Origin of the sequence: Epibacterium sp. MM17-32, assembly GCF_022348205.1 — a bacterium.
GTDB lineage: Bacteria > Pseudomonadota > Alphaproteobacteria > Rhodobacterales > Rhodobacteraceae > Epibacterium.
Genome location: NZ_JAKRFC010000001.1, coordinates 57,672 through 112,003, shown reverse-complemented (window position 1 = coordinate 112,003; position 54,332 = coordinate 57,672). Strand labels below are relative to the sequence as shown.

The 54,332-nt window shown below is 63.2% G+C and carries 56 protein-coding genes and 1 tRNA gene (2 of these 57 cut by a window edge); 26 read left to right on the top strand and 31 right to left on the bottom strand.

Translation table 11 applies throughout. From position 1 onward, the window contains the following. Positions 1–698: the 5' portion of a peptide chain release factor 1 gene (gene prfA, locus MHM88_RS00545; RefSeq protein WP_239359772.1), read on the bottom strand. 355 nt of this gene lie to the left of the window's left edge; only the first 698 of its 1,053 coding nucleotides appear in the window; the start codon lies at positions 696–698; its stop codon lies off the left edge, out of view. 72 nt (positions 699–770) lie between these two features. Between prfA and MHM88_RS00540 the strand changes: the two genes are divergently transcribed. Next, positions 771–1,079, top strand: a complete 309-nt coding sequence (locus MHM88_RS00540; RefSeq protein ID WP_239358994.1) for a hypothetical protein — start codon at positions 771–773, stop codon at positions 1,077–1,079. Positions 1,080–1,181: 102 nt separating this feature from the next. On the opposite strand, the gene speB (MHM88_RS00535) is transcribed toward MHM88_RS00540, so the two are convergent. The 3 genes from speB (MHM88_RS00535) to MHM88_RS00525 form a co-directional block, all read right to left on the bottom strand. Further along, a complete protein-coding gene (speB, locus tag MHM88_RS00535; protein WP_065326618.1) occupies positions 1,182–2,129 on the bottom strand; it encodes an agmatinase in 948 nt (315 codons plus the stop codon). After that, on the bottom strand, positions 2,126–3,091 hold the full coding sequence (speB, locus tag MHM88_RS00530) for an agmatinase (protein ID WP_239358992.1): 966 nt from the start codon (positions 3,089–3,091) through the stop codon (positions 2,126–2,128). Before speB (MHM88_RS00530) ends, speB (MHM88_RS00535) begins: the two co-directional genes overlap by 4 nt. An 89-nt stretch (positions 3,092–3,180) precedes the next feature. After that, positions 3,181–4,344 carry a M20 aminoacylase family protein gene (locus tag MHM88_RS00525; protein ID WP_239358990.1) on the bottom strand — a complete coding sequence of 388 codons (1,164 nt, stop codon included), beginning with the start codon at positions 4,342–4,344 and terminating at the stop codon, positions 3,181–3,183. A gap of 63 nt (positions 4,345–4,407) precedes the next feature. Here MHM88_RS00525 and mazG point away from each other — a divergent pair, with 63 nt between their 5' ends. Then, positions 4,408–5,226: a nucleoside triphosphate pyrophosphohydrolase gene (gene mazG, locus MHM88_RS00520; protein WP_239358988.1), complete on the top strand. Its 819-nt coding sequence runs from the start codon at positions 4,408–4,410 to the stop codon at positions 5,224–5,226. Positions 5,227–5,250: 24 nt separating this feature from the next. On the opposite strand, the gene MHM88_RS00515 is transcribed toward mazG, so the two are convergent. Further along, a complete protein-coding gene (locus MHM88_RS00515) occupies positions 5,251–6,132 on the bottom strand; it encodes a hypothetical protein (protein ID WP_239358976.1) in 882 nt (293 codons plus the stop codon). A gap of 133 nt (positions 6,133–6,265) precedes the next feature. Here MHM88_RS00515 and MHM88_RS00510 point away from each other — a divergent pair, with 133 nt between their 5' ends. Continuing rightward, positions 6,266–7,207, top strand: coding sequence for a nucleoside hydrolase (locus MHM88_RS00510; RefSeq protein WP_239358974.1), 942 nt, complete (start codon positions 6,266–6,268; stop codon positions 7,205–7,207). Further along, positions 7,204–7,653, top strand: coding sequence for an N-acetyltransferase (locus MHM88_RS00505; RefSeq protein ID WP_239358972.1), 450 nt, complete (start codon positions 7,204–7,206; stop codon positions 7,651–7,653). The genes MHM88_RS00510 and MHM88_RS00505 overlap by 4 nt, the downstream gene beginning before the upstream one ends. Before the next feature lie 19 nt (positions 7,654–7,672). Here the strand turns inward: MHM88_RS00505 and MHM88_RS00500 are convergent, their stop codons facing one another. After that, positions 7,673–8,083, bottom strand: coding sequence for a hypothetical protein (locus tag MHM88_RS00500; RefSeq protein ID WP_239321803.1), 411 nt, complete (start codon positions 8,081–8,083; stop codon positions 7,673–7,675). Positions 8,084–8,217: 134 nt separating this feature from the next. Beyond that, complete coding sequence (locus MHM88_RS00495) at positions 8,218–9,510, bottom strand: Xaa-Pro peptidase family protein (protein ID WP_239358970.1); 1,293 nt, start codon at positions 9,508–9,510, stop codon at positions 8,218–8,220. A 103-nt stretch (positions 9,511–9,613) separates the two neighbouring features. Here MHM88_RS00495 and MHM88_RS00490 point away from each other — a divergent pair, with 103 nt between their 5' ends. After that, complete coding sequence (locus MHM88_RS00490; protein ID WP_239358968.1) at positions 9,614–10,507, top strand: LysR family transcriptional regulator; 894 nt, start codon at positions 9,614–9,616, stop codon at positions 10,505–10,507. A gap of 16 nt (positions 10,508–10,523) precedes the next feature. On the opposite strand, the gene MHM88_RS00485 is transcribed toward MHM88_RS00490, so the two are convergent. Next, on the bottom strand, positions 10,524–11,123 hold the full coding sequence (locus tag MHM88_RS00485; protein ID WP_239358966.1) for a GNAT family N-acetyltransferase: 600 nt from the start codon (positions 11,121–11,123) through the stop codon (positions 10,524–10,526). Between the two features lie 133 nt (positions 11,124–11,256). Then, the gene (eno, locus tag MHM88_RS00480) at positions 11,257–12,534 is read right to left on the bottom strand and encodes a phosphopyruvate hydratase (RefSeq protein WP_239321811.1); all 1,278 of its coding nucleotides are present in this window, start codon (positions 12,532–12,534) and stop codon (positions 11,257–11,259) included. 247 nt (positions 12,535–12,781) lie between these two features. Here eno and MHM88_RS00475 point away from each other — a divergent pair, with 247 nt between their 5' ends. Then, the gene (locus MHM88_RS00475; protein ID WP_239358964.1) at positions 12,782–14,020 is read left to right on the top strand and encodes an MFS transporter; all 1,239 of its coding nucleotides are present in this window, start codon (positions 12,782–12,784) and stop codon (positions 14,018–14,020) included. Positions 14,021–14,022: 2 nt separating this feature from the next. Here MHM88_RS00475 and MHM88_RS00470 read toward each other — a convergent pair whose 3' ends face one another. Both MHM88_RS00470 and MHM88_RS00465 read right to left on the bottom strand, forming a co-directional pair. Further along, a complete protein-coding gene (locus MHM88_RS00470; RefSeq protein WP_239321815.1) occupies positions 14,023–14,916 on the bottom strand; it encodes a DMT family transporter in 894 nt (297 codons plus the stop codon). A 141-nt stretch (positions 14,917–15,057) separates the two neighbouring features. Then, positions 15,058–15,474: a Fur family transcriptional regulator gene (locus MHM88_RS00465; protein ID WP_239321817.1), complete on the bottom strand. Its 417-nt coding sequence runs from the start codon at positions 15,472–15,474 to the stop codon at positions 15,058–15,060. Positions 15,475–15,903: 429 nt separating this feature from the next. Between MHM88_RS00465 and MHM88_RS00460 the strand changes: the two genes are divergently transcribed. Then, positions 15,904–17,238, top strand: coding sequence for a DEAD/DEAH box helicase (locus MHM88_RS00460; RefSeq protein ID WP_239358962.1), 1,335 nt, complete (start codon positions 15,904–15,906; stop codon positions 17,236–17,238). Positions 17,239–17,467: 229 nt separating this feature from the next. Here MHM88_RS00460 and MHM88_RS00455 read toward each other — a convergent pair whose 3' ends face one another. After that, on the bottom strand, positions 17,468–18,886 hold the full coding sequence (locus MHM88_RS00455; RefSeq protein WP_239358960.1) for a YdiU family protein: 1,419 nt from the start codon (positions 18,884–18,886) through the stop codon (positions 17,468–17,470). Between the two features lie 79 nt (positions 18,887–18,965). Here MHM88_RS00455 and MHM88_RS00450 point away from each other — a divergent pair, with 79 nt between their 5' ends. Beyond that, positions 18,966–19,406, top strand: coding sequence for a cupin domain-containing protein (locus MHM88_RS00450; protein WP_239358958.1), 441 nt, complete (start codon positions 18,966–18,968; stop codon positions 19,404–19,406). Between the two features lie 150 nt (positions 19,407–19,556). Here MHM88_RS00450 and MHM88_RS00445 read toward each other — a convergent pair whose 3' ends face one another. Further along, positions 19,557–20,684, bottom strand: coding sequence for an anhydro-N-acetylmuramic acid kinase (locus MHM88_RS00445; protein WP_239358956.1), 1,128 nt, complete (start codon positions 20,682–20,684; stop codon positions 19,557–19,559). A gap of 142 nt (positions 20,685–20,826) precedes the next feature. On the opposite strand from MHM88_RS00445, the gene tyrS reads away from it, so the two are divergent. Beyond that, on the top strand, positions 20,827–22,074 hold the full coding sequence (tyrS, locus tag MHM88_RS00440; protein WP_239358954.1) for a tyrosine--tRNA ligase: 1,248 nt from the start codon (positions 20,827–20,829) through the stop codon (positions 22,072–22,074). Between the two features lie 125 nt (positions 22,075–22,199). On the opposite strand, the gene MHM88_RS00435 is transcribed toward tyrS, so the two are convergent. Further along, positions 22,200–22,352, bottom strand: a complete 153-nt coding sequence (locus MHM88_RS00435; RefSeq protein WP_239358952.1) for a hypothetical protein — start codon at positions 22,350–22,352, stop codon at positions 22,200–22,202. 30 nt (positions 22,353–22,382) lie between these two features. Here MHM88_RS00435 and MHM88_RS00430 point away from each other — a divergent pair, with 30 nt between their 5' ends. Both MHM88_RS00430 and MHM88_RS00425 read left to right on the top strand, forming a co-directional pair. Then, the gene (locus tag MHM88_RS00430) at positions 22,383–23,306 is read left to right on the top strand and encodes a GNAT family N-acetyltransferase (protein WP_239358943.1); all 924 of its coding nucleotides are present in this window, start codon (positions 22,383–22,385) and stop codon (positions 23,304–23,306) included. 92 nt (positions 23,307–23,398) lie between these two features. Next, positions 23,399–24,154, top strand: a complete 756-nt coding sequence (locus MHM88_RS00425; RefSeq protein WP_239358934.1) for an SDR family NAD(P)-dependent oxidoreductase — start codon at positions 23,399–23,401, stop codon at positions 24,152–24,154. A 146-nt stretch (positions 24,155–24,300) separates the two neighbouring features. On the opposite strand, the gene MHM88_RS00420 is transcribed toward MHM88_RS00425, so the two are convergent. The 3 genes from MHM88_RS00420 to MHM88_RS00410 all read right to left on the bottom strand — a co-directional run bounded on the left by MHM88_RS00420 (position 24,301) and on the right by MHM88_RS00410 (position 27,564). Continuing rightward, on the bottom strand, positions 24,301–26,106 hold the full coding sequence (locus tag MHM88_RS00420) for an ABC-F family ATP-binding cassette domain-containing protein (RefSeq protein WP_239358930.1): 1,806 nt from the start codon (positions 26,104–26,106) through the stop codon (positions 24,301–24,303). A gap of 62 nt (positions 26,107–26,168) precedes the next feature. Further along, positions 26,169–26,945 (bottom strand): GNAT family N-acetyltransferase, encoded by a 777-nt coding sequence (locus tag MHM88_RS00415; RefSeq protein WP_239358925.1) that lies wholly within the window; start codon positions 26,943–26,945, stop codon positions 26,169–26,171. Positions 26,946–27,093: 148 nt separating this feature from the next. Beyond that, positions 27,094–27,564, bottom strand: coding sequence for an outer membrane protein assembly factor BamE (locus MHM88_RS00410; RefSeq protein WP_239321838.1), 471 nt, complete (start codon positions 27,562–27,564; stop codon positions 27,094–27,096). Between the two features lie 86 nt (positions 27,565–27,650). Here MHM88_RS00410 and MHM88_RS00405 point away from each other — a divergent pair, with 86 nt between their 5' ends. The 8 genes from MHM88_RS00405 to MHM88_RS00370 all read left to right on the top strand — a co-directional run bounded on the left by MHM88_RS00405 (position 27,651) and on the right by MHM88_RS00370 (position 34,930). Beyond that, positions 27,651–28,199 carry a DUF177 domain-containing protein gene (locus MHM88_RS00405; RefSeq protein WP_239358915.1) on the top strand — a complete coding sequence of 183 codons (549 nt, stop codon included), beginning with the start codon at positions 27,651–27,653 and terminating at the stop codon, positions 28,197–28,199. 223 nt (positions 28,200–28,422) lie between these two features. Further along, positions 28,423–28,629: a 50S ribosomal protein L32 gene (rpmF, locus tag MHM88_RS00400; protein WP_005623419.1), complete on the top strand. Its 207-nt coding sequence runs from the start codon at positions 28,423–28,425 to the stop codon at positions 28,627–28,629. Between the two features lie 41 nt (positions 28,630–28,670). After that, positions 28,671–29,798, top strand: a complete 1,128-nt coding sequence (gene plsX, locus MHM88_RS00395; protein ID WP_239321842.1) for a phosphate acyltransferase PlsX — start codon at positions 28,671–28,673, stop codon at positions 29,796–29,798. Positions 29,799–29,813: 15 nt separating this feature from the next. Then, positions 29,814–30,785, top strand: coding sequence for a beta-ketoacyl-ACP synthase III (locus tag MHM88_RS00390; RefSeq protein ID WP_239358913.1), 972 nt, complete (start codon positions 29,814–29,816; stop codon positions 30,783–30,785). An 87-nt stretch (positions 30,786–30,872) separates the two neighbouring features. Beyond that, positions 30,873–31,175: an integration host factor subunit alpha gene (ihfA, locus tag MHM88_RS00385; RefSeq protein ID WP_106164605.1), complete on the top strand. Its 303-nt coding sequence runs from the start codon at positions 30,873–30,875 to the stop codon at positions 31,173–31,175. Positions 31,176–31,272: 97 nt separating this feature from the next. Beyond that, positions 31,273–33,507 (top strand): MerR family transcriptional regulator, encoded by a 2,235-nt coding sequence (locus MHM88_RS00380; RefSeq protein WP_239358911.1) that lies wholly within the window; start codon positions 31,273–31,275, stop codon positions 33,505–33,507. Between the two features lie 103 nt (positions 33,508–33,610). After that, positions 33,611–33,687: transfer RNA gene (locus MHM88_RS00375), tRNA-Pro, on the top strand. A gap of 163 nt (positions 33,688–33,850) precedes the next feature. Next, a complete protein-coding gene (locus MHM88_RS00370; RefSeq protein WP_239358909.1) occupies positions 33,851–34,930 on the top strand; it encodes a 2'-deoxycytidine 5'-triphosphate deaminase in 1,080 nt (359 codons plus the stop codon). Positions 34,931–34,938: 8 nt separating this feature from the next. Here the strand turns inward: MHM88_RS00370 and MHM88_RS00365 are convergent, their stop codons facing one another. Then, positions 34,939–35,463 carry an Lrp/AsnC family transcriptional regulator gene (locus MHM88_RS00365; RefSeq protein ID WP_065332466.1) on the bottom strand — a complete coding sequence of 175 codons (525 nt, stop codon included), beginning with the start codon at positions 35,461–35,463 and terminating at the stop codon, positions 34,939–34,941. A gap of 86 nt (positions 35,464–35,549) precedes the next feature. On the opposite strand from MHM88_RS00365, the gene MHM88_RS00360 reads away from it, so the two are divergent. Beyond that, complete coding sequence (locus MHM88_RS00360) at positions 35,550–36,746, top strand: MFS transporter (protein ID WP_239358907.1); 1,197 nt, start codon at positions 35,550–35,552, stop codon at positions 36,744–36,746. On the opposite strand, the gene MHM88_RS00355 is transcribed toward MHM88_RS00360, so the two are convergent. The 8 genes from MHM88_RS00355 to MHM88_RS00320 form a co-directional block, all read right to left on the bottom strand. Continuing rightward, positions 36,700–36,939: a hypothetical protein gene (locus MHM88_RS00355; RefSeq protein ID WP_114962678.1), complete on the bottom strand. Its 240-nt coding sequence runs from the start codon at positions 36,937–36,939 to the stop codon at positions 36,700–36,702. The genes MHM88_RS00360 and MHM88_RS00355 overlap by 47 nt on opposite strands. 88 nt (positions 36,940–37,027) lie before the next feature. Continuing rightward, positions 37,028–37,711 (bottom strand): SMC-Scp complex subunit ScpB, encoded by a 684-nt coding sequence (gene scpB / locus MHM88_RS00350; protein WP_239321854.1) that lies wholly within the window; start codon positions 37,709–37,711, stop codon positions 37,028–37,030. Then, on the bottom strand, positions 37,711–38,508 hold the full coding sequence (locus tag MHM88_RS00345) for a ScpA family protein (RefSeq protein ID WP_239321856.1): 798 nt from the start codon (positions 38,506–38,508) through the stop codon (positions 37,711–37,713). The genes scpB and MHM88_RS00345 overlap by 1 nt, the downstream gene beginning before the upstream one ends. Further along, positions 38,501–39,637: a glycoside hydrolase family 3 N-terminal domain-containing protein gene (locus MHM88_RS00340; RefSeq protein ID WP_239358905.1), complete on the bottom strand. Its 1,137-nt coding sequence runs from the start codon at positions 39,635–39,637 to the stop codon at positions 38,501–38,503. Before MHM88_RS00340 ends, MHM88_RS00345 begins: the two co-directional genes overlap by 8 nt. A gap of 4 nt (positions 39,638–39,641) precedes the next feature. Further along, the gene (locus tag MHM88_RS00335) at positions 39,642–40,961 is read right to left on the bottom strand and encodes an SPOR domain-containing protein (RefSeq protein ID WP_239358903.1); all 1,320 of its coding nucleotides are present in this window, start codon (positions 40,959–40,961) and stop codon (positions 39,642–39,644) included. Positions 40,962–41,071: 110 nt separating this feature from the next. After that, entirely contained in the window at positions 41,072–42,814 is a 1,743-nt protein-coding gene (gene argS, locus MHM88_RS00330) for an arginine--tRNA ligase (protein ID WP_239358901.1), read from the bottom strand. A 71-nt stretch (positions 42,815–42,885) separates the two neighbouring features. Then, on the bottom strand, positions 42,886–43,185 hold the full coding sequence (locus MHM88_RS00325; RefSeq protein WP_239358899.1) for a hypothetical protein: 300 nt from the start codon (positions 43,183–43,185) through the stop codon (positions 42,886–42,888). Between the two features lie 86 nt (positions 43,186–43,271). Beyond that, positions 43,272–44,423 carry a deoxyguanosinetriphosphate triphosphohydrolase gene (locus tag MHM88_RS00320; RefSeq protein ID WP_239358897.1) on the bottom strand — a complete coding sequence of 384 codons (1,152 nt, stop codon included), beginning with the start codon at positions 44,421–44,423 and terminating at the stop codon, positions 43,272–43,274. A gap of 90 nt (positions 44,424–44,513) precedes the next feature. On the opposite strand from MHM88_RS00320, the gene MHM88_RS00315 reads away from it, so the two are divergent. Beyond that, the gene (locus MHM88_RS00315; protein WP_239321867.1) at positions 44,514–44,837 is read left to right on the top strand and encodes an iron-sulfur cluster assembly accessory protein; all 324 of its coding nucleotides are present in this window, start codon (positions 44,514–44,516) and stop codon (positions 44,835–44,837) included. Positions 44,838–44,987: 150 nt separating this feature from the next. Here MHM88_RS00315 and MHM88_RS00310 read toward each other — a convergent pair whose 3' ends face one another. The 3 genes from MHM88_RS00310 to MHM88_RS00300 all read right to left on the bottom strand — a co-directional run bounded on the left by MHM88_RS00310 (position 44,988) and on the right by MHM88_RS00300 (position 47,335). Then, positions 44,988–45,971, bottom strand: a complete 984-nt coding sequence (locus MHM88_RS00310; protein WP_239358895.1) for a DMT family transporter — start codon at positions 45,969–45,971, stop codon at positions 44,988–44,990. Next, positions 45,968–46,852, bottom strand: coding sequence for a hypothetical protein (locus MHM88_RS00305; RefSeq protein ID WP_239358893.1), 885 nt, complete (start codon positions 46,850–46,852; stop codon positions 45,968–45,970). Before MHM88_RS00305 ends, MHM88_RS00310 begins: the two co-directional genes overlap by 4 nt. 261 nt (positions 46,853–47,113) lie before the next feature. Further along, positions 47,114–47,335 (bottom strand): hypothetical protein, encoded by a 222-nt coding sequence (locus MHM88_RS00300; RefSeq protein WP_239321873.1) that lies wholly within the window; start codon positions 47,333–47,335, stop codon positions 47,114–47,116. 374 nt (positions 47,336–47,709) lie between these two features. Here MHM88_RS00300 and xth point away from each other — a divergent pair, with 374 nt between their 5' ends. Continuing rightward, complete coding sequence (xth, locus tag MHM88_RS00295; RefSeq protein ID WP_239358891.1) at positions 47,710–48,516, top strand: exodeoxyribonuclease III; 807 nt, start codon at positions 47,710–47,712, stop codon at positions 48,514–48,516. A 171-nt stretch (positions 48,517–48,687) separates the two neighbouring features. Here the strand turns inward: xth and MHM88_RS00290 are convergent, their stop codons facing one another. Beyond that, a complete protein-coding gene (locus MHM88_RS00290; RefSeq protein WP_239358889.1) occupies positions 48,688–49,857 on the bottom strand; it encodes an FAD-dependent oxidoreductase in 1,170 nt (389 codons plus the stop codon). A gap of 94 nt (positions 49,858–49,951) precedes the next feature. Continuing rightward, positions 49,952–50,374: an RNA polymerase-binding protein DksA gene (gene dksA / locus MHM88_RS00285; protein WP_005634254.1), complete on the bottom strand. Its 423-nt coding sequence runs from the start codon at positions 50,372–50,374 to the stop codon at positions 49,952–49,954. A 187-nt stretch (positions 50,375–50,561) separates the two neighbouring features. Between dksA and MHM88_RS00280 the strand changes: the two genes are divergently transcribed. From MHM88_RS00280 to MHM88_RS00265, 4 genes are all read left to right on the top strand, one after another. Continuing rightward, positions 50,562–51,401, top strand: a complete 840-nt coding sequence (locus tag MHM88_RS00280) for a MoxR family ATPase (RefSeq protein WP_239321879.1) — start codon at positions 50,562–50,564, stop codon at positions 51,399–51,401. Between the two features lie 247 nt (positions 51,402–51,648). Then, positions 51,649–53,010 carry a DUF2927 domain-containing protein gene (locus tag MHM88_RS00275; protein WP_239358887.1) on the top strand — a complete coding sequence of 454 codons (1,362 nt, stop codon included), beginning with the start codon at positions 51,649–51,651 and terminating at the stop codon, positions 53,008–53,010. A gap of 194 nt (positions 53,011–53,204) precedes the next feature. Beyond that, positions 53,205–53,372, top strand: a complete 168-nt coding sequence (locus MHM88_RS00270; RefSeq protein WP_239321883.1) for a hypothetical protein — start codon at positions 53,205–53,207, stop codon at positions 53,370–53,372. 20 nt (positions 53,373–53,392) lie between these two features. Then, on the top strand, positions 53,393–54,332 hold the 5' portion of the coding sequence (locus tag MHM88_RS00265; protein ID WP_239358885.1) for a VWA domain-containing protein. 245 nt of this gene lie beyond the right edge of the window; the window shows 940 of its 1,185 coding nt (coding positions 1–940); the start codon lies at positions 53,393–53,395; its stop codon lies beyond the right edge, outside the window.

Sequence of the window (54,332 nt, the reverse complement as noted above, 5' to 3'; positions counted from 1 at the left end):
GTGGTGTTCACGTGCTGTCCCCCCGCACCGGAAGAGCGCATGGTATCTATGCGCAGGTCATTGGCGTCGATCGTGATGTCCACGTCCTCGGCCTCGGGCAGCACCGCCACCGTGGCCGCAGAGGTGTGAATGCGCCCGCCACTCTCGGTGACAGGTACGCGTTGGACACGGTGCACGCCGCTCTCATACTTGAGCCGGGCAAAGACACCATCGCCATTGATCCGCGCCACCAGTTCCTTGAGGCCGCCCAGTTCCGAGACCTGCTCTTCGATCACGTCGATCTTCCAGCCCTGCGCCTCGGCGTAGCGACTGTACATGCGGTAGAGATCACCGGCAAACAGCGCCGCCTCATCGCCCCCGGTTCCGGGACGGATTTCCAGGATAGCCGCACGGCTGTCGGCCTCATCCTTGGGCAGGAGCGCCAGTTGCAGCGCATGTTCCGCCTCTGGCAACGCCGCTTTCAGGGTAGGAATTTCTTCTTCTGCGAGCGCCTTCATGTCCGGATCGACCAGCATTTCCTCGGCCTCGGCCAGATCGCTCAGCAGCTGGCGATAGGCGCTGATCTGCTCCACCACCGGGCGCAGGTCGGAATACTCCTTGGCGAGTTTTGCAATGTCGCCGCCTGCCCCATCGGCCATTGCGGCCTCAAGGTACTGATAGCGTTGCAGGATCTGTTCCAGCCGGTCTTCGGGGATCATGTCGTGGCGTGTCTCGTTGTTGGGTGCGCCTCTTGCTTTGGCGCGGGGCTTCACCTGTGATAGGCTAGAGCCATGAAACATGCCAGTGGTCTTGTCCGGTTTGCAGCCTGCGCCGCTCTTGCGGGCGGGGCTGCTATTGCGCCATTCGCGCGGGCCGATGTCACCGGCCCTGGCGGCAAAACCATTGATTGCTACTGCACCGACACCCAGGGCGGGCGCATTGAGCTGGGCGAAACCATCTGCCTGCAGGTGGACGGGCGCATGTTCATGGCGCAGTGCCAGATGTCGCTGAATGTGCCGATGTGGCGCAAGGTCGAGGATGGCTGTCTCTCGGCGGCAAACCATTTCAGCCCGCTGCCCCAAACACTCCCGCGCCTCTAGGGCGATGATCGCCGGGCGATAGCCCGGCGCCCGGCCCAACGAGAGCGGATCAGCAATGCTGATCTGGCGACGGGCGGGAGCTTCCCCCGCTTGGGCTTGTCTTTACTCGGATGCGCGTTCCGGCAGGATGCACAAAAGCTCGTAGATCAGGTTGGCCGCCACCAATGCAGTATTGCCGGACGGGTCATAGGGCGGCGACACTTCCACCAGATCGCAGCCCACCACATTCAGCCCCTTAAAGGCCCGGATCAGCTCCAGCGCCTGCATGGTGGTCAGCCCGCCGATTTCAGGCGTGCCGGTGCCCGGCGCAAAGGCCGGATCAAGACTGTCGATATCATAGGAAATATAGACCGGACGCGCGCCAATATCGCGGCGAATTTCCGCGCCCATATTGTGCAGTGAACGGTTCCACAGCTCGGACGCCAGGAAATGCTGAAAGCCCCAGCCCTGTGGTTCCTTGAAATCATCCGGCCCATAGCCGGTGCCCCGCAGACCGATCTGATAGACCTTGTCGGCCTCCAACAAGCCCTCCTCATAGGCACGGCGGAACACCGTGCCATGGGTTTCCTTCTCGCCGAACATCTCGTCATTGACGTCGGCGTGGGCATCCACATGGATCACCGCGACGGGGCCGTGTTTGCGCGCAATCGCCCGCAGGATCGGCAGGGTGATCGAATGATCTCCCCCCATCGCCAGCGGCATCACCCCAGAGGCAAGGATCGCATCATAGCTTTCCTCGATGATGCGCAAGGAGTCCGCAAGGTTGAAGGTGTTGATCGCCAGATCGCCAATATCGGCGATATTGAGGGTCTCAAACGGTGCCGCGCCCGTGGTCATGTTATAGGGGCGGATCATCGCGCTCTCGGCGCGGATCTGTTTGGGGCCAAACCGGGTGCCGGACCGCCAGGATGTGCCAATATCCATTGGCACGCCCAGAATGGCCACATCCAGCCCCTCCAGCGAGGTGGCCTGCGGCAGTCGCATAAACGTCCCCGGCCCGGAAAACCGTGCCAGATCATTGCCGCTGATGGGTTGATTGAACTCGCTCATCGTCCTGTCATCCTCCAGCCCAGAAGGCAGATAATACTCATGGCCACATGGGCGCCCGCAATGGCGGTGGCGCCAGTGGTGTCAAAGGGCGGAGAGACCTCGACGATATCGCCGCCCACAATGTTGATGCCGCGCAGGCCCTTCAGGATCGCCTCTGCCTGCGCCGTGGTCAGACCGCCCCAGACCGGTGTCCCAGTGCCCGGCGCATAGGCCGGATCAAGGCAATCGATGTCAAAGGTCAGATAGACCGGCCGGTCGCCCAGAACCTCGCGGATCCGGCGCGCGGTCTCGACAGGGCCGATCTCATGCACGGTGGGCGCGTCGATGGTCGGCACGCCGAGATTGTCCTCATTGGTGGTGCGAATGCCCACCTGCACCGAGGTCGCGGGATCAATAATGCCGGATTTCACAGCCTTGTAGAACATGGTGCCATGATCGACGCGGCTGAAATCATCATCGGCCCAGGTGTCGCTATGGGCATCGAAATGCAGCAGCGAGATCGGCCCGTATTTCTCGGCGTAGGCCTTCAGGATCGGAAAGCTCACATAATGATCGCCGCCAATCGCAACCGAAGCGGTCTCGGCCGCCAGAATGCCCCGGATATGGTTCGTCAGCGTGTCGGGAAAGGCCGGGACATTGGCATAATCAAATGCCATGTCGCCGTAATCCACAATCGCCAGTTCGCTTGCAGGACATATGTCCCACCCATAAGGCGCATCCGGGCTTTGCAGGGCAGATGCCTCACGCACCGCGCGCGGACCAAGCCGGGTGCCGGGCCGGTTGGTCACCGCCTGATCGAAGGGGATGCCCGTGACCGCGATATCCGCATGGGTCAGATCCTTGCTGTAGCGCCGTCGCAGAAACGATGTTGCCCCGCCAAAGGTATTCTCAAAGCTGAGACCCTTAAGATCCTCGCGGGTAAAGGCTTGATCGACCTGTGTTTTTGCGTCTTCCAGCGCCATGTCGGACTGCTCCCTGTTCTCGGGTTATGCTCACGTCCTAGCCAATGCAGGCGGACTTGTCATCCGAAAGCCCGCCGCCGATTGCGATTTCACGCCAAAGGCTGTGCTTTCTCCACCAGACGGGCAAAGAACGACGCCCCGACCGGAGAGATCTCATCGTTGAAATCATATTCCGGGTGATGCAGCCCGGCGGTGTCGCCTTGACCAAGGAACAGATAAGCCCCCGGACGAGCTTGCAGCATATATGAGAAATCCTCCGCCCCCATCTCGCGGCCCGCATCCCCCTGCACATTGGCATCGCCAGAGATTTCGCGGGCAATATCGGTGGCAAAGGCTGCCTTTTTCGCATCATTGATGGTGGCCGGATACCCAACCGCGTAATCAAGCTCTGCGTCCACTCCGTAAGCCACCGCACAGCCCTTCACGATCTCATCAAAGCGCGCCATCACCATGCGCTGCACCTCCGGATTGAAGGTGCGCACCGTGCCGTTGATATAGGCGGTTTCCGGGATCACATTGTCGACGGTGCCAGTGTGAATCTGAGTGACGGAAATCACCAGATCCTCGGTCGCATGGTGGTTGCGGCTGACGATGGTCTGGATCGCTTGCGCCATGCCACAGGCCGCCATCACCGGATCACGGGTCTCATGCGGCATTGCGCCATGACCGCCCAGCCCTTTGATGTTGATGGTAAACTCATCCACCGCCGCCATCAGCGCGCCCGGCGTGGTGACAAAATGGCCAACCGGTAGCCCCGGCGCATTGTGCAACGCGTAGACTTCCTTGATGTCAAAGCGCTCCATGACGCCTTCCTCGACCATGATCTGCGCGCCACCGATCACCTCTTCGGCGGGCTGGAACAACAGCGCCACCCGGCCTTTGAAATTGCGCGTCTCGGCCAGATATTTCGCCGCGCCGAGCAGCATCGTGGTGTGCCCGTCATGGCCACAGGCATGCATTTTACCCGGCTCCCGGGACTTGTAGTCCAGATCGCGCACCTCGGTGATCGGCAGCGCGTCCATATCCGCGCGCAGGCCAAGGGTCGGCCCCTCGCCCTGACCCTTGATGATGGCCACAATCCCGTTCTGCGCGATCCCTCCGTGGATCTCATCAACGCCCAATGTCTCAAGGATCTCAGTCACATATGCGGCGGTCTTTACGGTGTCCAATCCCAACTCAGGGATCTGGTGAAGATGGCGTCGCCAGGTCTTCATGTCTTCAGCATAATCGGCGATGCGGTTCACGACCGGCATGGGGTGGACTCCTGTCAAATAGTCGGGATGATGCAGCAGAACACGAAATCCCGGGCAGGTGCAATGAGTGACGACAGGTTGATCCACGACGAAACCGCAGGCATCGAGCGGCTCTTGGAAATCATGCGCCGCCTGCGCGATCCCGAAACCGGCTGCCCGTGGGATATCGAACAAAGCTTTGCCAGTATCGCGCCCTACACCATAGAAGAGGCCTATGAGGTCGCCGACGCTATTGAGCGCGAAAAATGGGACGAGTTGAAAGGCGAGTTGGGCGATCTTCTGTTCCAATCGGTCTTTCACGCGCAGATGGCCGAGGAAGCCGGGCATTTCACCTTTCAGGACGTGGTCACCACCATGTCCAACAAGATGGTCTCGCGCCATCCGCATGTGTTTGGCGACGAGAGCCGCGATAAATCCGCCGACCAGCAAACCCAGGATTGGGAGACGATCAAGGCCGCCGAACGCGCTGCCAAGGCAGAGACTGGCGCACTGGATGGTGTTGCCGTGGGGCTGCCCGCCTTGCTGCGGGCCTACAAACTGCAGAAACGCGCCGCACGTGTGGGGTTTGACTGGCCGTCCGCCCAGAACGTGCTGGCCAAGATCGCCGAAGAATCTGCCGAGTTGGTCGAGGCCCAGGAGAACCTCACTCAGGATGAAGTCGAAGAAGAGTTTGGCGACCTTCTGTTCGTGATGGCCAATCTGGGCCGTCATCTCGGCGTTGAACCCGAAGCCGCCCTGCGCCGCACCAACGCCAAATTCACGCGCCGTTTCAAAGGCGTAGAAGCCAAACTTGCGACCCGCGGCAAGCGCGCGGAGGACAGTGACCTGGACGAAATGGACGCGCTTTGGAACGCGGTGAAGGCCGAGGAAAAAGCGCGATAGCCACGCGCGCGGTGCAGATCGCGGCTAGATCAAGGTGATCCCCGGCTCCTGTTGCAACCGCATCAGGTCACGCTCGTAACGCATTAAAAACGAACGCAGCTCTCGGGTGGTGAATTCCGTCAGTCCAAGCGGCTCCGGGTCGTTCTGGCCGGCGTCGATCACCGCGCGCCGGTCCTTGCGCGACAGTTTGCCCCCCTCGCCGTAGATCTCCTGCAATTCAACAAGGGCCCGATCCGTGGCCGAGGTATTCAGAGACCGGCTCGGCGGTGTAAGCGCTGCATCCTCCAGTCCCGGGGCGAGCTGGCGCAGCAGATCCACACGCCCATGCCTGTCCTCATGCCGCGCCACCACCAACCGCGATGGTTGCAAGATGTCGCGCACCTCGCGCAGCACCTCCACCCAGCCGCGATCCATGGCCAGATAGGCGGCGGCGGCAGCCTCGAAATCCGTCTCCACCGTCTCCTCCATCCGTTTGCGAATGCAGGATCGAAAGAACGGCCCATAGTCCCGCACCACAAACAGAACCGCCTGCACCGGCCCGTCGAGCGCCTGCCGCAGCGCGGTCAGCCGTTGTTCAGAGGCCGGATAAAAGGTGGCATTCTGGAAATGCACCATGCTGCCCAGGATATTCTCCTCCGACAGCAGGATGTTGCGATCCGCATCGGGCGCGATGTCCTCGGTCAGATGGCGTCGCGCCGCCTCGGCCATTTTGGCAGCGTCCTTTGAGCCGTGCCGGGGCGCGGGCAGCCGCAACGCCAATTGCCCGGCCCGGATTCCGTCCCGCGCCGGAAAGGCGACCGCATAGCCATGCTGCTGTAAACTGGCCCTGTTTTCATGCAGACACAGCTGAAACGAACTGCTGCCCGTGCGATGGGCGCCAAGATGGAGGAAATACTGCCGGGCCATGGTTTCCGTATTCTCGCGATTGTCGTGTCACTAGTATCAGGCGTTTTCCGGCTTGTCTGCCTCCTCCGCAGGTGGACAAATCCCACCCGGGCTGCGAGGGTCCGCGCAACAAGCCGAGGAGCATCAACCGACCATGTCCCCCCGCAAGATTATCATTGATACCGACCCCGGGCAGGACGATGCGGTTGCCATCCTGCTGGCGCTTGGCTCTCCTGAAGAGATTGACCTGTTGGGGATCACCACGGTGGCCGGAAACGTACCGCTGGCGCTGACGCAGAAGAACGCCCGCATCACCTGCGAGGTGGCAGACCGGCCCGAGGTCAAGGTCTTTGCCGGCTGCGATGCGCCGCTGGAACGTGCGCTTGTGACAGCCGAGCACGTCCATGGCGGCACCGGCCTCGATGGCCCCGACCTGTTTGAGCCCACCATGCCCTTGCAGGACCAGCATGGGGTCGACTTCATCATCGACACCCTGCGCGCCGAGCCCGCCGGAACCGTGACGCTCTGCCCGCTCGGGCCGCTGACGAATATCGGCGCGGCCTTTCGCAAAGCGCCCGATATCATTGATCGGGTTCAGGAAATCGTCCTGATGGGGGGCGCCTATTTCGAGGTTGGCAATATAACCCCCGCCGCCGAATTCAACATCTACGTCGACCCCGAGGCGGCGCAGGAGGTTCTGGCCTCCGGTGTCAGGGTCACCATGATGCCGCTCGATGTGACCCACAAGGCGCTGACCTCGCGCGCACGGGTTCAGGCCTTTCGCGACCTTCGCAGCCGCGTCGGCAGTTTCACCGCGGAGATGCTTGATTTCTTTGAACGGTTTGATGTTGAAAAATACGGCTCCGAAGGGGGGCCGCTGCATGACCCTTGTGTGATCGCCTATCTGATCCGGCCAGAGCTGTTCTCCGGTCGTCGCGTCAATGTCGAGGTTGAAACCTCCTCGGCTCTGACGCTTGGGATGACGGTTGCCGATTGGTGGCGCGTCACGGATCGCCCGGCCAATGCGCTGTTCATCGGTGAGGTCGACGCAGATGGGTTCTTTGCCCTGCTGACCGAACGGCTCGGGCGGCTATGAGCGCCTCGCTGCATCTGGCCCGTCCCGAAGACCTGGAAAAGCTGCTGACGCTGGTCCAGGGGTTTCACGCCGAAGAGGGCATCGACAGCACTGATGAGCAGCGACGCGGCGCGCTGCTGCCGCTCCTTGAAGGGATCCCCTATGGGGCGATCTACCTGATCGGGCCGGTGCGCGCGCCGATCGGCTATATCATCGTGACCTTCACTTGGTCGGTGGAATTTGGCGGGCTGGACGGGATGATCGACGAATTCTTCATCCGCCCCGCCGTGCGCGGGCGCGGTATCGCCACCGAAGTGCTCTACGCCCTGCCCCGCACCCTCGCCGAGGCCGGCGTGCATGCGCTGCATCTGGAAGTCGACCGCGACAACGAAGCCGCCGTCAAACTGTATTCCCGCGCCCGGTTCGAGGCGCGCGAGCGCTACGTGCTGATGAGCCGCAAACTGTAGTCCGCGCGCCCGGTACCGCTCAGTTGCCGGAAATCAGGCGCGTGCCGCTGGCAGAGGCGATCTGCTCATCCCCGACGGCGAACAGGATCGAACAGGCCCCGTCGCAGGCGTGGCCCTGGGCCATGACGGTGGCCAGCCGGACCCCCTGATCCTGTGCAACGGCCAGAATGCCTGCAATCCGTCGGGCTGCGGCCTCATCGCCGCCGCTCCCGGCCAACCAGATGGCGATCGGCGCATAGCGCGGCTCTTCCAGCATGGCGGCCTCAAAATGATGCAGGAAAGCGCCGAAATCGACCGCGTTGATCTCGCCATCCAATCGCAGCCCGCCGGGAACCCGGCTCCAGCCTGCATTTGCCTGTGGTGCCTGCACAACCGCCGCGCCGATCAGGCTTGCCATCAGCGCGGCTGACAGGCGGTTTACTCGAAACATGACACACCTCCAAAAGGTTACGAGGTGTCGCAGTTCTTGATTTGCGACGTGGTCAAGCGTGTCATAAAGTCGTTACAAAAGATATATCACGGGGGACAGGCGCCCTGCCGCCCCGCAACCTGTGGCCGGATCGCCTAGATTTTCGGCAGCGGGAAAGGGGCATCAAATCCGCTGTCCATCAGGCTCTCCTCAAAGGGAAATTCGGACAGAAGCTCGATGCCGCTGTCGGTCACCAGCACCTGTTGTTCCAGCTTGACGCCTTCGCGACCGCCCTCCTCGCCAATGTAGCTTTCGACGCAGATGGTCATGCCGGCCTCGATCACCCCGTCATAGCCCGCATCCGGGAAATCGCCGTGGTGATAGAGGTAGGGATACTCCCCCGTCATGCCGCAGCCGTGCGAGGACAGGTAGTAGCGGTTGGCGTAGTATTTCGCCGGGATGTCCCAGGCGCGGTCTGCATAGTCGCGAAAGCTCATGCCCGCCTTCAGGATGCCCATGTTGTGATAGACCTGCTCCACCGCCGTCTGGTAGAGCGCGCGCTGGGTATCGGTCGGCTTGCCCGGACCCGCGTGAAACGTACGCGAGAAATCCGAGTAATATCCGTGGCAGCCCACCACATCGGTGTCCAGCGCCACCAGTTCGTTCTCGCCGATCACATGGTTGGCGGTCTCCTGGAACCAGGGATTGGTCCGCTCGCCCGCGTTCAGCAGCCGGGTTTCGCAATAATCGCCGTTCTGTTCGATCACCGATTTGTGCAGCACCGACCAGAGTTCGTTCTCCGTCAGCCCCGGGCGCAGCGCATTGCGCAGCTTGTGCACCCCGACCTCGGTCGCCCGCAAGGAGGCGCGCACGCATTTCATCTCCTCGTCGGATTTGATCGCGCGGGCCATCTCCACCGGCTCCTGCGCATCGACGATGGTAAAGCCTTCCTCCTTCATGGCGATCGCCGTGCCCGCATTCATCCGCTCCATGCCGACGGTGGCGCCCTTGCCCACCAGAGACGCAATCAGATCACCCATTTCGCGGGCCCATTTGCGCTCCCGCTCGGCGATCTCCGGCCCCGCCGCCACAAAAGAGGCGGTCATCGCCGGGCGCACCTCGTCCACCGTCTCATACCCATCGGCCAGATGCAGGCAGCCGGTGAATTCGAACAGGATCGTCTTGGCCTCGGTCACCAGCAGATAGCGCGAGGGCGCGTTGCGCATGGAAAACACCTGCATGTTGCGGGTGCCGGTGGCGTAGCGGATGTTGATCGGATCCGACAGGATCACCGCGCCGACGCCGCGCTTTGCCATTTCCTTGCGCAGCTGCCCCAGCCGGTAAAGACGCACGGCCTTCAGGTCGATCCCCTCACTCTCCGGTGCCCGGTCCAGGAGCGCAATACCGCTCAGGTCGCTGCGTTCTGCGTGCCAGTCGAAATTTGCCATTGGGCAGATCCTTCTCAAGGTGCGTTTGCTTGGCGCCAGTCTGACGCAGCACGCGGGGGCTTGTGAAATTCCAAATTCCCGGCCATTTTCCCAACCTATGGTTATGAAAAACTATCGCCGGAACCTGCCGCCTCTGGACGGGCTGATGTTCTTTGAGGCCGCCGCGCGGCACATGAATTTCTCGCGCGCGGCGGAGGAGTTGCTGGTCTCCCAGACCGCCGTCAGCAAACGCATCCAGCAGCTGGAGGCGCATCTCGGTCGCGCCCTGTTCCTGCGCGATGGGCGCAGACTGCGGCTCACCGCCGAGGGCGAGAGCCTGCGCGACCACGCCAGCCTGTTGCTGGATTTTGCCGAGATGACCCTCTCGAACCTGATCCAGCGCCCGGACGCAGCAGTCCGGATCGCCACCAACAGCGCCGTCTCGCTGTTCTGGCTTACCCCCCGTTTGCGCAGCTTTGGCCTCTCGGCCGAGGCCGCGCCGGTGGAAATGGTCACCACGGATCAGATCGGGGCGCTGTTGGATGGCGGCAACGACCTCGCCATTCTCTACGGCAATGGCCATTGGGAGGGCATGGACTGCGTTTCGCTGTTTGCCGATGTCATGCTGCCGGTCGCCGCCCCGGAGGTCGCAGCCCTAATGCGCCCGGATCGGTGTCTGGCCGATCACGCTCCCGAAACCGCGCCGCCGCTGCTGACATTTGACCGTCTTTCGCCAGATTGGACCAACTGGCAGAATTGGCCGGGCTTGCCCAACCTGGCGGGGTGGAAAACCCTACCTTGCCGCACCTATGCGCAGTCCATCGGCCGGGCGCTACAGGGGGATGGCATTGCGCTCGGCAGCCGCCATCTCCTCGATTTCGAACTCAGCAGCGGGGCGCTGGTGCCGCTGCTGCCGGAGCTGCCGCACCCGCGCAATGGCTACTATCTGGCCCATCAGGCCAACCGCCCCCTGTCCGACGCGGCAACCCGCCTGTACAGGAGCCTCCTGGCACGCTGACCCCGCTTCGGTCCGGTCAGACCCGCACCAGCGGCACATGCGGCGCACAGCTTTCCGGGATCAGCCCGGTCAGCCGGGGATCATCCGCGATTTCCACCGCGCGCCGATAGGGCACAAAGCCCGACCGGATGTAGAACGCCAGCGCCGGCGCGCTGTCGAGGGTGCAGGTATGCACAAAGAACCGCGAGATCGGTCGCTTGAACGCGCGCTCCAGCGCATGTTCCATCAGCCACCGGCCTACGCCACCGCCGGTCAAGGCAGGCGACAGCCCCAGAAACGACAGCTCGCAGGCCCCGTCCTGCATCCATTCCAGTTCCAGTAGCCCGAGGTCGGTGCCATCCTTTTGCACGGTCCAGACTTCGACGCTGTCCGATGCCAAATGCGCCTCCAGTGCCGAGGGCTCCATCATCAGCCGCGAGAACCACAGGTATTCCTCCCCGACCAAACGGTAGAGGTTGAGATAGGCCTCGGCAGAGGGCGCGTCATGCAGTTGCACACTCAGCTCCGGCAGATCCGGAACCGCGCGCGGCTCGGGGCGCTGGGTCATCTCAAGATAGGTCACCACCGAAGCGATCTTACCGGGCGCAAGCTCGGTGATTCCATCAGGCAGGGTCATGGGGTCCTCCAACGGGTCAAAGGTCAGTTGCCACAGGCTAGTTCACCACAAGAGCCCAGCACAACCCCCTGCCCTAAAACGAAAAACGCCCCGGATTTCTCCGGGGCGCCTGTCACGGTCAAAGGCGGGATGCTCAGCCCTTGAGGATCGAACGACCGGCGTATTCCGCGATCTCGCCGAGGGTTTCCTCGATGCGGATCAGCTGGTTGTATTTCGCGAGCCGGTCAGACCGCGCCAGCGAGCCGGTTTTGATCTGACCGCAGTTGGTCGCGACGGCGAGATCGGCGATGGTGGCGTCCTCGGTCTCGCCCGAGCGGTGCGACATCACATTGGTATAGCGCGCGCGATGCGCCATATCGACCGCCTGCAGGGTCTCGGTGAGCGAGCCGATCTGGTTCACCTTCACCAGCATGGAGTTGGCACAGCCGCGCTCGATGCCTTCGGCCAGACGCACCGGGTTGGTCACGAACAGATCGTCGCCGACCAGCTGCACCTTGTCTCCGATCTGGTCGGTCAGCGCCTTCCAGCCGTCCCAGTCATCCTCGGACATGCCGTCCTCGATCGAGATGATCGGGTAATCCGCAACCAATGCTGCCAGATAGGCGGCGTTTTCTTCCGAGGTCAGCGTCTTGCCCTCGCCGGACAGGACGTATTTTCCGTCCTTGTAGTATTCGGTCGCCGCGCAATCGAGCGCCAGATAGATGTCCTCGCCGGGCTTGTAGCCGGCCTTCTCGATGGACTTCAGAATGAAATCAAGCGCTTCACGGGTGGAGGCAATGTTGGGGGCAAAGCCGCCCTCGTCGCCGATCCCGGTGGACAGACCCGCCGCCGAGAGCTCTTTTTTCAGGGTGTGGAACACCTCGGAGCCCATGCGCACCGCGTCGCGGATGTTTTCCGCAGAGACCGGCATGATCATGAATTCCTGAATGTCGATCGGGTTGTCCGCGTGCTCGCCGCCGTTGATGATGTTCATCATCGGCACCGGCAGAACCCGTGCGGAAGTGCCGCCGACATAGCGATAGAGCGGCTGGGTGGTGAAATCGGCTGCCGCCTTGGCCACCGCCAGCGACACGCCGAGGATGGCGTTTGCGCCCAGACGGCTCTTGTTGTCGGTGCCGTCGAGTTCGATCATCGCGCGGTCGATGGAGACCTGCTCGGTGGCATCAAAGCCGACCAGCTCATCGGCAATCTCGCCATTGACGGCCGCAACCGCCTCAAGCACGCCCTTGCCCATGTAGCGGGACGTGTCGCCGTCGCGTTTTTCCACTGCCTCATAGGCACCGGTCGATGCGCCAGACGGCACCGCCGCGCGGCCCATGGTGCCGTCTTCGAGAACGACGTCGACTTCGACGGTGGGGTTGCCCCGGCTGTCGAGGATCTCGCGGGCGTGGATGTCGATAATGGTGCTCATCGCAAATGGTCCCTCACTGTGACACGATTTGCCCCCGGTCATAGCAAGCCCGTGTAAAAAGTAAACCGGAGGCGTTATCGCTAACGGATGTATTTCGAGAGGTTTAACCCTAACATTGGAAAATTTTCGCCAGCCCACCGATTGCCGCCCTGCACACCACGACAAAAATGACGCAGCAGGACCGGGAAGCCTCGGAGTGATAGCGCTCACCCTTGCGCCCGATCCTTAACAGGTCAAGCATGCGCGCATGTCCAAACCCGTCCGATTCCACGAATTTCTCCTCAGCAACGCGCCCTATCTTTCGGCGGGTGTGCTGCTGACCTTTCTATCGAGCTTTGGGCAGACCTTTTTCATCTCGGTCTTTGCCGGACAGATCCAGACGGAGTTTGGTCTCAGCCATGCGGGCTGGGGCGGGCTTTATATGGTGGGCACCACGGCCTCGGCCCTGGTGATGGTGGCGGCGGGGGGCCTGTCGGACATTCTGCGGGTGCGCCAGCTCGGTGCCCTCGTGCTCTGCGGGCTGGCGGCGGCCTGCGTGCTGATGGCGCTCAATCACAGCTACTGGGTCTTGCCACTGTCGATATTCGCGCTGCGGTTATTTGGACAGGGCATGAGCACCCATCTGGCGATCGTCGCCATGGCGCGGTGGTTTGTCGCCACGCGCGGACGGGCGCTGTCGATTGCGGCCCTTGGCGTTTCCCTCGGCCAGGCCCTTTTGCCACTGATCTTTGTGGCACTGATGACGATACTGGACTGGCGCACGCTCTGGCTGGTCAGCGCCGCCGTTTGCCTGATCGGCGCGCCGGTGTTGGTGCGGCTGCTGTCGCAGGAACGCACGCCGCAATCCACCTCAGAGGATGTCAGCAGCACCGGCATGGACAACCGCCACTGGACCCGCTGGGAGGCCCTGCGCTCGCCGGTGTTCTGGCTGATGGTGCCGTCCATTCTGGGACCTGCGGCCTTTACAACGGCATTCTTCTTTCACCAGCTCCATTTCGCGACTACGAAAGGCTGGACCTTGCTGGAACTGGTGGCGTATTTTCCCTTTTTCACCGTGATGTCGGTCGTCTCCATGCTGGTGGCGGGCTGGGCGCTGGACCGCTGGGGCGCCACACGGCTGATGCCGCTTTATCAGCTGCCCCTGGTCGCGGCCTTCGTCATCTTTGCCACCGTCTCCAGCGGGGTGGGCATGGCTGCGGGGTTCTTCTGCATGGCCGCCTCGGTCGGGGCGCATTCGGTGCTGCCCAGTTCGTTCTGGGCCGAGGTCTACGGCACCCGCAGCATCGGCGCGATCAAGTCACTGGTGATGGCGGTCATGGTCTTTGGCACCGCCGTCGGGCCGGGCCTGACCGGGTTGCTGATCGACCTTGGTATCAGCTTTGACAAGCAAGGCTATGGGATCGCGGTATATTTCCTGCTCACCACCCTCTGCATGGTGATCGGTGTCGCTGCGGCACGCGGGCGGCTGATCGCGGCGCCCGCCTGAGATCAGGCGGGCTGTACCGCCATCCGCGCAGCGCGACGGGCCAGACGCCGTTCACGCACAAAGGTATAGAGCCCGGTGGCAATGATCAGCGCCGACCCCAGCAATGTCATCGCATCGGGGCGCTCGGCAAATACGATCGCGCCACCAATCATCGAAAACACCAGGCGCGAATAGCGAAACGGCGTGATGACCGCCGCATCGGCGATCCGCGTCGCGGTGACGATACCGTAATAGGCAATAACCCCGAACAGCGTGCCGCAGGCAAGCATGCCCCATTCGAACGAGGTCGGCGCGACCATCTGCTCGCCTGTGAGCAGCAACAGAAGCGCCCCGGCCACAACCACCGCCGCATAGGCCTGCACGCTGACGATCGACGACGGGATGCTGACATTCATGCGCCGGGTCATCAAATCCCGCGCCGCCACGCAAAGCACCGAGATCAGCACCAGGAGCGCGTTTGGCTCAAACCCCTCCAGACCGGGACGAATGATCAGCAACACCCCGACAAAGCCGACAAAGATCGCGCTCCAGCGGCGCCAGCCCACCTGCTCGCCGAGGAACAGCGCCGCCCCCATGGTGATCGCCAGGGGCGTGGCCTGAAACACCGCTGCCACCACAGAGATATCCACCAGCGCCAGCGCGGTGGCAAAGCTCATTGCCGCCCCACCCTCTGCCAGCGCCCGCAGGATGGGCATCATCCGCCAGGCTGCCGGATTGCGCAGGCTTTGCCGCTGCACCGTCAGGGCCAGGAAGAACACAACCCCGGCGCCCAGTCCGATCAGGATCAGGATCTGCCCCACCGGCAAGCCGCCGGACAGCTGCTTGATGAACAGGTCCTCGATGGTAAATCCCACCATGGCGACCAGCAGCAGCAGAATACCTTTAACGTTGTCCATGGGGTGCATCCTCATACGGCGGCGAAGTCGGGGTTGCTTCGGCATCGCGCGATGCGACCGGTTGACGCAAGCCGGAAAACGTCGCGGCCTCACCAGAGTTTGTGACGCCAGCCATGACAATTCGTGATGAAAGGGCGACGATCAGCCGTCGTTCTTGATCGGAACGCCGTAAAGTTCCAGCTTGTGCCCCTTCAGGCGATAGCCCAGCTTTGCGGCGATCTTTTCCTGAAGCGCCTCGATTTCGGGGTCGCAGAACTCGATCACCGCGCCGGTGTTGAGGTCGATCAGGTGGTCGTGATGGTCCCGGTCCGCATCCTCGTAGCGCGCGCGCCCATCGCCGAACTCCAGCCTGTCGAGTATGCCGGATTCCTCGAACAGCTTCACCGTGCGGTACACGGTGGCCAGGGAAATCCCGTTGTCGATGGCGTTGGCGCGGGCATGCAGCTCTTCGACATCGGGATGATCGAGGCTTTCCTGAAGAACGCGGGCAATGGTCCGGCGCGGTCCGGTCATGCGCAGGCCCTGCGCCTCGCAGCGGGAAATGATCGTGTCGGTCATGCCTGTCTTATCCCTGTCACTCGATGCGGGGGTGCTTGCTTGGCGCTTCTTTTTAGCGAATGCAACCCCCGTCGAAAACAGCCAAGTCACACAACAGGTCATTGACATTTACCGCACGGGCCGCCATTTGGCCTTCAGGCATACCCTCTGCCGCGTGAGCAGAGCCCCGTGACCACGCCGCCCCGCAAGGGACCGGCGCGTGATCTCCGGCCGGATCCCGGCAGGACGTCACAGACATATCGGGGGCTGATCAGGGATGCCATGGTTCCAAGATCACGCGTGGGGCTAGTTGCGAGAGATCGGCCAGACGGCATGCGGCCGTCCGGGTCTGAGGTCTCCGCCCCACTGAATGATCGGGAGGTACGGGCTGAACGCCTGCCCCCGAAACGGCTGTGCGCCTGCGAGCGGCAGCCGTTGAGAGGACGTTGAATGACTGAATTTTCCACGATGGACCTGCCCAAGCACCTGCACACCCGCATGGAAGCCATGGGCTTTAACACTCCCACCCCCATTCAGGCGCGCGCGATTCCGCATGCCCTGAACGGTCAGGATGTTCTGGGTCTCGCCCAGACTGGCACCGGCAAGACCGCGGCCTTTGGTGTGCCGCTGGTGGCGCAGATGCTGGCATATGGCCACAAGCCCGCCGCCGGGACCGTGCGCGGTTTGATCCTTGCCCCGACGCGCGAGCTTGCGAACCAGATCGCCGAAACCCTGCGTGGCCTTACCGAAGGCAGCCCGCTCAAGACCGGGCTGGTGGTTGGCGGTGTCTCCATCAATCCGCAGATCAACCGCCTGTCCCGTGGCACCGACATTCTGGTCGCCACGCCCGGACGTCTCTTGGATATTCTCGACCGCAAGGCGCTGGATCTTGGATCTTGTGACTTTCTGGTTCTGGACGAGGCTGACCAGATGCTGGATCTGGGCTTTATCCATGCCCTGCGCAAGATCGCAGCACTTCTGCCTGAAAAGCGTCAAACCATGCTGTTCTCGGCCACGATGCCCAAGCAGATGAACGAGATCGCAAATGCCTATCTCAAGAGCCCCGTGCGCATTGAAGTGACCCCTCCGGGCAAGCCCGCCGCCAAGGTCACCCAGTCCGTGCATTTCATTGCCAAGGCAGAGAAACTCAGCCTTCTGAAGGAGTTGCTGGCCAAACATGATGGCGAGCGCACGCTGGTGTTTGGCCGCACCAAACACGGCATGGAAAAGCTGATGAAGGTGCTGGACAAGGCAGGCTTCAAGGCGGCGGCGATCCACGGCAACAAAAGCCAGGGCCAGCGCGAACGAGCGCTGAAGGCCTTTAAGTCAGGCGAGATCACCGTGCTGGTGGCGACGGATGTGGCCGCGCGCGGGCTGGATATTCCGGATGTGAAATACGTCTATAACTACGAGCTGCCCAATGTGCCGGATGCCTATGTGCACCGGATCGGCCGCACCGCACGTGCGGGCAAGGACGGCCAGGCCGTGGCCTTCTGTGCCCCCGATGAGATCGGCGATCTGAAGGCGATCCAGAAGACCATGAACATCACCATTCCCGTGGCCTCGGGCCGCGCCTGGGAAGAGCTGCCCGATCCGGCCGCGAAACCCGCACGTGGTGGCGGCGGACGTGGTCGCCCCGGTGGCGGTGGCGGCCGTGGCAAAGGCAGCGGCAAGCCCGGTGGTGGGCGCCGTCGCTTTGGCGGGGGCAAACCCGACGGGCAGCCCGGTGGTGGCGAAGCCCGGAATTCCGCTGGCGGTGGCGGGCGGCGTCGGCGCCAGTCCTGAACGAAGCGCTCTTTCGAGCAGCGCGACTACGTCGCGCAGGCTCAAGATCCGTGGATCTTGAGCCTCCCTCCCGGGCATTCTCCCGTCCCTTTCATGGGCGCTAAAGCGCCAACAAAAGCGTTGGGCCGCGCAGGCCGCGCCAAAGGCGCGGCCTGCGCCCCCGGGCGACGCGGAACGCGGCGCAAAACCTCTTGCCTTAACACGAAAGATCCGGGACAGATCCCGCCGTTCAGGTGCCGCAGAACGTCGCCCGCACCACCTCATCCTCCGCAGGGGGGCGGCGCAGATCGGCAAATTCTTCGCTGTTCTCAAACGGCGCCGCCAATGCGGTCATCAGACGCTCGAACGGCGCATAATCACCAGCCACCGCCGAAGCGATCATTTGCTCGATCCGGTGGTTGCGCGGGATCAGAACAGGGTTGGCGCGCGCCATCCGCGCGTCGATATCCGTTTCACTTTTTATACGCTCTTTCCAGCGCGCCTCCCACGCGTCAAAGATTGCAGGCTCAAGAAACTGATCGCGGGCATTCCCCTCGAGAAGCGCACGGAAGCTATTGGTAAAATCGGCCTGGCCTTGTGCCATCACTTGCAGCAGATCGCTCACCAACTCCAAATCGCCCTCAGCGACAGTGCCGATGCCGATCTTTGCACAGAACCGGCGCAGCCAGGCTTCTTGCAACAGATCCGGCATGGCGTGGACGATTTCGGTTGCTTCATCCAGCACGCTTTCGGGATCGTCCTCCAGCTGGATCAGCGCCGTGGCGAGTTGCGCGAGGTTCCAGACCGCGATCTGCGGCTGGTTCGCATAGGCATAGCGCCCGGTGCGATCAATTGAGGAAAACACCCGGTTTGGATGATAGACATCCATAAAGGCGCAGGGACCATAATCGATGGTTTCCCCCGCGATGGAGGAGTTATCCGTATTCATCACCCCATGAATGAACCCCACGCCCATCCACGCGGAGATCAGCTCTACCTGTGCATCCCGCACCGCTCGCAGCAATCCCATCGGCCCCTGCGCTTCCGGGTAGTGGCGCGCAATAGCGTAGTCCGTGAGGGTCCGCAGCGCCTCGTGATGGCCGCGCGCGGCAAAGATCTGAAAGGTGCCCACGCGCAGATGGCTCCGCGCCACGCGGGTCAGAACCGCCCCGGGCAAGCCGCCCTCACGCCAGACCGTCTCGCCCGTTGCCACGGCCGCCAGCGCCCGCGTGGTCGGGATGCCAAGCGCGTGCATGGCCTCAGAGACCACATATTCCCGCAGAACCGGGCCGAGCCATGCGCGCCCGTCGCCATTGCGCGAATATGGCGTGGGACCAGAGCCCTTGAGCTGGATATCACGGCGGATGTCATCGGTGCCCACAACCTCGCCCAAAAGCACCGCGCGCCCATCGCCAAGCTGCGGGTTGTAGCTGCCAAACTGATGCCCCGCATAAAGTTGCGCCAGCGGGTCAGCGCCCGGGGGCACCACATTGCCGCCAAAGATGTCGGCCAGTTCCTCATCGTGCCCGCGGGTGATCCCCAACCGGGCGGCAAGCGCGTCATTAAAGGCAATGAGCCGAGGGGCCTTTACCGGGGTTGGGGCCTGCCGACTGTAGAACTCAGGCGCAAGTTGCGCATATGTATTATCAAACGGGATATCGAGGGTCATGGGCCGAACATATGCCGTCCCACCCGAATTGCCACCCGCAATCACACCAACTCCGGAGCCGTAGTGCATGACGCAGGACATGAGCGCAGATGAGATTATCCAGATCCTTGGACTGGAACGTCACCCCGAAGGCGGCTGGTACCGCCAGACCTGGGTTGAGGAAACGGGCGAAGACACCCGTGGCCCCTCGTCTCGGCCCTGTGGCACCTGCATCTACTTCTTGCTTGGCGCAAGCGAGCGCAGCCACTGGCACCGGGTCGATGCCACGGAAATCTGGCTCTATCACGCAGGCGCGCCGCTCATCCTCTCTCGTTCTGAGACCGACCAAGGCCCGGCCAGCGATCACCTCCTGACCCCAAACCTGCGGGAGGGCCGCCCGCAGGTGATTGTTCCCAAAGATCACTGGCAAGCCGCACGTAGCACCGGCGCGTGGACATTGGTCAGCTGCACGGTGTCGCCGGGGTTTGAGTTTTCCGGCTTCACCCTCGCGCCCGAAGGCTTTGACATTCCACGCAACTAACCACGCCTGAGGTATTTCGCTTCGGGCAAAGCCCGAAGCGACCCGCGCCGCGCAGCCGTTCCGGCTGCGCGGCGCTCGGCCCAACGGGAGCGGGTGCATTTCACATGCTGCCCGCGACGGGCGGGAGCCCCCCCGTACTTGAGAGACACATTAACTGGCGCGCGCAGTCCAGCCCTCGGGCACCGTCACGATGCCGCCGCCGACGCAGGCGCGCACGCCGGTTGTGCGGGGTGCGGAGGTTGCCATGCCCCGCGCCACCCGCACCGCCAGATAGGCGAAGGCCTGTGCCTCCAGCATATCGCCATCCAACCCAACCGCCTCCACTGGCTCCACCGGGCAATCCAGCGACACGCTGAGCATTTCCATCAACACCGGATTGTGCCGCCCCCCACCGGTGACCAGCACCTTTGCAGGGGCCTCCGGGCAATGGTCCATCCCCTGCGCCACCGCAGCGGCGCACATGGCTGTAAGCGTGGCGGTGGCATCCGCATCGCTCAACTCGGTCACAAGGCCAATCATTTCCGGAAAATCATTTCGGTCCAGAGACTTCGGCGGCATCCTTGAGAAATAGGGCTCTGCCAGAAACAGCTCCAGCGCGCCATTCTCGACCACGCCTTCACTGGCCACCTTGCCGCCCTCATCCATCTGAAGGCCAAGACGCGCCTGCAGGAAATCATTGATCGGCGCGTTGGCAGGCCCTGTGTCAAACGCCAGCAAAGCACCCGCATCCTCGGGGCGTTCCACCCGCGGATCAACATAGGTGAGATTGCCGACCCCCCCGAGGTTCAGAAAACACAACGGCTCCGTTGCACCAATGTATCGTGCGCAGGCGTGGTGAAAGAACGGCGCCAGCGGTGCGCCCTCGCCGCCCATACTGACATCATCAGTGCGGAAGTCCCAAACCACCGGTCGCCCCAGTGCCTCCGCCAGGGAGCCACCGTCGCCCACCTGAAGCGTGCCCTGCAAGCGCGGCGCATGGGCCACCGTCTGGCCGTGAAATCCGATCAGATCCACATCCAGATGATCCTTCATCACCTCGATATGCGCGGCCTCAACCACCCGTGCCGCAGCCGTCACCGCATCGCCACTCCATTGGCCGAGGGCCGCCCGCAGCACCTCACGTTCCGCGCTTGAATAGGTGCGATAGCCCGTCTCGCCAAAGCCGAAAATCGCCTGTCCGTCGGTCTCCAGGACCGCAACATCCACCCCGTCGAGCGACGTCCCGCTCATCGCCCCCAACGCCCGCACCGGGCCTGACTTGGATATGGCTTTGCCCATCGCTGCACTCTTCCTTGCAAAACCGGGCCTTCCCGCCCGTTGGCAGACATATTACACCGCGCATTTTGTCCCGAAAACAGGTTCCAACCCTTCGCGATGCGATTTATACAGCCGCTTGCATATTCAAAAGCCGAGGCATGCTATGACCTACCATCCGAAATCGGACTTCATCGCCATCATGATGGAACGCGGGTTCCTGGCGGATTGCACCGATTATCAGGGGCTCGATGAGGCGCTGGTGAGCGGTACGCAGACGGCATATATCGGCTATGACGCCACGGCGCAGTCGCTGCATGTGGGTCACCTTCTGAACATCATGATGCTGCGCTGGCTGCAAAAGACCGGCCACCGTCCGATCACCCTGATGGGCGGCGGCACCACCAAGGTCGGCGATCCCTCCTTCCGCTCGGACGAACGCCCTCTGTTGGGGCCGGAGCAGATCGACGCCAATATCGCCGGCATGCAGAAGGTATTTGCCAAATACCTCGACTACGGCGAGACCGGCGCGATGATGCTGAACAACGCCGAGTGGCTGGACGATCTCAATTACCTTGAATTCCTGCGCGACATCGGCCGGCATTTCTCGGTGAACCGGATGCTGTCCTTCGAGAGCGTGAAATCGCGTCTGGATCGCGAACAGTCGCTGTCCTTCCTCGAGTTCAACTACATGATCCTGCAGGCTTATGACTTCCTCGAGCTGAACCGCCGCTATGGCTGCGTTTTGCAGATGGGCGGCTCGGATCAATGGGGCAATATCGTCAACGGTATCGACCTGACACGCCGGGTGCTGGATCACGAGATCTTTGGCCTGACCTCGCCGCTTCTGACCACCTCGGACGGGCGCAAGATGGGCAAATCGCAGGGTGGCGCGATCTGGCTCAACGACGAGATGCTGAGCGCCTATGAATTCTGGCAGTTCTGGCGCAACACCACCGACGCCGATGTGGGGCGGTTCCTGAAGCTCTATACCGAGCTGCCGGTTGCGGAATGCGACCGTCTGGGCGCGCTGCAAGGGTCTGAGATCAACGAGGGCAAGATCATCCTCGCCAATGAGGTCACGACGCTCCTGCACGGGGCCGAAGCCGCCAAAGCCGCGGAGGCCACCGCGCGCGAAGTGTTCGAGAAAGGCGGCGTGGGCGATGATCTTCCGACCCTGTCGCTCTCGGCTGCAGAGCTGGGCGACGGTATGTCGATCGTGCAGATCATTGTAAAATCGGGTCTGGCCAAATCCGGCAAGGAAGCCAAGCGGCTGATTTCCGAGAATGGCGCAAGGCTCGATGATGCACCGCTTACGGATGCGGGTTTGATGATCGACGCGGCAGCGCTTGCGTCGCCGATCAAGCTCTCTGCGGGCAAAAAACGGCACGCGCTGGTGCAGCTCGACGGCTGAGCGCCTCGCGCAGATCAAGAGCTGTCAGGAGGGGCGTTGCCCCTCTTGGCCTGCGGCCCATTCACCCCGGGATATTTGGGGTTAGCAGAATGTGCTCTGTGATTTCGCACCTTTCGGCTTCCGCATTAGAGGAAGGCGAAATCGATCAACGTCAGGATGACAAAGGTTGGGATTGACAACGCCGTGGCGATCAGCAGCGCCGCGCATTTTGTCATGCGCGCGCCGGGGGCGGTTTTTCCGTAGATTTTAACGGCCTTTTTCATGATCTCATTAACCATGAATTAGGTTTCCATCCTGTTAATGGCGTCATGTTTGATCTTGGCTCCGCAGCTGTCATGCCCCGCACCCTGAAGCGTACAGAAACCATCCGCGCGCTCCCGCAATCGACCGAGTTTTCGCGCGCTCTGCAGATGCTGGGGCAGCCCCCAATGCATCTGGACCGCATGCAGGATATGCTCGTATTGCGGCGAAAGATCTGGGGCCTGCCGGTTGCGATGATCAACCGGGCGGAGTTTCACAAACCCGCGCGCCTGCTGGAAATCCTGCAGGAAGAAGGGCTGCGACGCACCCCGGTGATCCTGTCGCCGGAGCGCCCGGTGCCCGAGCTTGCGCGCCTCGGGGCGCTGCCGCTGATGACTCCGGCCAGTGTCGGGGCTCTGGATATCCATCCGGATCGTACGCTGCGACGCAGCGGGCTGGAGCAGAAATGGCGCAATCGCCTGTCTCATGCCGAAGCACAACCGCTGCGGATCACCCGGCAGAATATGCCGATGGCCCCCGATCATTGGCTCCTGCGCGCGGATGCCGCCCAACAGCAGAAACGCCGCTATCGCAGCTGGCCCACCGCCCTGACGCTGGCCTACGGCGAGGCCAATCGCGGCGCGGCCAAGCTGTTTGAGGCGCATGAGGGGCGCGAGACGGTGGCGGGCATTCTGGTCCTCACCCATGGCGACGGCGCCACCTATCACATTGCCCACAGCACGGATCGTGGGCGGGTTCTGTCGGCGCATAACCTGTTGATGTGGAGTGCAATGGACTGGCTCGCCAGCAAGGGCATTCGCCAGCTCGATCTTGGGGTGATCAACACCGAGGATGCCAGCGGGCTCGCACGGTTCAAACTGGGAACCGGCGCCCGTCTCGAACGGCTCGGTGGGACGTGGCTCTATTGGCCGCCGCTGGGGCGGCGACTTGCGCCTATTGCCTCGATCGACCTGAACCTGATGGGCACCTGATCCAAGGGCCAGGAGCCCGGGACAGCACTGGACAGCCTCCTCTTGCCGTGGTTATTTGAACGCATGTTCATTTCATGGGAGGAGCGGGACAGATGAAACTCGCAACCACACGCGCCGTGGTCACTGGCGGCGCATCCGGTCTGGGCGAGGCCACCGCCCGTCATTTCCGCAGTGCGGGCGCCGAGGTGACCATTTTGGACCGTGATGTTGATCGCGGCACCAAAATCGCCGAAAGCATCGGTGCGCATTTTGCTGAAACCGATGTGACCAGCGAAGACAGTGTTGAGGCCGCAATCGCGCTGGCGGTGGAGAAAATGGGCGGATTGAGCGCGGCTGTGAACTGCGCCGGCATCGCCCACGCGATCAAGACAGTTGGCCGTGACGGCCCGCATCCCCTTGGCGCGTTTCAGAAAACCGTCGATATCAATCTGGTCGGAAGCTTCAACGTCTCGCGTCTGGCAGCGGCAGAGATTGCAAAAAACAGCCCCGAAGCAGATGGCGCGCGAGGCGTCATCATCAACACCGCATCGATCGCCGCTTTTGACGGTCAGAAGGGCCAGGCAGCCTATGCGGCGTCCAAGGGTGGTATCGTGGGTATGACCCTGCCCATGGCACGAGATCTGGCCTCTTCAGGGATTCGGGTGATGGCGATTGCGCCGGGGATTTTCATGACGCCGATGCTGGCGGGCCTGCCCGAAGACGCACAAGCCCAGCTTGCCGCCGATGTGCCAAACCCCGCTCGACTGGGGCAGCCGGAGGAATACGCACGTCTGGCCGGGTTTATCGTCGAAATGGGCTATCTGAATGGCGAGGTGATCCGCCTCGACGGTGCGTTGCGGATGCGCTGACGCCCAGATGTCAACGGCGGGAGCCCTCCCGCCCGTCCTCACCGCCCCAAAGGGACGGATCGATCCCGTTGGGCCGAGCGCCGCGCGCGCCCCGCAGGGGCGCGCGCGGCGCTGGTCGCTTCGGGCAAAGCCCGAAGCGAAACACCTCATCCGGCCGCTTTTTCTTCCAAGAGCAGCCATTCCTCTTCGGATGCGGCCAGTTTTTCCTGACGCTCCACAAGCGCCTCAGTGGCTTTCTTGAACTTCACCGGTTCGCGCGTGAACAGCTCTGGATCTGCCATCAGCTCTTCGAGCTTGGCGATCTCCTTTTCCAGCCGGTCAATCTCGTCGGGCAGCGCCTCAAGCCGGTGCTTTTCCTTGAAACTGAGCGCCTCTTTGGGCGATTCGACCTTTGGCTTCGGCTTAGAGGCTTTTGTCTTTTCGACCTTTTCGGGTCCCTCGACCGGCGCGCGCTGTGCGAGATAATCGCTCCATCCGCCCGCATAGGCCGTGGCCTGCCCCTGCCCTTCCATCGCCACCGTCGTGGTCGCCACACGATCCAGAAAATCGCGATCGTGGCTCACCAGCAGCACGGTGCCATCATAGGCGTCCAGAAGCTCCTGCAGCAGATCCAGCGTCTCCACGTCGAGATCGTTGGTCGGCTCGTCCAGCACCAGCATGTTCGACGAGCGCGCCATCAGTTTGGCCAACAGCAGCCGGGCCTTTTCACCGCCCGAAAGCGAACGCACCGGCGCGCGGGCCTGGCGCTCATCAAAAAGGAATTCCTTCAGATAGCCCACCACATGTTTGGGCTGTCCGCGCACCATCACCTGATCCGCCTTGCCGGAGATCCCCATCAACGGATCGGCCGTGAGGTTCTCCCACAGGCTCGAATCACCATCGAGCTGATCGCGGGTCTGATCGAACACGGCGATTTCCAGATTGGTGCCCAGTTTGACCGTGCCCTCATCCGGGGTTTCCTGCCCCAAGAGCATCTTCAACAGCGTCGTCTTGCCCACCCCGTTGGGGCCGACAAAAGCCACGCGCTCGCCGCGCTGCACCGTGAGGGAGAAGTGGTTGAGGATCTGCTTGTCGCCAAAGCTCTTGGCGATGCCCTCGGCCTCGATCACCTTGCGGCCGGATTTTGGCCCCGCCTCCAGCTCCATCGCCGCCGCGCCCTGCCGCTTGATCTGGCTGGCGCGTTCGGATTTCAGATCCTGCAAGGCGCGCACCCGGCCCATGTTGCGTTTGCGCCGGGCCGAGATCCCCTCAACCGCCCAGCGGCTCTCGGATTTGATCAGCCGGTTGAGCTTGTGGCGCTGCATGTCCTCGTCTTCCCAGACCTTGTCGCGCCAGGCCTCAAAATGCTCAAACCCCTTGTCTTGGCGGCGCACCTGACCACGGTCCACCCAGAGCGTGGCGCTGGTGAGTGCGCGCAGGAACGCCCGGTCGTGCGAGATCAGCACAAAGGCGGCGCGCGTCGCGGCGAGCTCGCTCTCCAGCCAGGAAATCGCTTCAATATCAAGGTGGTTGGTCGGCTCATCCAAAAGCATCAGCTCGGGCGCTTCGGCCATAAGCTTGGCCAGCGCCGCGCGCCGACGTTCCCCACCCGACGCGGTTTCCACCGGGCGGGCGGGGTCGAACTTCAGCCCCTCGCCCGCGCGCTCCACCTTATAAAGCTCGCCGGGTTCCAGCGCCGAGGCCGCAAAATCCCCCAGCGTGGCAAAGCCCTCCATTTTGGGGTCCTGCTCCATATAGCCCACGGAATTGCCGGGTGGGATCACGATGGAGCCGGCATCCGCCTCCACAAGACCGGCCATGACTTTCATCAAGGTCGATTTACCCGACCCATTGCGCCCCACAAGCGCCACCCGGTCACCGGGCTGCACCACGAGGTCGAGGTCGGAAAACACCGGATCGCCACCAAAGGTCAGCGAAATCCCGGACATCTGCAAAAGAGGAATACGTGCCATAGGAGCGGAGCTAAACCGCGCCGCTGCCTTCGTCAACGTATCATGAGATGCAGAAGGTGCGCCTAGCCCGCCACCGCCCGCAGCAGGCGCTTGCGGGCGGGCGGGATGGCACCGATTTCAAGGCCGGTGAACACATGCAGCGTGTTCATATGGCGGTCGACCACCGCGTGATCGCTGACCCAGCCGCCCATCATCAGATAGGTGCGCAGCAAGGGCGGCATCCGGAGCATCGCTTTCTTGGCGTCAGGTTTGCGGCGCAGCCGCGCGGCAAAGCGGAACACATCGGGCGCCTTTACACGGGGCAGCCAGCGTTTGGGGGCCAGATGGCGATGCTTCAGCATCGCAAAGGCATCCAGATAGTCTTCGGTCTCGGTCCCGGCAAACGACGAACAGCCAAACAGCATCTGGATGTCTTCGCGATCCACAAAGGTGGTCATCGCCCCCCACGCGACGCGCAGAATGTCCGGGTCGTTCCAGCCCTGATGGATGCAGAACCGGCCCATTTCCACCATCCGGCCCTCAAAATCCTGCAGCCCCGAGAGATCGTAATACTGCGCCGAATAGGTGCGCGCGACCTCTGCGCCGCCTTCCAGCACCAGCATGCGGAAACAGCACACCAATGCCCCGTTGCGTGTATCTTCGACCAGCACATGGGCGCAGGTGTCGTCAAACTCGTCGCGGTCGATTTGCGCGGTGCGAAAACACAGCGTCCGCAGAGCCTGAACGGCGGCAACATCCGCAGCGCGCGTTGCAAGCCGGGCGCGATAGCGTCCCTTGCTCAGCAACAGGCCGTCATCATCACTGTCGGTGGGGCGGGAAGAGCGGGAGGGAATCGCCATAATGTGCTCGCGTCTGCTCATGTTTCCGTCGCAACCATCCCGTCCGGGACGAGATGTTGCGCTTTGCTATCATGACACATGTGAAGCCCGAGTGACGAATTCACCCCCTGCTGCCGGATTTCACGCCTGAGGGGCGGCGTGAACCGCGTTACTGTTGCAGGAAGCTGCCCGGGTTGAAGTTGCCCAGGTTGCCGATCAGCTGACGCAGGAAGGTCTTGTCCTGCAAGCTCGAATCGGTGACCCGGCGCTCCAGCGGGATCGCGCGGCCGTCCTCCAGCGTGTAGCGCTGCACGCTGTCCACCACGCCGCGCCCATCAAAGGTGATCGCCACCAGATCGCGCGAGACCACCTGCGGCGCCTTGGCACCATAGAATTTCATCCGCGAGGTCACATAATAATAGCCGCTGTCATCCACCAGAGAGTCGATGGTCGGTTCCCCGACGGTTTCCGCCACCGAGTCGCGGGTGTCGACGCCGACCACCACCTCGTTCAGCAATTCGGGACCGGGCACCCAGCCATGTTTGCGATATTGCGCCGTACAGGCCGTCACGACGACAACCGAGCCGACCAGTAGCGCGGTCCGCAGCACGGATTTAACGGTCTTCGGTGTTGCAAACATGCGCATCCCCTGCCCATCGGCTTGATTAAGACTGAAGTCCCGATTACCTAAACCGGGCCTGTGGTTCAAGAAATGAAAGTACGCACGTGAGTTCAGACCCGACATCCCCGACCGCCAAGCGGGTGGCCGACCTGCCCCAGAACCGCCCGGTGCCCTTCACATTGGCGCCCGAGGCTGGCGTCCTGGCAGAGCTGGCGCGCGAACTGGACGTCGAGACCCTGCGCAAGCTGCGCTTTGAAGGCGAGATCAAGGCCCGCGGCAAACGCGACTGGACGCTCTCCGGCAAGCTCGGCTTCACCGTGGTGCAGCCCTGCGTGGTAACGCTGGAGCCGGTGACCACCCGCATCGACACGACGGTCGAACGGCTGTTCTTGGCCGATCTGCCGGTGCCGGAGGCCAGCGAGGTCGAAATGGGCGAAGATGACAGTATCGAACAGCTCGGCGATGTCATCGACCCGTTCGAGGTCATGGTCGAGAGTGTCGCCCTGCACCTGCCGCAGTATCCGCGCAAGGCGGATGCCGAACTCGGCCAGCATCTGCATGCCGAACCCGGCACCACCCCGATGACCGATGAGGACACCCGCCCCTTTGCCGGGCTTGCAGATCTGCTGAAACCGGGCGACAAGGACAACTGAACGCGCCGGCCGCGCCTGCGACACCGCACTCAGCCAAAAAACCGCTTGCGCAAAAGCAGATTCGCAGTATTTTCGCGCGCTCATCGGAATTTTTGGTTGGACATCGGGACGGCTGCGGCCTACACGCACGTCACACCGCCCGTCAGACCGATTGACACGGAAACATGAAACGCGCCCGACGGCTCCTGCTGCCTGACGGCCCCAGTTAGACAAAGGTTGAGACATGGCTGTCCAACAGAACAAAGTATCCAAATCGCGCCGCAACAACCGCCGCGCGCACGATGCCCTGGTTGCTGCAAACCCGAACGAATGCTCGAACTGCGGTGAACTGCGTCGTCCCCACCACGTGTGCCCCTCCTGCGGTCACTACGACGACAAGGAAATCGTTGCACAGGCCGACGAGATCGACCTGGACGAAGACGCAGCCTGAGCCAAAACGGGATCACGAATGCCAGGCAGGCACGCAGTCGTATGACGGGTAACACCGCTCCATCGCAGGCAGATGCCCGCCGCACCGTGATTTCGGTGGACGCCATGGGTGGTGATGCCGGACCCGCAGTTGTGGTCTCTGGCATCTCCAAATCCGCCCGCAAGAATCCGGACATCCGGTTTCTTCTGCATGGCCCCATCGAACAGCTGGAACCACTCGTGGCCCGCAGGAAGCACCTGAAGGGCCGCGTGGAACTCCGTGACGCGCGCGACGTCGTCACGATGGAAGACAAGCCAAGCCAGGTCATGCGCAACGGCAAGGGCACCTCTATGTGGTCGGCCCTCGAAGCGGTGCGCAATGGCGAGGCCGCTGGCGTCGTCTCCTGCGGCAATACCGGCGCGCTGATGGCGCTGTCGATGCTGCGCCTGCGCAAGCTGCCCGGCGTCAATCGACCGGCGATCGCGATTCTCTGGCCCTCGCGCAATCCGCAGGGGTTCAACGTCATGCTCGACGTCGGCGCCGATGTGCGCGCCGATGCAGAGGATCTGCTGCAATACGCCCTGATGGGCACCTCCTATACCCGCAATTCGATGGACATCCCCTGCCCGCGCGTCGGGCTGCTGAATGTCGGCACCGAAGAGCACAAGGGCCGCGCCGAGCTTAAAGAGGCCTATAGCCTCATCGCCCAGAACGCGGAAAAAGCGAATTTCGAGTTTGTCGGCTTTGTCGAGGGCAGCGATATTCCCGGCGATATCGCCGATGTGATCGTCACCGACGGCTTTACCGGCAACGTAGCGATCAAGACCGGCGAAGGCACCGCCAGCCTGTTGCGCTCCGCCATGCGCGAGGCGTTTGAGTATTCCGTCCTGTCGCGTCTGGCGGCGCTTCTGGCCTATACCTCGCTGTCGCGCCTGTCCAAGCGCATCGACCCGCGGCGGGTCAATGGCGGGATTTTTCTCGGGCTGAACGGCACCGTCGTCAAATCCCACGGCGGCGCTGATGCGACCGGCGTGTCGGCCGCGGTCAAACTCGCGTTTCTTCTTGCTGAACAGGGCTTTGCGGAAAAGCTCGCGGCCCGGGTTGCATCCGCCGTAGAGCTTGCCCAAGATGACGCAGCGTCCACCGACGCAGACGAGCCCGGCGATTCTGAGGCCGGGCACACGAAGTAAAAGGCAGGGAAACGAATGACGCGACGCGCAGTTGTGATTGGCGCAGGGCACTACCTCCCAGAACGCATTGTAGAAAACGCGGAATTCGAAGCCACGCTGGATACGTCCGACGAATGGATTCGCTCCCGTTCCGGCATCGAGCGCCGTCACTTTGCCGCGGAGGATGAGACCACTTCTCAGATGGCCACCCGCGCGGCCGAGGCGGCGCTGAAATCCGCCGGGCGCAGCGCATCGGAGGTGGATGCCATCATCCTGGCAACCTCCACCGCCGATCTGACCTTTCCCTCCGCCGCCACCATGGTGCAGTCGCAGCTTGGCATGACCAACGGCTTTGCCTTTGACGTGCAGGCGGTCTGCGCCGGTTTTGTCTATGCGCTGTCCAATGCCAACGCGCTGATTGCATCAGGTCAGGCCGACCGGGTGCTGGTGATCGGGGCGGAGACCTTTTCGCGTATCATGGACTGGACCGACCGCTCCACCTGCGTGCTGTTCGGCGATGGCGCCGGGGCGCTGCTTCTGGAGGCGCAGAACGGCGCTGGCACCGCGGACGACCGTGGCATCCTGGCCACCGACCTGAACTCCGACGGGCGCTACAAGGACCTTCTTTACGTGGACGGGGGCGTGTCGACCCAGTCCACCGGCCATCTGCGCATGCAGGGCAACCAGGTGTTCCGCCACGCGGTGGAAAAACTCGCCGCCACCGCCCATACCGCGCTGGCGCGCGCCGGGGCCAGCGCCGAGGATGTGGACTGGATCGTGCCGCATCAGGCCAATATCCGCATCATCCAGGGCACCGCCAAGAAGATGGGCTTGTCGATGGACAAGGTGGTCGTGACGGTTCAGGATCACGGGAACACCTCTGCTGCCTCGATTCCTCTGGCGCTCTCGGTCGGGGTCGAACGTGGCCAGATCAAACCGGGCAACCTCATCGTGACCGAAGCCATCGGCGGCGGGCTGGCGTGGGGTGCCGTGGTTTTGCGTTGGTAATACGGCCGAAACCGCGCCTTCCAATTCATTGATATTGACAGGGAAATTGCCCTCGCCCTATTGTTTTTGAAAACAACGGGGATGGCAATGACTGAAAAGACGATTACGAGAATGGATTTGAGCGAAGCCGTGTTTCGCGAAGTTGGCCTGTCGCGCAACGAAAGCGCTCAGCTGGTCGAGAGCATGTTGCAACACATGTCCGACGCGCTGGTGCGGGGCGAGCAGGTGAAGATCTCCTCTTTCGGCACCTTCAGCGTGCGGGACAAATCCGCCCGCGTGGGGCGAAACCCCAAGACCGGTGAAGAGGTCCCGATCCAGCCGCGTCGGGTGCTGACCTTCCGGCCCTCGCATCTGATGAAGGACCGGGTCGCCGACGGTAACCGCAAATAAACCAAGATCTGATAGCGAGCGCCAATCAGAACCGGCCCCCTCCGGGGCCGCAACCCGTGCGGAGCTTTCGCACCCAGAACAGTAGAAGGTCGCCCCAATGTCCAAGTCCCCTGACGCCTTTCGCACCATCAGCGAAGTCGCGGAATGGCTGGATATCCAGGCCCATGTGCTGCGGTTCTGGGAAAGCAAGTTCAACCAGGTCAAACCGGTGAAACGCGCCGGCGGGCGGCGCTACTATCGTCCCTCCGACATGCTGCTGTTGGGCGGCATCCAGCACCTGCTGCACGAGGAAGGGCTGTCGATCAAGGACACGCAGGCACTGATCCGCGAAAAGGGGGTGCAGCATGTTCAGGCGCTCTCCAAATCGCTCGATCCCGAAGAGGAGCCGGTCGAGGCCAAACCGGTCAGCAAATGGGCGGACGAGGATCAAGCCTCTGATCCCGCAGAGAAAGCCCCGCGTCGAAGCGCCCTGGATCGCGACCCGCCGGAAGGCACGGAACCGCCGCCGCGCAAGGCCGCTCCGCCCACGCCGCCCCCCTTTGAGCCACCGTCGGCAGCGCCGTCTACGCCACCAACCGCCCCCCCGTCCGATGCCGGACCCGCGGCCCCCGTGCCCGCCACCGCGCGTTCTGATGCGGCCCCCAGCACCCCCGCGCCGGATGGGACCGAGGCTGACGTCGCGCAGGCGCCGCCCGCCGCCACCAGCGCAGAGCAGCCGCAGGCGCCCGATGCCGCCGTGGCCCCCGTCCCCCCGGGCCCCCAGGGGCCATCGGCAGAACCGGACCAGCCCATCGCCGCGGATTCCGTCGCCCCCGTGACCTCTCCCGAGGTCAGCGCAAGGACAACGCAGGCTGCGGAGCCCACCGAGACCAGCGCGCATCCGACCGCCCCGGCGGAGCCTGAGGTCGCGCCATCGCCTGCCCCGGACGCAGCGCAGACACCGCCGCAGGCTGGCGAGGTTGAACCCGCATCCACTCCCGCAGCCCCTGTCGTCGCTGGCGCAACCGACGCGAACCACGAGGCTGACACGGGCACACCGCCGCCAGCCGCGCCCGCGCCCTCACGCGGCGGTCAGATCGCCATGCCCTTTGATCTGCCTGACACGCCGCCGCCGTCCCGCGACATGGCAACACAGGCCGCAGAGACCGCGCGCCTTGTGCCCAAACCTCCGGCGGCATCCGCCCCGGCGCAGGCGGCGGACGGCCAGCCTGATTTCTTCTCTGCTCCCGCAGCACCTGCCACATCCGCTGAGACGAACCCATCCGACGATGACGGAGGGGCTCCTTCCGCGCCGGACAGCGCGCCGATGGCCACGGACGCGCCCCAAGAGACGCCGCCGCACCCATCAGTGCCCGAAGCCGATGACAGCGCCGCAACGCCAGGCCCCACCTCCGGGATCGACCCCACCGCCGGGATCGAAGAGAGCGCTGCACCCGACGACGACGCGCCTTCCGTGGCCGCTGAGGACGAAGCACCGCCCGCACCGTCGATGGCTACACCGCCCCCCTCTTCCGCCCCCTCGGCCACAGACACCGCCGCGATCGAGGCATCTGATGCCGCCGCTCAGACCGACGCGCCGGACATGCCACAGGCTGAAGAGCCAGCCGCACCCGCCACCGAGACCTCCGACACGCTGACCTCTGGCATACTGACCTCCGCCAGACCGGCCCCTGTTGCCTCCGCGCCCAGCCAGACGCCGCAGCCGGATGCCCCTGACGACGGAGAGAATGCCGACACCCGCACGGTTTCGGAGATTGCCGAGGCCATGGCGGCCGTATCTGCCGGGGTGCCCCCGGAGCCTCAGTCCGAGGTCGATCTGGGCGCAGACAGCGATCCGGTGCTGGATGCCGCTGCGGACGATGCTGCTGTGGAAGCAGCCCCCCTGGATGCAGCGGAGGTGCAGCCCGGCGACAGCGCTCCGACCGAGGACGCATCCGCTGACACTGATATCGACACCGACGACACACCGGAGCAGAGCGTGCCTGCCGCTGCCGCCCCTGCGGACACAGGCGCAGAACCGCGCGATCAGGACTTCGCGACAGAGACGCCTGCCGAGGACGTGCCGGACACTGAGACCACAGCGCCCGATCAGGATCCCACCGAGGACACCAGAGAGGACGCCGGCGCCGAGAGCCTGCACGATCAGGTAGACGCCCCCCTAAGGGCCCGCGTTGTGGACGCGCCCGATCCGCCGCTCCCTGGCCTCTCCGGCACCGGTGCCGCGCAGGGTCCCCTGGCGCGTCTGTCGGCGCTGTCCGGCCTGCCGCCTGCCGCCCGTGCCGAACTTGCTGCAATCGTCAAAGACCTGCGCGCCTGCCTGCCCCCGCGCTGATCCCACAGCACGGACAGGCGGTGCAGCGGTGCCTTGAAAAAGCGTGAAAAAATCAAATTCGCCTCTTGCCCCTGCCGCAAAAAGCAGTAGAAAGCTCCAACAACGGGCTATGGCGCAGCCTGGTAGCGCGTCCGTCTGGGGGACGGAAGGTCGCAGGTTCGAGTCCTGCTAGCCCGACCATAACAAAACGCCCGAGCGGTCATCGCTCGGGCGTTTGTGTATCCGCCGCCTGCTTTGCCGTTGGTTTTCCAAAAGATTTCGCGGCGTGCATCGCATATGTTGTGGCACGACAGAATATGCGTCAGCATCCCTCGGGACAGGGACGCCATCAGGGGAACGGCATATGACCGGTGTTTTGCCCAGCCAGACGATCGAAACCATGCTCGCGCGCGACGAGATCAAACTCGCCGCCCCCTTGATTGAGGGCCAAATCCAGCCCGCCAGCCTCGATCTGCGATTGGGCACCGTTGCCTACCGGGTGCGCGCGTCGTTCCTCGCGGGTCAGGGCCGCACTGTGGCCGAGCGGCTTGAAGAGTTTGAGATGCACCGCATTGACCTCAGCGATGGCGCGGTGCTGGAAAAGGGCTGCGTCTATGTGGTGCCCTTGATGGAATCGCTGGACCTGCCCTCAGACGTCACCGCCGTAGCCAACGCCAAAAGCTCCACCGGGCGGCTGGACCTTCTCACCCGCACCATCACCGATGGCGGCGAAGAATTCGACCGCATCCGCGCAGGCTATTCCGGGCCGCTCTATGCCGAGATCTGCCCACGGTCGTTTTCCGTTCTGGCACGTCCCGGCATGCGCCTCAATCAGATCCGCTTTCGCAACGGTCAGGCGGTGCTTGACGACGCCGCTCTGGCCAAGCTGCACGCCGACACCCCGCTGGTGGATGGCGAGGCTGTCATCGAGGATGGGCTGGGCTTTTCCGTCGATCTACGCCTGCCCGGCACCGATCTGGTGGGCTACCGCGCCAAACCGCACACCGGCGTGATCGACCTCGACCGGATCGCCGCCTATGACCCCCGCGACTATTGGGAGGAAGTGCGCAGCGACAAGGGCCGGATCATCCTTGATCCGGGCGCGTTTTATATCCTCGTCAGCCGCGAGGCCGTGCATATCCCGCCCGAATACGCCGCTGAAATGGCGCCTTATCTGGCGATGGTGGGCGAGTTCCGGGTGCATTACGCGGGCTTTTTTGATCCCGGCTTTGGTCATGCCGAAGCGGGCGGCGCTGGCTCTCGCGGGGTGCTTGAGGTGCGCTGCCATGAGGCCCCTTTTGTGCTCGAACACGGGCAAGTGGTGGGCCGTCTGGTCTATGAGCGCATGGCCGAGCTGCCGCAGCAGCTCTATGGCGCGGGCATTGCCTCCAACTACCAGGGCCAGGGGCTAAAGCTCTCCAAGCATTTCCGCGTGCCGGACTAACCGCCAGATCAACGCGGGTAGCTGATGCTTTCCAGATCCGCCGTGACATCGGCCTGCGCCGCACGTTCCAACACCGTCGACAGCGTCAGATAGGTGCTGGTGCCGCGCACGCCCTCAATGTCGTAGATTTTGGACAACAGCCCCTCCAGCGCATGCGGGCTTGCCACGCGGACCTTCATGATCAGGCAGGTATCTCCGGTGGTGGAGTGGATTTCCTCCACTTCGGGAAACTGCTCCAGCGCGATAATCTCGCGGGTCTTGCCCCAGCCGATGGTATCGACATGAACAAAGGCGAGGATGGGTTTGCCCACCTGCGCGCCGTCGATCTGTGCTACGGTGGCCTTGATCGCGCCCGACGCCCGCAACCGTTTCACCCGCTCATGCACCGCCGGGGCCGAGAGGCCGACCTGCTCGCTGATGGCGGCATAGGATTGGGTTGCGTCGCGGCTCAACGCGCCTAATATTTTTCGGTCCAGGGCATCAATGCCCCGGCTGGAACGGGAGCTGCTCCGAATGGTCTCTGTTTTTTCCATCGCTCGGTCTTTAACATCTTCACAGAATGAGTTTCACCGATTAGGCCAAACTGCCGAATGAAATTCAACATCAATCGAGACCTCTCATGTCACCTTCTGCCCCGCCGCTCTGGATCTCTATCGCCACATTGATGTGTGCCATTGCCATCGTGGGCACCAATGCGCTGCTGCTGTCACCATTGGTGCAGACGGTGGGGGCGGATCTTGCGGCCAGCCCGGCGCAGGTGCTCTGGGCCTCCAGCGGCTATGGGCTAGGGGTGGCTGCGGCGGCGCTGATGCTTGCGCCCATAGGCGACCGCATCGGTGCAGGCCGGCTGCTGCGGATGGCCCTCGCCGCGCTGACACTTGGCTTTGTCGCCAGCGCGCTGGCCCCCACGCTGGTCGCCCTGATCGCAGCACAGGTGCTCTGTGGGATTGCCGGGGGGGCCGCACTGCCGTCGATCTACACCATGGCCGCCGTGATCGCGCCAAAGGGCCGCGAGGCGCGTGTGGTGGGCGCGGTTCTCACTGGCTGGACACTGTCGCTGGTGCTTGGCGTCAGCCTTGCCGCGTGGAGCGCAGAGCTGGTGGGGTGGCGCATGGTCTACGGCGCGCTGGCGGCGCTCTGTGCGCTGGTCTGGGGGCTCAGCGCTCCGCTGGCACGTCTGGACGAGCCCGGCGGATCGGCAAGCTCCCCCCTGAGCGCGCTCAGGGTTCCGGGGATGGGACGCGGCATTCTGGCCTCTGTCGGGCTGATGCTCAGCTTCTATGTGACCTATTCCTACACCGGCGCCCATGCCACGGTCACCCTCGGTCTCAGCACCGGTCAGGCGGGACTGTTGCCGCTGATCTATGGGCTTGGCTTTGGCGGCGCGGTGCTGCTCGACCCGCTTCTGGACCGGATCGGGATGGCGCGGGCCACAACGCCGGTTTTCCTTGCGCTGAGCGCTGTTTATGTGGCGATGGGGATCTTTGGTGCCAGCTATCCGCTGTTTCTTGCACTGGCGGTGCTTTGGGGGATCTTCCAGCACTTTGGGCTGAACCTGCTGGTGGCGCGTCTGACGGTACTGGATGTGCGCCAGCGCGGTGCCATCATGGGGCTTTACTCCACCACCACATATCTCAGCGTCTTTGCAGCCCCGTTTGTTGGCGGGATTGGATTTCAGGTCCTCGGCATCCTTGGCTGTGTGCTGATATCAGCCGCGCTCACCACCATTGCCGCGATCGAGGCGCTAAGCCTGCGCCGCACGCTCCCCTTCAGGACTGATCCCGCTGCGCCCGACGTGCCCGACGCGCCTGCCTGACGGCCCGAATGCGCTCACGCTCGGCCTGTTCCTCCGGGGTGCGCTCGGCACGCTGCGGCGGGTGATCGCCACGGCTTGATTTCTTGCCGCCACCGCGTTTGGCAACAGCGTTGATCCCGGCGTTTACGCCCGCGTTCACCGCCCGCCCGATCAGGCGGCGCAGGACCATATTGGCGATCCGGTCAAATCCCATAAAAACCTCGCTGGGGTTGCTGTGATATCAACTGCACTCTTCCATATAGGGGCGGAGTGCGGCGATTTCTTGGCATCGCGCACATGCGTCAGTCTTCGTCGAACAGCTCTGGTTGTTCCTCGTCGCGGCGTTCGTCCTCGCTGTCGCCCTGACCAATGGGGAATGCGCCCGGTGGTGGGCGGTTTTCCAAGAGCCCGGCGGCGCGCAGCTCCTTGAGCCCCGGCAGATCGCGCGCGCTTTCCAGGCCAAAGTGATCCAGAAAGACCGGCGTCACCACAAAGGTCACCGGCCGCCCCGGTGTCATCTTGCGCCGCCCCAGCCGGATCCACTCCATCTCCAGAAGCTGGTCGATGGTGCCACGCGACACCGATACGCCGCGGATTTCCTCGATTTCGGCCCGGGTCACCGGCTGGTGATAGGCAATGATCGCCAAAGTCTCGATGGCGGCGCGCGACAGCTTGCGGCTCTCCACCGTTTCCTTCTGCATCAGATAGCCAAGGTCCGGGGCCGTGCGCATCGCCCAGGCCTCGCCCACTTGCACCACCCGCACGCCGCGCCCCTCATAGCGCTTGCGCAGATGCTCCAGCGCCTCGCCGGGGTTGCAGCCATGCGGCATGCGCGACATCAGATCGCGCACGGTCACAGGCTCCGCACTGGCAAAGAGCACCGCCTCCACCATGCGTTCCTGTTCCGCCATGGGGGGCGCATCGAACAGGCTGTCGCTGTCACGGCGCGGCGACTGCTGCGCGTCACTCTGGGTCTGGTCGTCCATCAATTCTCCTCTGGCCGGTTGCGCAGCTGGATCGGGGCAAATGTTTCGCTCTGGCGGATTTCCATCTTGCCCTCCTTTACCAGTTGCAACGAGGCGGCGAATGTGGCGGCGGTGGCCGAGCGGCGCTTGACCGGATCACTGTGCCAGCCATCCGGCAGGTAGCTCAGCATATCGGTCCAACTGCCGGTAAAGCCAAGCAGCCCGCGCATGCGTTCCAATGCTTCTTCCATGGTGAACACGCTGTCACGGTCCATCACAAAGGGGCGGAATTCATCCTTGGTGCGGATGCGGGCATAGCCCTGCATCAAGTCGAGGAGGTTCGCCGTATAGGTCACCGTCTTGATGCGCTGCACATCCTCGGCCTGTCCCCGGGCAAAGAAATCACGCCCCAGCCGGTCCCGCGCCATCAGCCGGGCCGCCGCATCGCGCATGGCCTGCAAACGCTCCAACTGGAAGGCCAGATGTGCGGCGAGTTCCTCACCCGAAGGGCCTTCCTCTTCGGGGTCCGGGGGCAGCAGCAGGCGGGATTTCAGGAACGCCAGCCAGGCCGCCATCACCAGATAGTCAGCGGCCAGCTCGATGCGCAGCTCCTTGGCCTTTTCCACAAAGGTCAGGTACTGGCGCGCCAGCTCATAGACAGAGATCTGACGCAGATCGACCTTCTGCGTGCGCGACAGCGTCAGCAGCAGATCAAGCGGCCCTTCAAAGCCCTGCACATCCACGATCAGCGCCTCGGCTTCGAGCCGCTCCTCGACCGTAAGTGTGTCCTCTGGAAATAGCGAGTCTTCGTCAGCCATATACCTGTCCGCCCATGAGGGCAGATAGTTCCGCTTCCACCGCCTCGGTGTCAAGCGCAGCAGGGGTTTGGCGGCAGGCAAGTGCCGCCTCGGCGCGCCGTTGTGCGGCGTCAGTCATCAGGCCGGCAGCCTCCACAACGGCAGCACGCGCCGACAGCGAGGAGTTGCAGAACAGCGCAACATCGCAGCCTGCATCGAGGGATGCCCGCGCAATTGCCCCGGCCGCCATGTCTGGATCGTCTGGCCGCAGGCCGGACAGCGCCCGCCCCTCCCGTTTTGTCGAAGACAAACCTCCGGTTTGACGGGAGGGCGCTTCGTCCCCACCCAGGCTCGGGCGCTGTTCTGGTTGCTGAAGCTCAGGTGCCCACAAGGCCTTCATCGAGATGTCATCCGTCATCACCAGACCATCATAGCCCAGTTCCTGCCGGATTACCTGCATCATCACAGGCGAGAGCGTCGCCGGGCGCGGATCAAACGCGTCGTAAACCAGATGTGCCGTCATCGCCATCGGCAGATCCCTGAGCTGCGCAAAGGCGGCAAAATCCTCGGCCCGCAGCACCTCAGCCGGGGCCGTCACATGTGGCAGATCATGGTGGCTGTCCATGGTGGAGCGCCCATGTCCGGGGATATGTTTCATCACCGGCACCACGCCCCCGTCCAGATGCCCCTCGGCACAGGCGCGGGCAATGGCGGCCACATCGGCGGCATCGGTCCCGTAACAGCGATTGCGCAGGAACGGATGCGTGCCCGCGCCCGCGACATCCGCCAGCGGCGCGCAGTTGCTGTCGATGCCAAGGTCGTGCAGTTCCGCCGCAATCAGCCGCGCCCGCAGATACATCGCCCGCATCGGGTCAGAGGCCGCCTCCACATGATCCAGCGCCGGACGCCACTCGCGCGCAAGCGGTGCGCGCAGCCGCTGCACCCGGCCCCCTTCCTGATCAATGGTAATCAGACAGTCATGCCCCGCCGCCGCGCGAAACTCATCACACAGCGCGCGCAGCTGATCGGCGCTGTCGATATTGCGGGCAAAGAGGATAAAGCCAAAAGGCGCTGCCTCGCGGAACAGCGCCTTTTCATCAGCCGTCAGACGCAGACCTTCTGCGTCGAGGATCGTCGCGCCAAACCGCATCGGCTCAGCGCATTGTCACAGGAATGCAATCGGCATTGCCCGCCACCAGGGCCGAGCAGAAGCGACGCGCGTCCGACAGGTCCTCGAACCCATGGGCGCGCAGACGGTAGAAAATCCGGCCACCGCTCTCGGCACGCTGCACCACGCGGGATTTATCGTCGAAGAACTCACCAAATTTGCCGCTGATCCGGGTCCATTCGCTACGCGCAACCTCGGCGCTCTCATAGGCGCCCAGCTGTGCCAGCCGGGTGCCCACGGCGAGGCTCTTGGGGTCGACCTCCGCCGCGGCGCTGCGTTGCGGCGCCGCGCTCTCGTTTGCGGCCACAGGGGCAGGCGCAAAACGGGCCGGCCGGACAAGCGGACGCGGCGTGACGCGCACGCCGGGGGCATTGCGCACGGCTGCGGATACTTTGGTCGCATCGATCGAGGCCACCGTGGCACCGTCCAGCGGTTCCGGCTGCACGATCGCCGCTGAGGTCTCGCGCAGATCCTCAAGCGGCACCGCCCCGTCGGTCAGGGACGCCACCAGCGCGTCGATATCGTTGCTGCGCTGCTCGATCGGAGAGACATCGGCCTCGGGCGCTTCAGAGGTTTGCGCAACCTCGGCCGCCGCGCTTGCCGCGGCTTCCAGCGCCGCTTCCTCTTCGGCCGCTTCGGTCAGGGTCGGCACGGGTTGGTCGTCTTCGGTCAGGGCAATCGCCTGCGGCGCAAGCCGCAGCGTGTCGGCGGGATCCTCGGCGATGCCGTTGGCCGCGACCGCGTTCACCGCCAGCCCCTGATGATCCGCCAGCTCGCCACCGGGATCTTCGGGCGCCACCCGCATCGGGCCGGACACCGCGCTCACCACCGGCACGCCGGAGACATCGCGCATGATCAGCTTGTAGCCCCAGACAGAGATGCTCACCACCAGCGCGATCGAGGCCGCAGCGCCCAGGAACGCGGCCATGCGGCCCAGCTCTCCGCGCCCCGCTTGCGGGGCAAACAGCTCTTCCTCGTCGCCGCCATAGCCATCGCCATAGTCGCCGACATAGTCATACCCCGCATCCGGGTAGCCATCCGCCGCCGCATAGGCGCCCGCGGAGCCGCCGCCGGCACCGGCGCCGGAAAAGGTTCCGACGTTTACCGATGGGGACGGGCTGAGGCCAAAGCTGGGATAGGGTGTTTCCGGCACCGCCGCCTCGACCACGGGGTCCTCGGGGGCTGGCGCCGGCTCTGCCGCGCGAGAGTATTGATGAGAGGAAAACGGATCGAAGGCCACGCCCCCGTTATCACCATCGCCATTTGAAGAGGGGGCGCTGGCGCCCACCTGTGCAAAATATGCCATATCCGCCTCACTGCCCTTGTGTCACAGGCGGCCCGCCTGAAATCCGGCGGGGCCACTGCGCATCGGGTCTCTTGATCTGCCTCGATCCGGCGGTTCGGGTGACTTTGGTGTCACATCTCCTGCGCCGGTTTGACGCCAAGAATACCAAGCCCGGCGGAAATGACAATGGAAACAGCCCGCGCCAGCGCCAAATTGGCATGTGTTGCCGATTGGCTGCTCTCATTAACAAATCGTAAACTTTCTTCAGATTTGCCAAGGTGGTACAGCCCGTGCAGATCAGACGCCAGATCATAGAGGAAGAAGGCAATCCGGTGCGGTTCATTGGTGCGCGCGGCGATCTCCACCTGGCGCGGCCACTCGGCGACTTTCCGCGCAACCGACAGCTGCGCCTCGTGTGTGAGCAGGCTCAGGTCCGCCGCGTTCAGCGTCGCATCATCGCAGGCGATCCCCGCCTCGCCCGCCTTGCGCAGGGTCGAGCAGATCCGCGCATTGGCATATTGCACGTAGAACACCGGGTTGTCCTTGGACTGCTCCAGCGCCTTGTCGAGATCAAAGTCAAAGCCCTGATCGTTCTTGCGCGTCAGCAGCATGAACCGAGTGACATCCGAGCCGACGGCATCAACCACATCGCGCAGGGTGACAAAGGTCCCTGCCCGTTTGGACATCTTGAATTCCTGCCCGTCCTTGAACAGCTTCACCAGCTGGCAGAGCTTGATATCCAGCGGCACCTGACCATCGGACAGCGCCGACACCGCCGCCTTCATCCGTTTGACATAGCCACCGTGATCGGCACCAAAGATGTCGATCAGCATGTCAAAACCGCGACTGACCTTGTCATAGTGATAGGCGATGTCCGGCGCGAAATAGGTCCAGGCGCCGTCGGATTTCTTCACCGGACGGTCGACGTCGTCGCCGTGTTCGGTGGACTTGAACAGGGTCTGCTCGCGCGGCTCCCAATCGTCGGGTTTCTTGCCCTTCGGCGGCTCCAGCACGCCCTCGTAGATCAGCCCCTTGGCCTCCAGGCTCTCCAGCGCCGCTTCGATCCGCCCGGTGCCATAGAGGGATTTCTCCGAGTAGAAGACATCCATCTCCACGCCCAACAGGCCGAGATCCGCGCGGATCAGATCCATCATCATCTCGGTCGAGAACGCGCGCACCTGTTCCAGCCAGACATCCTCGGGCTGGCCGACAAAGGTATCGCCGAATGTCTCCTTCAGCGCCGCACCGACGTCCTTGAGGTATTCGCCGGGATAGGTGCCATCGGGGAATTCCACGGTCTGCCCATGGGCCTCCAGATACCGCAGATAGGCGGAGCGGGCGAGCACATCGACCTGCGCGCCGCCATCATTGATGTAGTATTCGCGGGTGACGTCATAGCCTGCATAGTCCAGCAGGCTCGCCAGCGCATCGCCAAAGACCGCACCGCGGGTGTGGCCCACGTGCAAGGGCCCCGTCGGGTTGGCGGAGACATATTCGACGTTGACCTTCTTGCCCTGCCCCATGTCGGAGCGGCCATAGGCCTCGCCCTCATGCAGCGCCTTGCCCAGCACGCTTTGCCAGACCGTCAGATCCAGCCGCAGGTTCAGGAACCCCGGCCCCGCCACCTCGGCAGAGGTGATGCGCGCATCCTGCGCCAGCTTTGTGGCCAGCGCCTCGGCAATGTCGCGCGGCTTGCTCTTGGCGGGTTTCGCCAGCACCATCGCCGCATTGGTCGCCATGTCGCCATGCGCCGCATCTCGGGGCGGCTCCACGGTCACATTGGCAAAATCGAGCCCCTCCGGCAGCGTGCCTTCAGCCGTCATGGCCGCGAGGCTGTCGATCACAAGCGTACGAATATCGGTAAAGAGGTTCATATCTGGCGTCCCATAGGTATCAGCCTCTGCGGATACCGAGGGGCGCGCTCAGGGTCAACCGTCGAAGCGGCTCAGCGCAGGAGGCGGACCAGCGGGTCCTCCTCTGTCTCCCTGCGGATCACCGGACGGCGCAGCCCGGCCACAAAATAGGGATCGCGCTGGATCAGCCGCATCACATCCTGCCGGGTCTCGGCCTCGACGGTCCAGATGGCGCCGGGAAAATCCTGCATCGGCGTCAGGGCCAGCGGGCCGCCGATCTGCAACCCCGGGCAGGCGCGCACAAAATCGATATGCGCGGCACGGCGCGCCGGATCGGTCCGCAGCGCCGAGACGCCGTCACTGTCCTCGAATGTCACAATCCAACACGGCATGAGCGGTCCTTTCGCTCCTGCATGTGAAACAGCACGCGGGCCGCGCATAGGGCCAGCGGCACGTCATGATAGCGCCAGTTGCCCGGTCAGCTGGCCAACTCGCCAAGCGCCAAGCGGTCATAAAGTTGCAGCGCAAAGCGATCCGTCATCCCGGCGATATAGTCCGACACGATCCGCGCCCGATCCGTTTCGGTCTCGGCCCGGCCAATCTCCTCGTGCCAGCGCTCCGGCATCGCCATCGTGTTCTTGAGGTAATAGGCAAACAGCGCCTTCACCACCACGGCGACGCGCTCGCGCACCACCATCACCGAGGGCGCGCGGTACATCCGCGTGAACATGAACGCCCGCAATTCCTTCAACTGCGCCCAGACCTCGTCCGAGAACGTGACCACCGCATGATCGAGCGCTCGGATCTCTTCGACCGACTGCACACCAGAGGCGGCGATCTTGGCCCTTGATGTGTCGATCACGTCGCTCACCATCACCCCAAAGAAGCGGCGCAACGCCTCGTGACGGCGGCGGTTCTTGTCGAGGCCGGGGTATTTGGCATCCACCTCCGCATAGGCCGGCGCGATGATCGACAGGCTGCACACATCGTCATCGTTGAACAGGCCCGCGCGCAGACCGTCATGCAGATCATGGTGGTTGTAAGCGATGTCATCCGCCAATGCCGCCACCTGTGCCTCGGCGCTGGCATGGGTGTGCAGCTCCAGATCGATCCCGTTGTTGCAGGCCGCCAGCGCCCAGGGCAGCTCGCCAACCACGGGGCCGTTGTGCTTGGCAATCGCCTCCAGCGTCTCCCATGTGAGGTTCAACCCATCAAATTCGGCATAGTGTTTTTCCAGCGCGGTCACGATGCGGATCGCCTGCGCATTGTGATCAAAGCCGCCGTAAGGCGCCATCATCTCGTGCAGCGCATCCTCGCCGGTGTGGCCAAAGGGCGTGTGACCCAGATCATGCGCCAGCGCCACGGCCTCGGTGAGCTCCTGATTGAGCCCCAACGCCCCCGCAATCGTGCGCCCCACCTGCGCCACCTCGATCGAATGGGTCAGACGGGTGCGGTAATTGTCGCCCTCATGCTCGACAAAGACCTGTGTTTTGTGCTTTAGCCGCCGAAAGGCGCTGGCATGGATAATCCGGTCCCGGTCCCGCTGGAACGGCGAGCGAAAACTGCTCTCTTCCTCGGAAACGGATCGCCCGCGCGAACGGTCGGGCATGGTGGCATAGGGCGCGTACATGTGTTTCTTTTCCCCGGCAAATCTTGTCGCCTCGCGCGCACCTTTCTATATTTGACCTGACGCTGCAACACGCCATCGGAGAAAACCAGCATGCAACTGCCCCCAAAAGTGACGGATCGCGCCTTTGACCGGCTCGCCGAAATCGGCGCAGCGGATCAGGGTCAGGCCCTGCGCATCGCGGTCGAAGGCGGCGGCTGCTCGGGCTTTCAGTATGAAATCGCGCTCGACACGCCGAATTCCGACGACCTCGTGCTCGAAGGCAAGGGTCAGAAAGTCGTCGTCGACGAGATCTCCCTGCCCTTCCTGGAGAACGCGGTGATCGACTTTACCGAGGAACTGATCGGTGCGCGCTTCACGATCGAGAACCCCAACGCCACCTCCAGCTGCGGCTGCGGCACGTCGTTTTCGATGTAACGCGCTTGCGCCGCCACGGCTTGGGTCCGGCGGCGCGTGCCCGGGCACCTCAGCCGCCAGGACAGGATGTGGTCCGTATATCCAGCGCGTGACCAACCGTCGCTCGGGCGCTGATCGCAGTCACAGACAAACGCGCAGACCGGCTAACGCTCAGCGCCCGGCCCGCCAAGTGCCACGGCGCCGCGCCCGTCCCGTGGATACGATATTGCGCGCCTGCGTCCGCCGCCGACCGCCGCCGGGCACTGCGGGCAGGCGTGGCTTGGGCTGCGCCGCGGCGCGCGCGGCCTGCGCCTGGTCCCACACCAGGAACACACCGGAGGCCGCGACCACCGCCATGCCCAGATAGGTCGTCACCGGCGGCACCTCGCCAAAGGCGACCAGCCCGATCAGTGCCATCCAGACAAATTGCAGGTTCAGCAAGGGTGTCACGGTATAGGCTGGCAGATGCCGCAGCGCCAGCACCAGCAGCCAGCGCGCGCCAAACAGCAACACCGCATAGGCCCCCACCCAGGCCAGATCCACCGCCGTCATCGGCTTCCAGACAAAGGGCAGCATGCAGAGCATCACCAGCCCCAGCGTCAGGTTCGGATAGAACACCTGCGCCAGCACATTGCCGTCATAGCGGCTGATGTAGCGCGCCATGACGATGGACAGGGTTCCGAAACTCATGCCGGCCATGGCCATCGCCGAGCCGGTGAACGCGCCCATATGCACCCCCGGGTGCATCACCAGCAACCCGATGCCGCCGAGGCAGATCGCCAGCCAGACCGCAGGCCGGATGCGCTCTTTCAGGATCAGACCGGACAGCACCGCCGCCATCAACGGCATGAGCGCGACAAAGACAAACACCTCGGCCAGGGCCAGATACCGGAAGGCAAAGTAGAAGCTGGTGCAGGCCAGAACGGTCGCCACCGCCCGCACCGCCATCGCGCGCGGACACTGTGTCCGAAGGCGCTCGGGATGTCCCTGCATCCGGCTGGCCACCAGGCAGAACCCCGCCACCAGCAGGCCGGAGACGGCAAACAGCTGCGCAGGCGCAAACCCCGTGGCGATCAACTTGGTGATCCCGTCAGCCCCGGCAATCAGGCCGGTGTAAATCAGAACCGCCAGAACCCCAAAGGCGACCGGACTCATTGCGGCCCAACCTGCCCAAATCGCGCGAAGGTCTCAAAGAAGGCCTCGAACGCGGGCGTGCTGGCCTCGGCCTGCGCCAGAACCTCGCACTCTTCGGCGCTCAACGCCTGGCACAAGGTGCTCTTGATCTTTGGCCAGTCTCCTGGCGCCTGGTCCAACAAGGTATAAAGCGCCATCGACACCCCCCGTAACGCACCGGGGCTATGCGGCCCCTCAATCACTACCGACCCTTCGCAGTCTGCATCAGAAAAGGCCGTGCGTCCAACCACAAGTTGAAACCAGTTGCACATAAGGTAGGGATGGTAGTCATCATTGCCGACCCATCCGCGGGCCGGGGTGAGGGAAAACCCGTGCAGCTGACGGTCCAGCCAGGCCTGCCACTCCGCGGGTGGCGTCTCGTTGCAGAACCGCATTGCGATGCAGATTTCCGACAGCAAATCAACATCTTGGTCGAGATAGGCCACCAGCCCGGCAAACAGCAGGCTCTGCCATTCCTCCGGCTCCAGCTGCAGCGGCCGGCGCCCGTATTCGCTCAGGTAGAAGACCACATGCGTCAGCTCATAGGCGGCCTTGCGATTGGGCACCGCAAATTCCGCGCTCTGGCGCATGAACGCGCGCAACCGGTCGTCGAGCCCGTCCACGCCAGCCAGCTCGATCCCCCTGCGCGCGAGGAGCCTGCGCGCCTCCGCCCGTTGCAGATCGGACATTTCACTGACCCCGACCGCCCGGCGCGCCACCCAATCCGCCATGACCTCACCACGCGTTCCCGGCAGACCGAGATCCTCGAGATCCAGGCAGATCGAGAGAATGAACCGGTAATACTGGCGAAAGAAATTCAGATGCCGCAGGCTTCCTTCATAAAAAGGAAACAACGGCTCCATTACTTCACTTTCTATTTTACTACCTGTGGTTTCTAAAACATTCAGAAGCTCTGCATTCTCTTTCAACCACAGAACATCAAGACGATCCTTTCGAAATGAACCAAAACTCTCGAGGAGTCCCGGGATTGGGGATTCAGGTTTACGCGCCTGCGCCAAAGAAAATGAAAGCACTTGCCCCATGACAGCCCCCAATGTTCGGAAAATGAAATTTGCCCCGGCCGGAAACTGGATCACACCTCCATCCCGGCCGGGGATGGTAAATTACTTCACCGGATCGAGGCAGGTCGAAGACACCATATGGGTATCGTCGCCGGCGTGCAGATCACCCTTGGATGTGGAAATACATGTGGAGCTGTAGAGGGATACATGCGCGCCCTCATGTTCACCACCGAGGCACGTCGAGCTGACCAGGCCCACATTCTCACCCGCAAAAGCACCGGAAACGGTTTCGGACACGACAACAGTCTTTTTCAGAGCACCCATGATTTTTCTCCTCATCTGGATAAATCGATAATTAAAAGCTGCCAGCCCTCCAAAAATAATCAAGCATTAAATTGCGATACGCCAGAAATAGAGAATAAACCTTACATTAATTTCGATTAACAATAAATTGATTTCGGGATGCATTCGGACTTACCCACAAAAAATCCACAGCATTACCCACAACTACAAAACTGCAAAACAAATTGAAGCACCGACAGGTTGTGCGTGCATTCTTGCTAAGCGGGATCGCAAAGGGTGATTCTCTCGCAAACCGGGTATCTGCGCTTGGCTTTCGCCGCGGTGCCGGGGGACGCCTTGCGGGGGGCGGAGTTTTGGGCGATAGACATCGCAGCACGTTCAATTCGGAGGCCGCCATGAAGATCGCCAGTTTCAACATCAACGGCATCAAGGCCCGTGTGAACGCCCTGGCCGACTGGCTCGACGAGGCCCAGCCCGATGTGGCGGTGCTGCAGGAGATCAAATCCGTCGACGAAGCCTTCCCCCGGGAGATCTTTGAAGAGCGCGGCTATAACGTGGAAACCCACGGCCAGAAGAGCTTCAACGGGGTGGCGATCCTGTCCAAGCTGCCGCTGGAGGATGTCCGTCGTGGCCTGCCCGGGGATGACAGCGACGAACAGGCGCGCTGGATCGAGGCAACGGTGGTGGGCAAACAGGCCCTGCGTATCTGTGGCCTCTACCTGCCCAACGGCAACCCGGTCGAACTGAACGATGACGGCACGCCGGTTGCCGGGGGGAAATATGCATATAAGCTCGGCTGGATGGCGCGCCTGAAGGCCCGCGCCACCGAGTTGATGGCGGAGGAGATGCCGGCGCTGATGGCGGGCGACTACAACATCATCCCCCAGGCCGAGGATGCCAAACGCCCCGAGGCCTGGCGCGAGGATGCCCTGCACCGCCCCGAAAGCCGCGCCGCGTTTCAGCGTATCGTGAACCTCGGCTTTACCGAAGCCTTCCGCGCCCGCACCCGTGGCCCCGGTCACTATACCTTCTGGGATTATCAGGCGGGGGCGTGGAACCGCGATGACGGCATCCGCATCGACCATGTCCTGCTGACACCGCAGGCGGCGGATCTGCTGCGCGACTGCCAGATCGACAAGGACATTCGCGGACGCGAGAAACCGTCCGATCACGTTCCGATCTGGGTTGACCTCGATCTCTGACGCAAAAATCGCGTACAGCGGGCGCCCTCCCGCCCGTCGCGGACAGCATTAAAATGCGCCCGCTCCCGTTGGGCCGAGCGCCGCGCAGGCGCGCCCGAAGGGCGCGCCTGCGCGGCGCTGGTCGCTTTGGGCAAAGCCCAAAGCGAAACCTCTCCTCAAATTCAGGATTGATTAGCGCGCCGTCTCGTCGTGGCGATAGATCCAGTCAAACTGGCTCACCATTTTTTGCGGCGCAAGCGCCCCTGCCACACGCAGGATCTGATGGGCAGGCCAGCTCAGTGGCGGGCGCAGGTGGTATTTCCACGCATTGCCATTGGCCGCCTCCACCACCTTGGCCACCCGGGCCCGGCGGCGCAGCTGATAGGCCGACAGTCCCGCCTCAAGATCATCCGCAGCGGACAGGCAATCCGCCAAGGCATAGGCATCTTCGAGCGCCATATTCGCCCCCTGCGCCATAAAGGGCAGCGTCGGATGCGCCGCATCCCCCAAGAGCGCCACGCCATCACGCCCCCACACCTGCGCCACCGGGTGGCGGAACAGCCCCCAGAGCTTCACGTCACGCACATCCGCCAGCATCTCCGCCGCAAGACCCCCGAACATCGCAAACGCCCGCCGCAGGTTGTCGGGATCGTCCCCGTGGCTCCAGCTTTCCTCCGCCCATTGCCGCCGCTCCTGCGCCGCCACCAGATTGACCAGCGAGCCGTCTTTCAGCGGATAGGCCACCAAATGCCGCCCCGGCCCCATAAAGACCTGCGCTTCGGCCGCCAGATCAAACCGGTTTGGCACCGTCGCCCGCCACGCCACCTGTCCGGTAAACTTTGGCGCCCCTGCGGCGTTGAGCACTGGCCGCACCCGGGAATGCAGCCCATCCGCGCCGATGACCAGATCGGCGCCGCATTTGGCGCCATTGCCAAGCTGCACCTTCGGACGCGCGCCCGGCACCACCGTGCTTACCTTTTGCAACAGGCGCAGCTGCACGCCGGAGCGGCGCACTGCATCCGCCAGCAGATTGATCAGGTCGGCGCGGTGCACGAAGTAATAGCGCAGATCATGGGCGTATTGATCCAGATCCAGCCGCAGCACCTCGCGCCCTTCCCGGTGATGGCGCAGCACCACGGCGCGGGCGCGCTGCGAACACCAGGCCAGATCATCGGCCAGACCCATCGCCTTCAGCACTGCAACGCCATTGGGCGTGACCTGCAACCCAGCCCCGACCTCGGAAATTTCCTCGGCCTGCTCCAGCACCGTCACCTGCGCCCCCTGGCGCTGCAACAGGTAGGCCGCTGCAAGCCCGCCAATCCCGGCGCCGATGACCGTTATCCTGATATCCTTGAAATCCATGCACCCAATGCCCGCTTGCCAAGAGCAAGCTCATAACAAAAAAGCGCCGGAGCAAAAGGCCCGGCGCTTTATAAACTTGTGGATGACTGTAAAATTAGTCGTCGCGATGGACCTTCTCGCGCCGTTCATGCCGTTCCTGCGCCTCAAGGCTCATGGTGGCGATCGGGCGGGCGTCGAGACGTTTCAGGGAGATCGGCTCTCCGGTCACGTCGCAATAGCCATATTCTCCCTCGTCAATCCGGCGGATCGCGGCGTCGATCTTGGCCACCAGCTTGCGCTGACGGTCGCGTGTGCGCAGCTCGAGGGCCCGGTCGGTCTCTTCGCTGGCACGGTCTGCCACATCGGGAATGTTGCGGGTGTTTTCTTGCAGGCCCTCGATGGTATCCCGGCTTTCATCCAAAAGCTCGGCTTTCCAGTTCAACAACTTGCGGCGAAAATACTCCATCTGCCGTTCATTCATAAACGGCTCGTCTTCGGCCGGGCGATAGTCCTCCGGCAGAAACACGTCCTGCTTCATTTCGGCTCCTTCGGTCTGGCCCATAATCTTGGTCTCTTCAATCTTTCCAAGCATCATAGCTCCCCCATGCCGCAGCGTTTAATCCCAAGCGCCGCGAATGTCACTACACAATAGTTGCGCGCTGTGATTATACCGGACCCTGGCAGATCAATTCGGCAATACTAAGGCGCAACCGGAGGAAGAGTTGATGAGATTTCAGGGCACTAAGGATTACGTGGCCACCGAGGACCTGAAAGTCGCGGTCAATGCCGCCGTCACGCTGGAGCGCCCCTTGCTGGTCAAGGGCGAACCGGGCACCGGCAAGACCGAGCTGGCAAAGCAGGTTGCCGACGCGCTTGGGTTGCGCATGATCGAGTGGAACGTCAAGTCCACCACCCGCGCCCAGCAGGGGCTTTACGAGTATGATGCCGTCTCGCGCCTGCGCGACAGCCAGCTTGGCGAGGAACGCGTCCACGACGTCAGGAACTACATCAAGAAGGGCAAACTCTGGGAGGCCTTCGAGGCGGATGAGAAGGTCGTGCTGCTGATCGACGAGATCGACAAGGCCGACATCGAGTTCCCCAACGACCTGCTGCAAGAGCTCGACAAGATGGAGTTCCACGTCTACGAGACCGGCGAGACCATCAGGGCCAAGCACCGCCCGGTGATGATCATCACCTCCAACAATGAAAAAGAACTGCCCGACGCATTTCTGCGCCGCTGCTTCTTTCACTACATCCGCTTTCCCGATGCCGACACCATGCGCCAGATCGTCGAGGTGCATCATCCCGGCATCAAGGGCGACCTGCTGTCCGCCGCGCTGACGCAGTTCTACGAAATCCGCGAGACGCAGGGCCTGAAGAAAAAGCCCTCCACCTCCGAGGTGATCGACTGGCTGAAGCTCTTGCTGGCCGAGGACCTGAGCCCAGAGGATCTGAAACGGGATGGCGCCAACGCGCTGCCAAAACTGCATGGTGCACTGCTGAAGAACGAACAGGATGTGCATCTGTTCGAACGCCTCGCCTTCATGGCCCGTCGCGGGCGCTGAGCAGCCCCCCCCGAGTTCCGCCGTTTCAGCCCCGGGCAGAGCCGTTTCAGCCCCGGGCAGAAGGGTGCCCCCGCCCCGAGACCGGGCGGGGCGCGGTTGTTTCAAATTCTTGCCTCAATTTTCTGCAAAGACTGTCATACTCTACCGGGGCTGCCGGTCTGGCGGCGATGCGGGGCATGTTCGATTGACGATTTTACTTTCTCTAGCCGCACGGACACCTCGGAGTCTGGCGGCGGTCACAAGACCCATGGCCCTGGCCGGTCTGGCGCTGGCACTGCTGGCGGCAGGATGTGACACGGCCGGATCTCCGCCCTCGCGCGCCTCCTCGGCCTCGACCTCGCTGACGCTACCCCCGATCCGCACCTTTCCCACCCGCGCCGCCACGCCGGCCCACCGTGCCAACAGCGATATGGCGCGGGACTTCCTTGATCTGCACTTTCAGCTCGAAGGCGGAACACCGCTGCCGGTCTTCACCCGGTTCGAGGGCCCGGTGCGGGTGGCGATCACCGGGCAGCCGACGGTCACGATGCAACCGGATCTGACAGCACTTCTGGCACGGCTGCGCGCCGAGGCCGGCCTCGACATCCGCATGACCCAGGAGCCGGGCACCGCCAGCATCACCATCGAGGCCGTGCCGCGCCATCGGATTCAGCGCCTGCTGCCCCAGGCCGCCTGTTTCGTGGTGCCCAATGTCAGCTCTCTGGAAGAGTTCCGTCACAACCGCCGCGCGCCGCAGACCGACTGGAAAGAGCTGCGCAGCCGGGACCGGTTGGCCATCTTTGTGCCCAATGACGTCAGCCCGCAGGAACTGCGCGACTGCCTGCACGAAGAGCTTGCACAGGCGCTGGGACCGTTGAACGACCTCTATCGCCTGCCGGACTCCGTGTTCAACGATGACAATGTGCATGCGGTGCTCACCGGGTTTGACATGCTCATCCTGCGCGCGACATATGACTCGGCCCTGCACACCGGGATGACACGCCAGCAGGTGGCCGACCGTCTTCCCGCGATCCTCGACCGGCTCAATCCGCGGGGCCGCACGCAGGCCCCTGCCCCGTTGCCAGCCACGCCCCCCGCCTGGGTGGCGGCGGTTGAAACCGCGCTGGGGGCTGGCTCCAGCGCTGCCGACCGCAGGCGCGCCGCCCATGCCACCGCTGCCATTGCCCGGGACCTGGGCTGGCGCGACCACCGCCGCGCCTTTGGGCATTTTCTGGTGGGGCGCTCCGAACAGATCCGCAACCCCGCCTTGGCGCAGGCGCATTTCCGCACCGCGCTGACCTATCTTGGCACCGGCGCCGACACCGCCAAACACCGTGCCCTGATCGAATCGCGCCTCGCCGCCTATGCCTTGCGGGCCGGTGACCTCGACCGCGCGAGCACGCTGATCGAACGCGCCTTGCCCGCTGCGCGACGGGGCCAGAATGCCGCGCTGCTGTCCACCCTGTTGATGCTCAAGGCACAGCTGGCCGACCTCCGCGGCGATCCGCAAGCTGCCGCTGCCCTGCGCACCGACAGCCTTGGGTGGGGGCTCTATGGTCATGGCGCCGAGGTGCCCTATGCCAGCCCGCTGCAGGAGGTGGCCGCCGCACACGAAGCGCCACGCCCGTAACCCGCGCCCCCGCGCTGGAGCCGGCATCCTCCCAGCCCCGCCACCGGGCCTTTGCACATCCCGGACTCGCAAGCTATATGCGACACAACCGCCCCCTTCCGCTGGTTTGATCGCGTCCCTAAACCGGCCCCGGGGGTCCACTCCGCGCACTGGCGGTCTCTGACCGGTCAGTCCTAATCTGAATGAGACCCGTCATGATCGTGATCTTCGCATTGCTCTTTGGTGCAGCCCTTGGTGCCTTCAAGGCCCGCAAACGTGGCGGCAATATCGCCGATATGCTGCAATACGGGGCTGTCTACGGCATGATCTTTGGTATCCTCGGCCTGTTCGGCACCATCATCACCCACCGCATGCTGGTCTGACCCAAAGCGACGGAGACCCCATGTTTCAGCCCTTCTTCGAGAACTTGCGCGCCGCCGCCGTTCCGGTCTCGCTGCGCGAATATCTTGCGTTTCTGGAAGGGCTCAAGGCCGGTCTGGTCACCTATGACGTGGAGGCGTTCTACTACCTCGCGCGCGCCGTCATGGTCAAAGACGAGCGCAACCTCGACAAATTCGACCGCGCCTTTGCCGCCACCTTCGAAGGTCTCGACCAGATCCCCGCCTCTGCTGTGATGGAAGCCGTAGACATTCCCGAGGAGTGGCTGCGCAAGATGGCGGAGAAACATCTCTCGGCCGAGGAACGCGCCGAGATTGAGGCTCTTGGTGGCTTTGACAAGCTGATGGAAACCCTGAAAGAGCGCCTGAAGGAACAACAAGGCCGCCATCAGGGGGGCAACAAATGGATCGGCACTGCCGGAACCTCGCCCTTTGGCGCCTATGGCTACAACCCCGAAGGCGTGCGCATCGGCCAGAAAGAAAGCCGCCATCAGCGTGCGGTCAAGGTCTGGGACAAGCGTGAATTCAAGAACTTAGACGGCGATGTTGAGCTGGGCACGCGCAACATCAAAGTGGCGCTCAAGCGTCTGCGTCGCTGGGTTCGCGAGGGCGCCCGCGAAGAGTTGGACCTCGACGGCACCATCCGCTCGACCGCCGAGAACGGCTATCTCGATGTAAGAACCCGGCCCGAGCGCCACAATGCCGCGAAGGTCTTGTTGTTTCTCGATGTGGGCGGGTCGATGGATCCGCATATCAAGCTGGTGGAGGAATTGTTCTCCGCGGCCCGCAGCGAGTTCAAGCATCTGGAATACTACTACTTCCACAATTGCCTCTACGAGGGGGTATGGCGCGACAATCGCCGCCGCTGGGATGCGCAGACCCCAACCCATGAGGTGCTGCGGACCTATGGGCCGGATTACAAATGTATTTTTGTCGGCGATGCGT

What these genes read in the sequence shown, in the direction of transcription:
- MHM88_RS00540 (WP_239358994.1), top strand. Translation starts at nt 771, where the DNA reads ATGAAACATGCCAGTGGTCTTGTCCGGTTTGCAGCCTGCGCCGCTCTT.
- speB (WP_065326618.1), bottom strand. Translation starts at nt 2,129, where the DNA reads ATGAGCGAGTTCAATCAACCCATCAGCGGCAATGATCTGGCACGGTTT.
- speB (WP_239358992.1), bottom strand. Translation starts at nt 3,091, where the DNA reads ATGGCGCTGGAAGACGCAAAAACACAGGTCGATCAAGCCTTTACCCGC.
- MHM88_RS00525 (WP_239358990.1), bottom strand. Translation starts at nt 4,344, where the DNA reads ATGCCGGTCGTGAACCGCATCGCCGATTATGCTGAAGACATGAAGACC.
- mazG (WP_239358988.1), top strand. Translation starts at nt 4,408, where the DNA reads ATGAGTGACGACAGGTTGATCCACGACGAAACCGCAGGCATCGAGCGG.
- MHM88_RS00515 (WP_239358976.1), bottom strand. Translation starts at nt 6,132, where the DNA reads ATGGCCCGGCAGTATTTCCTCCATCTTGGCGCCCATCGCACGGGCAGC.
- MHM88_RS00510 (WP_239358974.1), top strand. Translation starts at nt 6,266, where the DNA reads ATGTCCCCCCGCAAGATTATCATTGATACCGACCCCGGGCAGGACGAT.
- MHM88_RS00505 (WP_239358972.1), top strand. Translation starts at nt 7,204, where the DNA reads ATGAGCGCCTCGCTGCATCTGGCCCGTCCCGAAGACCTGGAAAAGCTG.
- MHM88_RS00500 (WP_239321803.1), bottom strand. Translation starts at nt 8,083, where the DNA reads ATGTTTCGAGTAAACCGCCTGTCAGCCGCGCTGATGGCAAGCCTGATC.
- MHM88_RS00495 (WP_239358970.1), bottom strand. Translation starts at nt 9,510, where the DNA reads ATGGCAAATTTCGACTGGCACGCAGAACGCAGCGACCTGAGCGGTATT.
- MHM88_RS00490 (WP_239358968.1), top strand. Translation starts at nt 9,614, where the DNA reads ATGAAAAACTATCGCCGGAACCTGCCGCCTCTGGACGGGCTGATGTTC.
- MHM88_RS00485 (WP_239358966.1), bottom strand. Translation starts at nt 11,123, where the DNA reads ATGACCCTGCCTGATGGAATCACCGAGCTTGCGCCCGGTAAGATCGCT.
- eno (WP_239321811.1), bottom strand. Translation starts at nt 12,534, where the DNA reads ATGAGCACCATTATCGACATCCACGCCCGCGAGATCCTCGACAGCCGG.
- MHM88_RS00475 (WP_239358964.1), top strand. Translation starts at nt 12,782, where the DNA reads ATGTCCAAACCCGTCCGATTCCACGAATTTCTCCTCAGCAACGCGCCC.
- MHM88_RS00470 (WP_239321815.1), bottom strand. Translation starts at nt 14,916, where the DNA reads ATGGACAACGTTAAAGGTATTCTGCTGCTGCTGGTCGCCATGGTGGGA.
- MHM88_RS00465 (WP_239321817.1), bottom strand. Translation starts at nt 15,474, where the DNA reads ATGACCGACACGATCATTTCCCGCTGCGAGGCGCAGGGCCTGCGCATG.
- MHM88_RS00460 (WP_239358962.1), top strand. Translation starts at nt 15,904, where the DNA reads ATGACTGAATTTTCCACGATGGACCTGCCCAAGCACCTGCACACCCGC.
- MHM88_RS00455 (WP_239358960.1), bottom strand. Translation starts at nt 18,886, where the DNA reads ATGACCCTCGATATCCCGTTTGATAATACATATGCGCAACTTGCGCCT.
- MHM88_RS00450 (WP_239358958.1), top strand. Translation starts at nt 18,966, where the DNA reads ATGAGCGCAGATGAGATTATCCAGATCCTTGGACTGGAACGTCACCCC.
- MHM88_RS00445 (WP_239358956.1), bottom strand. Translation starts at nt 20,684, where the DNA reads ATGGGCAAAGCCATATCCAAGTCAGGCCCGGTGCGGGCGTTGGGGGCG.
- tyrS (WP_239358954.1), top strand. Translation starts at nt 20,827, where the DNA reads ATGACCTACCATCCGAAATCGGACTTCATCGCCATCATGATGGAACGC.
- MHM88_RS00435 (WP_239358952.1), bottom strand. Translation starts at nt 22,352, where the DNA reads ATGGTTAATGAGATCATGAAAAAGGCCGTTAAAATCTACGGAAAAACC.
- MHM88_RS00430 (WP_239358943.1), top strand. Translation starts at nt 22,383, where the DNA reads ATGTTTGATCTTGGCTCCGCAGCTGTCATGCCCCGCACCCTGAAGCGT.
- MHM88_RS00425 (WP_239358934.1), top strand. Translation starts at nt 23,399, where the DNA reads ATGAAACTCGCAACCACACGCGCCGTGGTCACTGGCGGCGCATCCGGT.
- MHM88_RS00420 (WP_239358930.1), bottom strand. Translation starts at nt 26,106, where the DNA reads ATGGCACGTATTCCTCTTTTGCAGATGTCCGGGATTTCGCTGACCTTT.
- MHM88_RS00415 (WP_239358925.1), bottom strand. Translation starts at nt 26,945, where the DNA reads ATGGCGATTCCCTCCCGCTCTTCCCGCCCCACCGACAGTGATGATGAC.
- MHM88_RS00410 (WP_239321838.1), bottom strand. Translation starts at nt 27,564, where the DNA reads ATGTTTGCAACACCGAAGACCGTTAAATCCGTGCTGCGGACCGCGCTA.
- rpmF (WP_005623419.1), top strand. Translation starts at nt 28,423, where the DNA reads ATGGCTGTCCAACAGAACAAAGTATCCAAATCGCGCCGCAACAACCGC.
- plsX (WP_239321842.1), top strand. Translation starts at nt 28,671, where the DNA reads ATGACGGGTAACACCGCTCCATCGCAGGCAGATGCCCGCCGCACCGTG.
- MHM88_RS00390 (WP_239358913.1), top strand. Translation starts at nt 29,814, where the DNA reads ATGACGCGACGCGCAGTTGTGATTGGCGCAGGGCACTACCTCCCAGAA.
- ihfA (WP_106164605.1), top strand. Translation starts at nt 30,873, where the DNA reads ATGACTGAAAAGACGATTACGAGAATGGATTTGAGCGAAGCCGTGTTT.
- MHM88_RS00380 (WP_239358911.1), top strand. Translation starts at nt 31,273, where the DNA reads ATGTCCAAGTCCCCTGACGCCTTTCGCACCATCAGCGAAGTCGCGGAA.
- MHM88_RS00370 (WP_239358909.1), top strand. Translation starts at nt 33,851, where the DNA reads ATGACCGGTGTTTTGCCCAGCCAGACGATCGAAACCATGCTCGCGCGC.
- MHM88_RS00365 (WP_065332466.1), bottom strand. Translation starts at nt 35,463, where the DNA reads ATGGAAAAAACAGAGACCATTCGGAGCAGCTCCCGTTCCAGCCGGGGC.
- MHM88_RS00360 (WP_239358907.1), top strand. Translation starts at nt 35,550, where the DNA reads ATGTCACCTTCTGCCCCGCCGCTCTGGATCTCTATCGCCACATTGATG.
- MHM88_RS00355 (WP_114962678.1), bottom strand. Translation starts at nt 36,939, where the DNA reads ATGGGATTTGACCGGATCGCCAATATGGTCCTGCGCCGCCTGATCGGG.
- scpB (WP_239321854.1), bottom strand. Translation starts at nt 37,711, where the DNA reads ATGGACGACCAGACCCAGAGTGACGCGCAGCAGTCGCCGCGCCGTGAC.
- MHM88_RS00345 (WP_239321856.1), bottom strand. Translation starts at nt 38,508, where the DNA reads ATGGCTGACGAAGACTCGCTATTTCCAGAGGACACACTTACGGTCGAG.
- MHM88_RS00340 (WP_239358905.1), bottom strand. Translation starts at nt 39,637, where the DNA reads ATGCGGTTTGGCGCGACGATCCTCGACGCAGAAGGTCTGCGTCTGACG.
- MHM88_RS00335 (WP_239358903.1), bottom strand. Translation starts at nt 40,961, where the DNA reads ATGGCATATTTTGCACAGGTGGGCGCCAGCGCCCCCTCTTCAAATGGC.
- argS (WP_239358901.1), bottom strand. Translation starts at nt 42,814, where the DNA reads ATGAACCTCTTTACCGATATTCGTACGCTTGTGATCGACAGCCTCGCG.
- MHM88_RS00325 (WP_239358899.1), bottom strand. Translation starts at nt 43,185, where the DNA reads ATGCCGTGTTGGATTGTGACATTCGAGGACAGTGACGGCGTCTCGGCG.
- MHM88_RS00320 (WP_239358897.1), bottom strand. Translation starts at nt 44,423, where the DNA reads ATGTACGCGCCCTATGCCACCATGCCCGACCGTTCGCGCGGGCGATCC.
- MHM88_RS00315 (WP_239321867.1), top strand. Translation starts at nt 44,514, where the DNA reads ATGCAACTGCCCCCAAAAGTGACGGATCGCGCCTTTGACCGGCTCGCC.
- MHM88_RS00310 (WP_239358895.1), bottom strand. Translation starts at nt 45,971, where the DNA reads ATGAGTCCGGTCGCCTTTGGGGTTCTGGCGGTTCTGATTTACACCGGC.
- MHM88_RS00305 (WP_239358893.1), bottom strand. Translation starts at nt 46,852, where the DNA reads ATGGAGCCGTTGTTTCCTTTTTATGAAGGAAGCCTGCGGCATCTGAAT.
- MHM88_RS00300 (WP_239321873.1), bottom strand. Translation starts at nt 47,335, where the DNA reads ATGGGTGCTCTGAAAAAGACTGTTGTCGTGTCCGAAACCGTTTCCGGT.
- xth (WP_239358891.1), top strand. Translation starts at nt 47,710, where the DNA reads ATGAAGATCGCCAGTTTCAACATCAACGGCATCAAGGCCCGTGTGAAC.
- MHM88_RS00290 (WP_239358889.1), bottom strand. Translation starts at nt 49,857, where the DNA reads ATGGATTTCAAGGATATCAGGATAACGGTCATCGGCGCCGGGATTGGC.
- dksA (WP_005634254.1), bottom strand. Translation starts at nt 50,374, where the DNA reads ATGAAGCAGGACGTGTTTCTGCCGGAGGACTATCGCCCGGCCGAAGAC.
- MHM88_RS00280 (WP_239321879.1), top strand. Translation starts at nt 50,562, where the DNA reads ATGAGATTTCAGGGCACTAAGGATTACGTGGCCACCGAGGACCTGAAA.
- MHM88_RS00275 (WP_239358887.1), top strand. Translation starts at nt 51,649, where the DNA reads ATGGCCCTGGCCGGTCTGGCGCTGGCACTGCTGGCGGCAGGATGTGAC.
- MHM88_RS00270 (WP_239321883.1), top strand. Translation starts at nt 53,205, where the DNA reads ATGATCGTGATCTTCGCATTGCTCTTTGGTGCAGCCCTTGGTGCCTTC.